We start from the raw sequence: 44,563 nt of genomic DNA on the forward strand, positions 1-44,563 counted from the left end.
ATACCGGCGGCGAGATGAGCCCCTGCAATCTCAACCTTGCCGCCCAGGCCGCACACGCCAAGACGGGCATCTATGCCGGCGGCGGCATCGGCCATGAATGCCCGGTCGTCTCCGTTTCCGACGGGCTCTCCATGGCCCATTCCGGCATGCGCTTCTCGCTGATCTCGCGCGAACTCATCGCCGACAGCGTCGAGGCGACGGTGCGCGGCCACCAGTTCGACGGCATTTTCGGCATTGGCGGCTGCGACAAGAACGTGCCGGGCCTGATGATGGGCATGGTCCGATGCAACGTGCCCTCCGTCGTCATGCATGGCGGGGCGACGATGCCCGGCCGGCTCGACGGCCGCGACGTCAACGTCATCGACACCTACGAGGCGATCGGCGGCGTCATCGCCGGCACCGTCGGCATGGATGAGCTCTCTTCCCTCTCCCATGCCTGCCTGCCGACGGCCGGCTCCTGCCCCGGCCAGTTCACGGCGAACACGATGGGCATGGTTTCCGAAACGCTCGGCCTCGCCCCGATCGGCTCGGCGATGATCCCGGCCGTCTTTTCCGAGCGCGCGCCGCTCGCCCGCCGCACCGGCAAGGCGCTGATGGAAGCGGTGGAGAAGGACTGGCCGCTGCCGCGCGACGTCGTCACCCGCCAGGCGCTGGAAAACGCCTGCGCCGTCGTCGCCGCCACCGGCGGCTCCACAAATGCCGTTCTCCATATCCCGGCCGTTGCCCACGAGGCCGGCATCGATTTTTCCATGGACGATGTGGCGAAGGTTTTCGCACGCACGCCCCTGATCGCCGATCTGCAGCCGGGCGGGCGCTTCCTCGCCCGCGATCTCCACGCCATCGGCGGCACTTCCGTCATCCTCGCCGAGCTCCTGGCCGGCGGCCACCTCCATGGCGAGGCGCTCACCTTCACCGGCTGCACGCTCGCCGAGGAGCTCGACGGCGCCCCCGCGGCGGACGGAGAGATCGTCCGCGCCCATACCGCACCGATCTCGCCGGATGGCGGCCTCATCGTTCTGAAAGGCAATCTCTGCCCCGGCGGCGCGGTGCTGAAGGTTGCGGGCCTGAAGCGCCTCACCCATCGCGGCCCGGCCCGCGTCTTCGACGGCGAGGAGGCCTGCCAGAAGGCGGTGCAGGCGCGCGCCTGCGAGCCTGGCGACGTCATCGTCGTGCGCGGCGAGGGACCGAAGGGCGGACCCGGCATGCGCGAAATGCTCGGCATCACGGCCCTCCTCTACGGCCAGGGCATGGGCGAGAAGGTCGTGCTCGTCACCGACGGCCGCTTCTCCGGCGCCACACGCGGCATGTCGATCGGCTATCTCTGCCCGGAAGCGGCCGATGACGGGCCGATCGCCTATGTGCGCGACGGCGACATGATCGCCGTCGATGCGAGCCCCGGCATCGGCACGCTGACGCTGGAAGTCGACGAGGCGGAGATGGCGCGGCGGCGCGCCGAGGCGCCCTACGCCTTCCGCCCGACGCATGGCGGGCTTCTGGAAAAATACGCCGCTGTCGTGCGCCCCGCCAACCGCGGCGCCGTCACCCATTCCGGCAACGTCTACTGGCCGCCGGAGGGCGAGAAGCTTCCCTAGAGCTAGACCTTGCTGTCGCCGGCTCCCGCGAGCCTTGCCTCGATCTCGGCAAGGCCCGCCTCGAAGACGCCGGCAAGGATCCCCGCCACCACCTCCTCGGCGCCGGCCTCGGCGGCAAACTCGCACTGCCAGTCGACCCGCGCGCCCTTGCCCTGCGGCGTGACGGCAAGGGTGGCGGCATGGCGCTTGAGAGGCAGGGGGCTTTCCACGATCGAATAGGCATAGGCGTGCGGCAGGATGCCGTCGTCGGTCCGCTCCTCGCGGATGCTCGCCCCGTCCGGCAGGGTAAGTCGGCGGGTCTTTCCGTCGGCTTCCCGCTCGCAGGCGGCGACGCCCGGATGCCAGCTCTCCATGGCGAAATAATCGCCGATCAGAGCCCAGACCTCCTCGGGCGTGGCGGAGGTCACGATATGGCGGGCAAGATCCGTCATCGTTCGCCCTCCCCGCCGGCCCGGCTCTTTCCGGCGCCGGCCTGCTCTTTCCACACGGTATAGGCCTTGGTGTGGTCGTTCTCCCCGCCGATCGCGTCGCGTGCTTCGAGCCAGTGCCGGCTGGTGAGCTGGGCGAGCGGCACGTCGAGCGACAGGCCACTGGCGAGGTCGGCGGCGATCTTCACGTCCTTGGCGAGCAGCGCGAGCGCGAAGCCGGAGCCGAAATGGCCGGCCACGACCTCTTTCTTCAGCGTATTTTCGGTGTGGAAGTTGCGCCCCGTGGAGACGTTCATGATCTCCACCATGACATTCGGATCGAGCCCGAATTTCTCGCCGACGATCAGCGCTTCGCAGGAGGCGACGAAGCCCGCCCCGGCAACGTAGTTGTTCAGCGCCTTCATGGCGTGGCCGGAGCCGAGCGGCCCGGTCTCGAAGATCTTCTGGCCCATCGGCGACAGGACGGGCTTTGCCCGCTCGGTGGCGGTCGGATCGTCGGAGCCCACCATGATGGCGAGCGTGGCGGCGATCGCCCGCGGCACGGCGCCGGAGACCGGCGCGTCGACGAAGGCGATGCCTTTCTCCTTGAGGGCTTCGCCGAGTTCGCGCGTGCCGATCGGATCGGAAGAGCTCATGTCGATGAGGAGCGCGCCCTGCCCGAGATGGCTGGCGAGGCCGCCCTCCATCTCCAGCATGACGGAGCGCACGATCTGTCCGGTCGGCAGCATGGTGATGACGACGTCGACCGCCTTGCCGAGTTCCGCCAGCGTGGCGGCGGCCTTGCCGCCGATCTCTTCGGCATGCGCCTTTGCCCGCGCCGCATCCACATCGAAGAGCGTCACCTCGAACCCGGCCCGGGCAAGGTTGGCCGACATCGGCACCCCCATATTGCCGATGCCGATGAAGCCGATCCTTTCATTGCCGCTCATCGCCTCACTCCAGCCCGAGCTCTTTCAGCACCTCGCTCGCCGAACGGTAGCCGTCGACGGCGAGCGGGATGCCACAATAGAGGAACGAATGCAGGAGAAGCTCGCGGATCTCTTCCTTGGTCACGCCGTTGGCGATGGCGCCGCGGGTATGGATCTTCACCTCGTGGCTGCGGCCCATGGCAACGAGCATGGCCAGCGTGATGATGGAGCGCATCTTCTTGTCGAGGACCGGGCGCTGCCAGACCTCCCCGAAGCAGATGCGGGTGACGACGTCCTGGAGCGGCAGGTTGAAATCGGTGGCCGCCTCGATCTGGTCTTCGGCTCCGGCCTGCCCGAACATCTCGCGGCGAAGCGCGATCCCCTTCTGGAAGTTCTCGTCGGCCTGCGCCTTCTCCTTCTCGGCCTTCAGCTCGTCCTTCGCCATGTTTCCTCGCTCTCGCTGGTTTTGGGGCGCGGAATGGACCGCACCCGGCCTGTCAGGGGGCGATGATCGGCTGCGCCTTGAGGCGCGCCTCGCTCACCGGCGTATCGACGAAGCAGGTGCCCTCCTCGAACCAGGAGCGCGGCGCCGGGGCGCCCCAGAGCGTCTGGCGCTGCGGATCCTTGAGGTCCCATTTGATCGGCTCGAGATCGGGATCGACCGTCTGGTAATCCGAGCAGTAGAGCTCCACCCGGTGCCCGTCCGGGTCGCGGACATAGAGGAAGAAGGCATTGGAAATGCCGTGCCGTCCCGGTCCGCGCTCGATGTTCTTCACGTAGCCGGTGCTCGCCATCAGATCGAGAAGGTCGATGATGTTGAGCGGCGTCGGCACCCAGAAGGCGATGTGGTGGAGCCGCGGGCCGGTGCCGTTGGTGAAGGCGATGTCGTGGACGCCGCCCTTGCGGTGCGTCCAGGCGGCCCACAGACGCTTCGTCTCCTCGTCCTCGGTATATTCCGTCACCCGGAAGCCGATCTCGTTGTAGAAGGCAACCGCCTCGTCGACATCCGGCGAGAAGCAGTTGAAATGGTCGATGCGGAGCGGCTTCACCCCGCGATAGAGCCGGTACTGCTGGTGGATCGGCGCGAGCCTTTGCATGCGCGTGTAGAATTCGAGCGGAATGCCCTGCGGATCGCTCGTGCGAAACGTGCGCGACTGGAAGGGGCGCTCGATCCATTCGATGTCTCGCCCGAGATCGCGGAAGAAGGCCTCCGCCTTGTCGAGGTCCGGCTCGTCGTAGAGCTTGAAGCCGAGCGAGTTGGCCGCCGACGCCGGCCCTTTCCTGAGGACGAGGCAGTGGTGGCCCCGCTCCTCCATGCCCCGCAGATAGATTGCCTCGCCGTCCTCGTCGGTAACCTGCAGGCCGAGCGTGTCGACATAGAAGGCGCGCGAGGCACCAAGGTCGGTGACGGCGAGCTCCACATGCGAAAGCCGGACGATGTTGAAGGGCGGATAAAGGTTGGGCCTGGGGATCGGCATGGCCGCCTCAGCCGCCGAGCCGGGTGATGGGATGGTCCATCGTGGCGAAGGCGATGTTCTTCGTCTCCATGTAGAAATCGAAGGAATAATCGCCGCCGTCGCGGCCGATGCCGGAGGCCTTCATGCCGCCGAAGGGCGTCGGCAGGTGCCGCACATTTTCCGAGTTCACCCAGATCATTCCCGCCTCCAGCGCCTCTGAAAAGCGGAAGGCGCGCGCCACGTCCCGCGTCCAAAGATACCCCGTGAGCCCGTAGGAAACGCCGTTGGCGATGGCGAGCGCCTCGCCCTCGTCCCTGAACGGGATCGCCGTCAGCACCGGTCCGAAGATCTCTTCCTGGGCGATGCGCATGTCCGGCCGCGCATCGGTGAAGAGCGTCGGCTTGACGTAGCAGCCGCCGCCCGGCCCCTCCGCCGCCTCGCCGCCGAGGGCGATCGTCGCACCCTCCTGGCGGGCGATATCGAAGTAGGAGAGCACCTTCTCCTGATGCGTCGGATGGATGAGCGGCCCGACGACCGTCTCCGGGTCGAGCGGGTGGCCGATCCGGATCGCGCGAGCCTTTTCCGCGATCTTGCGCGTGAAGTCCTCGTAGATATCGGCCTCCACGAGGAGCCGGCTCGAGGAGGTGCAGCGCTCGCCGTTCAGCGAGTAGATCATGAAGACCGCCGCCTCGGCGGCGCGATCGAGATCGGCATCCTTGAAGACGACGACCGGGTTCTTGCCGCCGAGCTCGAAATGCACCCGCTTCAGCGTCGGCGCGGCCTGCGCCATGATCGCCGAGCCGGTGGCGCTCTCGCCGACGAAGGCGATCGCGCGGATCAGCGGATGCTCCGTCAGCGCCTTGCCAGCCTCCTCGCCGAGGCCGTTGACGAGGTTCCAGACGCCGCGCGGCAGTCCGGCCTCTTCCGCGATCTCGATGAGAAGCCGCGCCGTCAGCGGCGAGAACTCCGCCGGCTTGTGGACGAGCGTGCAGCCGGCCGCGAGCGCCGGGGCGATCTTCCAGGTCGACAGCATGAAGGGCGTGTTCCACGGCGTGATCACGCCGACCGGCCCGATCGGGGTGCGGGTCGTGTAGTTGAACTGCCCCTCGGCCGGCAGGGCGAGCCCGTTGCGCGCATCCGGCGCCCGGTCGGCGAAGAAGCGGAAATTCTCGGCCGCGCGCAGCGCCGCCTTCGACATGAAGCGCCAGGCCTGACCGGTATCGACGCATTCGGTGAGGGCGATTTCCTCCGCCCGCGCGGCGATCGCGTCGGCGATCCTGTGCAGCAGCTTCTTGCGTTCCTTGCCGGGCATGCCGGCCCAGCCGGCAAAGGCCTCCTTGGCAGCCTTGGCGGCCCGGTCGATATCCTCCGCGCCGCTTCTGGCAGCGCGCGCGATCGGCCTGAGGTCGACGGGCGAGATGACCTCGAAGGTCTCGCCGGAAGCTGCGGGCACGGCCTCGCCGCCGATCTGGTTGAGAACGATCCCGTCCCTGAAACGGGCGAGATGCGTCTCGGCTTTCTTCAGGTTGTCCTCAAGGCTCGCCATGTCGTCTTCTCAGCCTGCCTGCGCCTTGGCTCCAGCCCTCTTCATGTGTTCCCGGATGGAATTGCGCTTGGGGCTGAGCTCGGGATCAATGTCGCGCATCTCGAAGGAGAGCGCGAGCGGGCGCGCCTTGAACATCTCTTCCAGATAAGCCTCGGCCGCCGCGAAGATGTGCTGCGTCGCCGCCTTGCGTCTTTCCAGTTCGCGGCCTGCGCGAAGGCGGACCGAAATGTCGATGAAGGCGTTCGCCGGATTTCCGTCGGCGATCGAATAGGCATCGCAGCGAAGCGCCCGCACGCGGATGCCCGGCTCCTCGAAGACGCCCGTCTCGATCCCGGCCTTCTTCAGCATCTCGCAGAAGGCGACCATGTCGAGATCGCCGTCGAGATTGGCGGAATATTCGATCGTGAAATGAGGCATGGCCGGCGCCTCCCGAACGCCTTGCATCACCTGCACAAGAGGCCGGCCGCCATTCGTTGACGGCTCTTCTATTAACATGTTAACTACACAACAACGACCGCGCTGTCAAATGCGCGCATGCCGGGAGGGACGATTGCTGAAGCTCGACGAGACCGCGCTCAGGGGCTCGATCCCTCCCCTCATCACGCCGTTCAGGGACGGCGCCGTCGACGAGGCGGCATATGCCGGCCTCGTCGAGTTCCAGGTTGAAAATGGCTCTCACGGCATCCTCGTCAACGGCACCACCTCCGAACCCTCTTCGCTGACGCTCGCCGAGCGCAACCGCCTCGTCGACGTCGCGCTGGAGGCCGCGGCAGGACGCATCCAGGTCGTCGCCGCCACCGGCTCGCAATCCTATGCCGAGACGGCCGAACTCACACGCCACGCCGCGGGCAGGCCGGGCGTCGACGCGCTCCTCATCGTCACCCCCTATTATTCCCGCCCGCCACAGCGCGGCATCCTCGAATACTACCGCGCGCTCAACGAGCTGCACGACAAGCCCTGGATGATCTACCACATCCCCGGCCGCGCCGCTGTCGACGTGAAAGTGGAGACGGTGAAGGAAATCGACGCGGCCTGCCCTACTTTCGTAGGAATGAAGCATGCTTCTCTCGATCTCGCCTTCGTTTCGGACGTGCTGGCCGAGGTCGACGAAGATCTGAGAATCTTCGTCGGGCTGGAGGAGCTTTCCTTTCCGATGATGGCGGTCGGGGCCTGCGGCCTGATGAACGCGGCAGGCAACCTCAATCCGAAGCCTCTCGCCGAGATGTGCGAGGCCGTCTGGGCGGGCGACCTCTTTGCCGCAAGGGCGCTGCACCGCAGGCTCTTTGAGATCAACAAGGCGATCTTCTGGGACGTGAACCCGATCCCGATGAAATACATGATGAAGCGCCTCGGCATCCTGCCGCGGAACGAGCATCGCCTGCCGCTCGTGCCGGCCTCGCCGGACCTCGAAAAGCGCCTCGACGCGGTGCTCGAACGGGCGGGAATGGTCTGATGCGGCTCGTCACCTTCCGCTCCGCCGAGGGCCTGAGGGCCGGCGCCGTGAAGAAGGAGAACGGCAACGATGTCGTCGTGGACCTCGCCGCGCGCATGGGCATTTCCTCCACCCGCCGGCTGATCGCCGAAAGCCGCCTCGCCGAGGCCTCGGCGCTCGCGGAAAGATCCCCCGCCGACCTTCTGCTTTCCGATATCGAGCTCGATCTGCCTCTGACCAATCCCCCGAAAATCCTCTGCATCGGGGTCAACTACCAGAACCGCAACGCCGAATACCGCGACGGCAGCGATCCGGCGAAATATCCGTCGATCTTCATGCGCACGCCGCTGTCCTTCGTGCCGCACGGCAAGCCGGTCCTGATCCCGCCGGAATCGGAAGAGCTCGACTATGAGGGCGAGATCGTCCTCGTCATTGGCAGGAAGGGCCGCCGCATTCCCCGCGCCGAGGCGCATGGCTACATCGCCGGCCTGACCATCATGAACGAGGGTACGGTCCGCGACTGGCTGCGCCACGCCAAGTTCAACGTCACCCAGGGCAAGAACTTCGACAGCAGCGGCGGCCTCGGCCCCTGGATCGAGACCGATCTTTCCGCCCTCGACCTGAAGAACCTGAAGATCCAGACGCGCGTCAACGGCGAAATCCGCCAGTCCGACACCACCGCCTCGATGTCCTTTCCGATCGACCACATCATCGAATACGTCTCCACCTTCACCACCCTTCTGCCCGGCGACCTCATCGCCACCGGCACGCCGACCGGCGCCGGCGCCCGTTTCGACCCGCCCAAATGGCTGCGGCCGGGAGATAAGGTGGAGGTCGAAGTGGAAGGGGTCGGAACCCTGGTCAATCCCGTCGCGGCAGAGACAGTTGTGTAACTCGACGCCAGAGCGGCTTTGTCGCTAGAATGACAACCCGGCACCCGGCCCGGAGGTCTATTTGACGATGACGTTACGCTATACCCACCGGGCTTTTCCGATCGTTCTCCTGCGTGCCCGGGAAGCTTTCATGATGCATCTGCGCCCGGTGATCGCCGAACACGGATGCACCGAGCAGCAATGGCGCGTCCTGCGCATCCTGGATGAATCGGGCCCCTTCGACGCCACAGCGCTTTCCGCGCGCGCCTGCCTCCTCACGCCCTCCATGACGCGCATCCTCAAGGCGCTGGAAGAGCGCGGCCTCATCACCCGCAAGCAGGACGGCAAGGACAGCCGGCGCCTCAAGATCGACATCTCGGCGAAGGGCCGCAAGCTGATCGCCAGCGCCTCGCCGGCGATCGAGGCGGTCTATGCGCGCCTGGAAAGCGCCTATGGCGTTGAGAAGATGGAAGCCCTCCTCGGCATGCTGGAAGAGCTTGCCCTCATCGGCGAGGGCGCGCGCGGCGAGGAGGGGGACGAGGCCGACCTGGAGAGCGCCGCCGCGTAAGCCCGGCCTGATGCCGGCGCGGTCGCGGAACCTCTCTCGGTTCTGAAGAAACTCCGCCTTGGCAAGCGGCGGAATTCGAGCCAACCTTTGAAGCCTCGGCTTTGCGGCCGAAGGCACAACAAGAGCGCCGCAAAGGCGCGTCGAACTCGGGATGGGTCAAGCCCGGCCGAAGGGGAGGAATAGAGATGAAAAGCCAGAAGAAATGGATTGTGGCGGCCGCCGCCGTCATTGCCGCCGGAACGCTCTCGCTTGCCTCGGTGGCGGGCGCGGCCGAGGTCGAGCTGCGCCTGTCGCACTGGGTGCCGCCGACCCACCCGATCCAGCCCACGGGCATGGAGCCCTGGGCGGAATCCATCAAGGAGGATTCCGGCGGGCGCATCAACATCACCATCTTCCCGGCCCAGCAGCTCGGCGCCGCGCCCGACCATTACGACATGGCGCGGGACGGCATCGTCGACCTGTCCTTCGTCAACCCGGGTTACAACGCCGGCCGCTTCCCGATCGTGGCGCTGACGGAGATTCCGTTCCTCGTCAAAAACGCCTCCGACGGCGCCGCGGCGATGCACGAATGGTACGCCAAATATGCCGGCGAGGAGATGCCGGACGTCAAGGTCTGCGTGATGACCCCGCACGATCCCGGCACCTTCCATTCCAAGGTTCCCGTGCATGTGCCGGCCGATGTGAGCGGCAAGACGGTGCGCCCCGCCAACGCCACCATCGCCCGCTTCGTCAGCCTTCTCGGCGGCGCGGCCGTGCAGGTCCCGGCGCCGGAAGCGCGCGAGGCGCTGGCGAACGGTGTTGCCGAGGCGATGACCTTCCCGTGGAACTCGCTCTACCTCTTCGGCATCGACCAGATCCTCCACGAGCATCTCGACATGCCCTTCTATGTCTCGCAGCAGATGACCGTCATGTCGAAGCTGAGCTACGACCGGCTGAGCGAGGAAGACAGGAAGGTGATCGACGAGCACTGCACGCCCGAATGGTCCAAGAAGTTCTCCGATGGCTGGGCGAAGTGGGAAGCCGCGGGTCGCCAGAAGATGGTCGACGATTCCACCCATCACCTCTACGAGCCGACCGAGGAAGAGATCGCCCTGTGGCGCGAGGCGGCCAAGCCGCTCCTGGAAGAGTGGAAGAAGGCCGTCGAGGAAAAGGGCTACGACGCCGACCAGATCTACGACGAGTATGTCGCCGCCCTGAAGAAGCACGACGCGCTCTACTGACGTGTCCTGCGGGGCGGCGCCGTCGCCGCCCCTTGCGGGCAAGCGCCCGCATCTGTCGCAAAGCCCGCCGCAAAGCTTGCCCGGATCGGATCAGTGACCCGTATCGCGCGCTTCCTCGACCACGTTTCGCGCCTGATTGAGATTGTCGCCGGCGCCTTGCTCGGCCTTCTCACGCTCGTCATCGTCGTCTCGGCGATCGGTCGCTACGCCTTTGCGAGCCCGATCCCGGACGCTTTCGACTATACGCGCCTGCTCATCGGCGCGGCGATCACCTGGGGCCTTGCCTCCGTCGGCTATCGCGGAAGCCACATCAAGGTGGATCTCTTCGCCCTGATGCTGCCGCCCCGCATCCGCCGCTGGTTCGACGTCGCCGCCTGGTGCGTCCTGCTTCTCTTCACCGCGCTTCTGGCCTGGAAGATCCTGGGCCGGGTGGAGAGGACCATGGTGAGCGGCGAGGTCACCTCCGACCTTCGCATGCCGATCTGGCCGATCATGTGGCTGATCTGGGCCGGTCTCGCCGCCGCCCTCGTCACGACCCTTGCCAAGATCGTGCTCATGGCGGCGGGCCATGGCAGCCTTGAGGAGCACGAGAGCATCGACGACGCCCGGCGCGAGACCGGCTATGAGTGAATCCGATTTCGTCGCCATCGGAGGCTTCGTCGGCCTCTTCGCGCTGATGGCCATGCGCGTGCCGATCGGCGTCGCCATGGGGCTCGTCGGCATCGCCGGCTTTGCCGCCATCGTCGGCTGGCGCCCGGCGCTCGCCCAGCTCGCCACCTCCCCGATCCGCACGGTGACGGACTACAATCTCAGCCTCATCCCGTTCTTCGTCCTGATGGGCGTGCTCGCCACCAATGCTGGCATGTCGCGCGAGCTCTTCCGCGCCGGCCACGCCTGGTTCGGCCGCTTCCGCGGCGGCCTGGCTCTGTCGACGATCAGCGCCTGCGCCGGCTTTGCGGCGATCTGCGGCTCTTCGGTCGCCACCGCCGCCACGATGACCAAGATCGCCCATCCGGAGATGCGGCGCTTTGGCTATTCCGACGCCCTCTCCACCGGGGTGATCGCCGCCGGCGGCACGCTCGGCATTCTCATTCCGCCTTCCGTGGTGCTCGCCGTCTACGCCTTCATCACCGACCAGGATGTGGGACGCCTGTTCATCGCCGGTGTCGTGCCGGGCGGCCTCGCCATTCTGATGTACATGGCGACCGTGCGGATCGCCTATCGCCGCCATCTGCCGGAGGGCGAGCCGTTTTCCTGGGCGGAGGCCTTCGCCTCCATGCGCGGCGTCTGGGCCGTCCTCCTCCTGTTCATCGCCATCATCGGCTCGATCTATCTGGGGCTTGCGACCCCGACGGAAGCCTCCGCCGTCGGCGCGCTGCTGACCGGGCTCATCGGCATCGCCCGCGGCAGGCTCGGCCCGCGCGTCCTCATCGACAGCCTCGCCGAAGCGCTGCGCACGTCCGTCGCCATCTACACGATCCTCATCGGCGCGGTGCTGTTCGGGTATTTTCTCGCCGTCACGCAGACGCCGCAGAAAATCACCGCCTTTCTGGTCGGCCTCGATCTCGGCGCCCATGGCACGCTCGCCGTCATCCTGCTCTTCTTCCTCGTCATGGGCTGCATCCTCGACGCCATGGCGATGATCATCCTCCTCGTGCCGATCGTCTTCCCGGTGATCCAGCATCTCGGTTTCGACCCGATCTGGTTCGGCGTCATCATCGTCATGACGGTGGAGCTCGGGCTCATCACCCCGCCGGTCGGCATGAACGTCTTCGTCATCAACACCATCGCGCGGGACGTGCCGCTGCCGACCATCTTCCGCGGCGTCTTTCCCTTCGTGCTGACCGATGTCGTGCGCCTCGCAATCCTCGTCGCCTTCCCGGCGATCGTGCTCTTCCTGCCGCGCACCATGCACTGAAGCGCTTCGTCCGGCTGCCGGCGCGGTTGTATTGTCACCGCTTGCCGTTGTGGTTGCGGGCGTCATACAAATGCAAATTAACCAAGGTAACGGCTGCCACCGGCAACCATTCCGGTCGCTCGATTCCGAAAACGATATCGGCCGACGCAAGGGGCGTCGGCTCTCTTGGGAGTTCGACAATGTCCCACATTAGCCGTCGCACCGTGCTGCGGGGCGGTGCCGCCACCGCCGCTTTCCTGTCCACACCGGCAATCCTGCGCTCCTCGCGCGCCCTCGCCGCATCCGGCGAGGTCAACGTCTTCGCCTGGGGCGACTACATCCAGGACAATATCAAGCAGGCCTTCGAGGAGAAGACCGGCATCAAGATGAACGTCTCCACCTATGGCTCCAACGAGGAGTGCGAGAACAAGCTGCGCGCTGCCGGCGGCAAGGGCTTCGACCTCATCTTCCCGTCCGTCGACACCGGCCCGAACTACTACAAGGACGACCTCCTGCAGCCGATCGACGAGGCCAGGCTGAAGCTCGACCGGATCACCCCGTCGATCTACCGCGCCTCCATCAATCTCGGCGCGACGCACCGCGGCGACCGCTTCCTCGTCCCCTTCGATTGGGGCACCGAGGCGATGACCTGGGATTCGCAGGCCCTTCCGGACCTCGAATACGGCGCGATCTCCTATGGCGACCTGTGGAAGGACGACATGGCCGGCAAGGTCGCCGCGCGCCAGAAGTCGGTCCTGACCGGCCTTGCCCTCTATCTCGACGCCATCGGCGAGGTTCCCTCCAACCGCGCCATGGACATGTACAAGTCGGAAGAGGAATCGCGCCGCGTCTTCGAGGCGGTCACCGACTACGCCATCGCCCACAAGAAGAACATCGGCGCCTTCTGGAACAACGCCACCGAGGCGACGGCGGCCTTCACCGACGCCGGCTGCACGATCGGCCAGACCTGGGACACGACGGGCATCCAGCTCCACCGCGACAGCGACAAGAAGTGGCGTTACACCATGCCGAAGGAAGGCGGCCTCGCCTGGACGGACACGATGGCCATCCCGGCGGGCGCGGAAAACGTCGACCAGGCCTATGAGGTCATGAACTTCCTCATGCAGCCCGAGATCGGCGCCATGTTCGCCAACAACACGGGCTACAACTCCGCCGCCGTCGGGACCGCCGAATACCTGAAGGACGACCTCAAGGCCGCCTTCCAGATGGCCTATCCGGACCAGGCCGCCATCGACAATCTGTGGTGGTGGCCGGCCCAGACCGACTTTTTCGCCACCCTCCGCTCGGAATATTCCGAGAAGCTGACCAACGCCTGACCGGCGCGTCGTGACATTCGCGGGGGCCGCGCGCCCCCGCTCTTTCTCCGCAGGTATCCGCCGTCACCGGAAGAGAGCCATGCACGGAAAAGACGTCGAGCTTCAGGGCGTGTCGATGGTCTTCGGCGATGTCGTCGCCGTCGCGCCGACCGACCTCACCATCCGTGCCGGAGAGTTCTTTTCCATCCTGGGTCCGTCCGGCTGCGGCAAGACCACGATCCTGCGGATGATCTCGGGTTTCCTCACGCCTTCCGCCGGGCGCATTCTGATCGGCGGCGAGGATATGGGCGACATCGGACCGAACCGCCGGCCCACCGCCCTCATCTTCCAGAACCTCGCCCTCTTCCCGCTGATGAGCGTGTGGGAGAACATCGCCTTCGGGCTGGAGGCCCGCGGCATGCCGAAGAAGGCACGCCGCGAGCGGGCGATGGAACTGATCGACCTCGTGGCGCTGCGCGGTCACGAGGAAAAGAGGACGGGCGACCTCTCCGGCGGCCAGCGCCAGCGCGTCGCCATCGCACGCGCCCTTGCCGTGGAACCTGCCGTCCTCCTTCTCGACGAGCCGCTCTCGGCCCTCGACGCTAAGCTCCGCCAGCACATGCGCGCCGAACTGAAGGCGATCCAGCGCAAGACCGGCGTCACCTTCATTTACATCACCCACGATCAGGGCGAGGCGCTGACCATGTCGGACCGCATCGCCGTCATGAACAAGGGCGCGGTCGAGCAGGTCGCCGCCTCGGACCGGCTCTACGACGACCCGCAGACGCCCTTCGTCGCCACCTTCGTCGGCGAGCAGAACGTCTTTGCCGGCCGCGTCATCGAGGCCGAGGCCGGCTTTGCGCTTCTCGACACGCCCTTCGGACCGCTGCGCGGACGCAACCGCGACGGCCTTGCCGCCGGCGCGAGCGCGGTCCTCTGCGTGCGCCCGGAGCGGATGCAGCTCGTCAACGGCGCATTGCCGGACAACGTCATCTCGGCCGACGTGGAACGGCGCGACCTGGAAGGCCCCTTCGTCAATCTCTTCCTCAAGCGCAACGAGGAAAGCATCGTCCTGCACCTGCCGAACCGCGGCGCGGCGGGACGCGAGCTTTCCGGCGAGCAGCAGATCGGCTTTAGCGCCGATGACGGACTGGTGCTGACCTCCGGGCGGCTTGCCCGTGACTGAACTCGTCCGCAGCTACGGCCGCCCGCTGACGGCGATCTTCATCGGCCTGACGACGCTCTGGATCCTCGGCATGATCCTCGTGCCGCAGCTTTTCATGGCCGAGCGTTCCTTCTGGGTGGAGGAAAAGCCGAACGACATCTCGCTGAAGATCGATCGCGCCTATGCGGACCTTTCCACCATGAAGTTCGATCTGGCCCGCGCCGAAGGCCCCGGCAAGGACGAGATCGCCGGCCGCATCGAGGCGAAGAAGCGCGAGATCGCCGGGCTGGAGGAACAGGAAAAGCAGCCGCGCAAGGTCTATACCATGCGCAACTACACGCGCATGTCGGCGCTCCACTTCCAGATCTTCCTGCGGACCATCTTTTATGCGGCGATGGTGACGGTGCTCGCCCTCGTCGTCTGCTATCCCGTTGCCTATGCGATCGCCCAGGTCGCCACGCCCCGCCGCGCCGCCTTCCTGATGCTCGGCCTCATCATCCCCTACGCGATCAACGAGCTGCTGCGCGTCTACGCCTGGCTGATGATCCTCGACTACCAGGGCGTCCTCAACACCATGCTCGACTGGATCGGCGTCACCGACCTTGCCACTCAGCAATGGATTCCGTTCCTGCAATCGCCGGGCGCCGTCTTCGTGGCGATGGTCTACGCCTATATCCTCTTCATGGTCTTCCCGATCTACAACACGCTGGAAACGCTCGACAAAAATCAGGTCGAGGCGGCCCGCGACCTCGGCGCCTCCACCTGGCGGATCCACTGGCGCGTCGTCATTCCCTACGCCAAGCCCGGCATGGCCGTCGGCTGCATCATGACCTTCATGCTTTCCGCCGGCTCCTATTCGGTGCCGCAGATCATGACGCGCGGCACCTCCGGCGACTGGTTCAGCCAGACGATCTACCGGCAGTTCTTCGAATCCAACAACTGGAACAACGGCGCGGCCTACGCCTTCACGCTGCTCATCGTCTGCACGCTCTTCATCTTCCTGATGATGCTGGTCTTCCGCGTCGGCGTCCGCGATATCGCCAGATGAGGGGCCAGATGAGCGACGACCTCAGGAGACGGGGACGATGACGGCCGCGGCGGATGCCGGGACGGTCGCGGTGGAGCGGGCGCCGGCACGGCGCTGGTCGAACCAGGTGCTCAACCTCTACCTGGTCCTCTTCTTCGTCTATCTCTTCGCCCCGCTCCTCGTCATGTCGGCGGCGGCCTTCAATTCCTATTCCTATCCCTCCGTCACGCAGTGGCAGGGCTTCACGCTGAAATGGTTCGTCGAGCTCACCCGCGACGAGCGCCTGCTGCAGGGCCTGTGGAACTCCATCCTCATTGGCTTCGGCGTCATCGCCGTCGCCCTGCCGCTGGGGCTTTCCGGCGCCTTCATCCTGACGCGGCTGCAATCGCGCTGGAGCGGGATCCTCTATGGCGTGCTGGTCTCGCCGATCCTGACGCCGGGCATCATCCTCGGCATCGCCACGCTCATCTTCTGGCGCAACATCGGGGTCGCCGGCGGGCTCTTCCTCGCCATGATGGCGCAGGCGACCTTCATCGCCTCCTATTCCATGCTGATGTTCATGGCGCGCCTGCAGCGCCAGGACCGCGCGCTGGAGGAGGCCGCGCTCGACCTCGGCGCCTCCAACTTCATGGTCTTCCGGCGCATCACCATCCCCTTCCTTGCCCCCACGATCTTTACCGCGGGCGTGATCGCCTTCCTGCAGTCGATCGAGAACTACAACACCACCGTCTTCGCCATCGGCGGGAACTGGACGCTGGTAACGGAGATCGGCTCGCGCTTCCGCTTCGGTCTTTCGCCGGTGATCAACGTCATCGGCGTCATCTTCGTGGCGCTCACCGTCGTCTTCGCCGTGATCTACGTCGCCCTCAAGGAACGCGAGCGGCGGGCACGGGCGGCCCTTGTCGGGTGAAAAAACGGCCCGCCACTTTCCCTCGCTCCGCGCGCCCCTAAGTGCGCTTCACGTTCCCCTCCCCGAAATTCTCCGCTATCAGGCCCCGATGGCACCCGTCCTTTCTGTCGAAAACGTCTCCAAGACCTACGAGAGCGGCTTTGAAGCCCTGAAGGGCATCAGCCTCGAAATCGAGCGCGGCGAGATCTTCGCCCTGCTCGGGCCGAACGGCGCCGGCAAGACGACGCTGATCGGCATCATCTGCGGCATCGTCAATATGAGCTCCGGCTCCGTCACCGTCGATGGTCACGACGTCATCGCCGATTACCGCGCCGCCCGCTCCATGATCGGCCTCGTGCCGCAGGAACTTGCCACCGACGCCTTCGAGAGTGTCTGGGCCACCGTCTCCTTCTCGCGCGGCCTCTTCGGCAAGCCGAGAAACCCGGCCCATATCGAGAAGGTGCTGCGCGACCTCTCGCTGTGGGAAAAGAAGGACGCCAAGATCATCACGCTGTCCGGCGGCATGAAGCGGCGCCTCCTCATCGCCAAGGCGCTCGCCCACGAGCCGGAGATCCTCTTCCTCGACGAGCCGACCGCCGGCGTCGACGTGGAGCTGCGCCGCGATATGTGGCGCCTCGTGCGCCAGCTGCGCGAGACGGGCGTCACCGTCATCCTGACGACCCATTACATCGAGGAAGCCGAGGAGATGGCCGACCGCGTCGGCGTCATCAACAGGGGCGAGATCATTCTCGTGGAAGAGAAGAGCGAGCTGATGCGCAAGCTCGGCCGCAAGGAACTGATGCTCTATCTGAACGAGCCGGTCGCGGAAATTCCCGCCGCGCTTTCCGGCTACGACCTTGCCCTGACCGAGGACAAGTGCCGCCTCGTCTATACCTATGACACGGCGCGCGACCGCACCGGCATCACCCAGCTCCTCCAGGACCTTTCGCAGGCCGGCATCCGCTTCCGCGATCTGGAGACGCGCGAAAGCTCGCTGGAGGAGATTTTCGTTTCTCTGGTGGAGGACAAGCAATGAACGTCCACGCCATCCGCGCCATCTATCACTTCGAGATGAGCCGCACGGCGCGCACGCTGCTGCAGAGCATCCTCGCCCCGGTCCTGTCCACGACGCTCTATTTCGTCGTCTTCGGCGCGGCGATCGGCTCGCGCATCGACGAGATCGGCGGCGTCTCCTACGGCGCCTTCATCGTGCCCGGCCTCGTCATGCTGTCGCTGCTGACCCAGAGCGTCACCAACGCCGCCTTCGGCATCTACTTCCCGAAATTCACCGGCACCATCTTCGAGCACCTCTCCGCGCCGGTCTCGTTCCTGGAGATGGTCATCGCCTTCGTCGGAGCCGCGGCGACCAAATCGATCATCCTCGGCGCCATCATCCTTCTGACGGCGACGCTCTTCGTGCCGCTGCGCGTGGAGCATCCCGTCTGGATGCTGACCTTCCTCGTCCTGACGGCGCTCACCTTCTCGCTCTTCGGCTTCATCATCGGCATCTGGGCGGACGGCTTTGAAAAGCTGCAGATCGTCCCGCTCCTCATCATCACGCCGCTCACCTTTCTCGGCGGCAGCTTCTATTCCATCGAGATGCTGCCGCCCTTCTGGCAGAAGGTGACGCTGCTCAACCCGGTCGTCTACCTGATCTCCGGCTTCCGCTGGTCCTTCTACGGGATCGCCGACGTCTCGGTCGCCATCAGCCTCGGCATGACGGCGTTCTTCATGCTCGCCTGCCTCATCGCCATCTGGTGGATCTTCAGGACCGGCTGGCGGCTGAAGAGCTAGAAGAGCCCACCGAGAGCGCCGCAATGACTTCCTGCGGGATCGGCATGGAGCCGATCTTCGCCGGATCGTCCTTCTTCCGCCCCGTCCAGACCCGCGTCTCGAAGCCTTCCACGGCGAGTTTTCCCTCCTTCAGCAGGCGGTGGGTGATGTCGAAGGAAGAGCGGCGGATTTCGCTCGCCTGGCTCTCGATCACGACATGGTCGCCGTAGCGCGACGGGATGAAGAACTTCGCGCGGGTGTCGACCATCGGAATGCCGAGGATGCCGAAGCGCTTCGTCCAGGCGATCTTCTTCTCCCCGAGCGCGGCCTCGAAGAGGCGCGCCGTCGCCGCGTCGAACATCTCGAAATAGCGCGGATAAAAGACGATACCGGCCGGGTCGCAATCGCCCCATTCGATCTCGATCTCGCGGCTGAAGACGAACATCACGCGGCCCCCGCGGCGTCCGGATTTTCGATCAGGATGGCGATCCCCTGCCCGCCGCCGATGCAGGCCGAAGCGATGCCGTAGCGCCCTCCCGAGCGCTTCAATTCGCGCGCCAGGGTAAGCGTCAGCCGCACGCCCGTCGCACCGAGCGGATGGCCGATGGCGATCGCCCCGCCATTGACGTTGAGCTTGTCTTCCTCAAGGCCCAGCTCGCGGATGCAGGCGATGACCTGCGCCCCGAAAGCCTCGTTGATCTCGAGCCGGTCGATCTCGCCGAGGGAAAGCCCCGCCTCTTCCAGCACGGCGCGGATCGCCGGCGCGGGGCCGATCCCCATCACCTCGGGCGAAACGCCGACCGAGGCGCCCGCCAGGATCTTCGCCAGCGGCTTCCTCCCGCCGAGCTGCGACGCGGAGGCGACGAGCACCGCCGCGGCCCCGTCGACGATGGCGGAGGAATTGCCGCCGGTCTGCACGCCGCCGAAAGCGGGCTTCAGCTTCGCCAGCACCTCATAGGGCGAGGAGCGGATATGGCTGTCGGCCTCCACCGCCTCCACCTTGCGGGAAAGCCGGGTGCCGCGCGGCTGAAGCCCCGCAATCTCGAAAACCTCCGTCTTCACCGGCGCGATCTCGCCGCCGAGGAACCCGTCGACCTGCGCCGCGAGCGCCCTCTTAAAGCTGCGCGCCGCGTAGCGGTCCACCTCCTCGCGCGAGATCTGGTAGCGCGACGCGAGGTTCTCCGCCGTCCCGCCCATCGTGACGGCGGCCGCCGGGTCGATCAGCGCCTCCCAGAGGAAATCCTTGAACGCCACCTGCCCCAGACGGAAGCCGGTGCGCGAGGTGTAGGAGGCGACCGGGTTGCGGCTCATCGACTCGGTGCCCGCGCACAGCGCGAGATCCACCCGCCCGAGCGAGATCTGGTCGGCCGCCTGCAGGATGATCTCGATGCCGGTGCCGCAGACGCGCTGCGAAAGATGCGCCGGCACCTCGATCGGCACGCCCGCATAAAGGCCGATATGGCGCGGCGTCATATAGGCGTCGAAGGAAGCCTGGGCCATCGAGCCGGCAATGACCATGCCGACCTCGCCGGGCTCGGCCCCGGTCTCGGCAAAGGCCGCCCGCGCCGCCTTGATGCCGAGATCGATCGGCGAGACGAGGGCGAAATCTCCGGTATAGTCGGTGAAGGGCGTGCGCTTGCCGCCGAGGAGGTAGGCGTCGTCGAAGCGGAGCCGAAGCCCCCGGCTTGTCTCGTTCATGTGCTTTTCCGGGCAAGGATGACATGGGCGGGCGGATCGGCCCTGTAGAGGTCTTCGACGAGCCCCGCCCTGTTCTTCAGGACGGCCCGCTGGTTGATCGATCCCTTGTCGGTCATTTCGCCGGAATCGATCGAGGCGGGCTCGGCAAGCAGCACCATCCGCTCCACCCGTCGCGAGGAGCCGGTGGCCGTCGCCGCATGAGCGGCGAGCTTTTGCGAGAAGTATCGCAGCACGCCGGGATCGGCGCAGAGCGCCTCAAGGTCCGCCCCGTCATCTCCCTCCATCAGCGCGCGGCAGGCGTCTGGATCGGGAAAGACGAGCGCGGTGACGAAATCCTCGTCATGGCCGGCGAGGACGACGTCGCGCGCATGCGGAGCCAGGGCGGCGATCAACCCGCCGCGCACCGAGGCAAGGTTCACCCAGGTGCCGGTGGAGAGCTTGAAATCCTCTGACATCCGCCCGTCGAAGAGAAAGCCCTTGTTGATGTCGTTGGCATCGACGAGCTTCACCGCGTCCTGGATCCGGTAGAAGCCTTCCTCGTCGAAGGCGGCCGCCGTCAACTCGTCGTGCTTCCAGTAGCCGGGTGTCACGTTCGGCCCCCTGACGCGCAGCTCGGTCTTCTCCTCCGCCGGCACCAGCTTCAGTTCCATGCCGGCCGCCGGAAGCCCGATCTCGCCGGGCCGGTCGACCGGCCAGGTGGTGGTGAAGGCGAAGGGCGCCGTCTCTGTCGAGCCGTAGCCGGTGATCATCATGATCCGCTCGCCGACGCTCTGGCGCGCGTACCCTTCCAGCGCGTCCCAGACATGCTGGGCAAGCCCCGCCCCGGCATATTGCAGGAGCTTCACCCGGCTGAAGAGGTTCTCGCGCAGCCTCTGGTTCCGGGGAAGGTGCTCGCACAGCGCCTCGTAGCCTTTCGGCACGTTGAAATAGAGGGTGGGCGCCACCTCCATCAGATTGCGCACCGTCTTCTCGATCCCTTCGGGCGTCGGCGTGCCGTCGTCGATATAGAGCGTGCCGCCGTTGTAGAGCGCGATGCCGAAATTGTGGTTGCCGCCGGCCGTATGGTTCCAGGGCAGCCAGTCGACCATCACCGGCGGCTCGTCCTTCAGGAAGGCGAGCGCCTGATGGATCATCACCTGGTTGCAGCAGATCATCCGCTGGGTGTTGATCACCGCCTTCGGCGTGCCGGTCGAGCCGGAGGTGAAGAGGAATTTCGCGATCGTGTCGGGACCGACCCAATCCGTCGCCCGGTCGACCGCCTCGCTCGGCACGGTTTCGCAAAGCGCCGCGAACGCCGTCGCCTCCATCCCGTCCGGGGGATTGCGCGTCACGACGAGTTCCATGCCCGGGCGCCATATGTCGGCGATGGCGGAGGCGAACCTTTGCCCGTCCGCGGCGAAGACGAGGCCGGGTTCCAGGAGCTCGGCGACCTGCTTCAGCTTGGCGTGGTCCCTGGAAAGGAGCGAATAGGCGGGCGAGACCGGCGCATAGGGCACGCCCGCATACATCGCTCCCAGCGCCAGGATGGCGTGCTCGATGTCGTTGCCGGAAAGGATGAGGATCGGCCGCTCCGCCGAAAGCCCCCGGTCGAGGATCGCCTGCGCCACCGCGCGGGCCTGTCGCCGCGCCTCGGCGTAGGTCAGCCGGCGCCATTCTCCGTCCGGCCCGCGGTCGGCGAAGAGGATCGTCTCGGGCGTGCTGCGGGCGAAGCAGTCGAGCCGGTCGGTCAGACGGGTGGCATAGGGCTCCAGCGGCTCGATGGAGCGCACGTAGCGCACGCCGCCTTCTTCGCGCACCATCTCAGCCTGCATGGAGCCCATATGGACCTCACGCATGCCCTCGATCTTGACGAGCGGCATACTCCCCCGCGCCTCCCAACGCAGACAGTCGTCGATGGCTTTCTTGTTTTGCCCGGTTATGGACGCGCCGCTTGCGTCCTTCAAGAGCTTCGCTGGGAGGCGGCGGGATCAGTAGTTGGGCAGCGGCTTCACGAACAGCATCTTCAGTTCCTTGTCGGGACTGAAGTTGTCCGCCGTCCATTCGAAGGTGGTCGGCCCGGTCTTGCGAATCCCGTCGCGGCAGAGCGAGACGAGCGTGTCGGTCGAACCCTTGTCGATGGTCAGGTGAAAGCGGCCGATGGAGCCGCGCCAGTTGTTCGCCGTCGTCAGGATGTAGGTGAGGAGCCTGGCTTCCAGCGTGTCGTCGGCCGTTGCCCGGAGCTTCTTGCGCGCCGCCCGCTCGAACGCCTCGTCGATGCACACATCGTCGTGGAAGGTACGCTCGTCGATGTCGTAGCCGGTGAAGAAGGTGACGGTCGGCGCCGGCACATAGGCATGGGCGATCTCCACCGTCTGGCCGGGCGGGAAGGTCTGCGTCCAGTAGAAGGAGACGTAGGTGGTCCATTGCGGCGAGAAATAACCGTCCTCATCGCGTGCGATACCTTCGGCTTCGAGCTTTTCCATCACGCCCGGCGGCATGAGGTCGGGCCGCACCCTGAGCTGGTCGAAGCTCTGCATGTCCTCGATGAACGTCGTCAGCGGAATGTTGGAGGCCTCAAGGACATCGGTCACGTTCCGCCCGCCCACCATGGCGCGCGCATCGGTCTGGAACGGTTTCGGTTCGCCATCCACCCACAGACGGAAATCGACGAAGTTGATCGGGTCCTTCGGATAGATGGCGTAGCCGACATCCTCGCCGAGATCGACGGGCGGCAGCGGGAAGGCGACGACCGTCGTGATCGGCTCGGCGGAGGTATTGCGAAAGAGGTAGCGCACCCGGATCCGCTCGGGGCTGATGAAAAGGTCCTCCTCCAGGAGCTCGATATCGGCGTTCGGCACGAGGACGAGTTCGCCCGTATCGAGGCTCGCCGTGGAATCGTTCGCATTGGCCGGCGCGCCGGCAAGAAGGAGGAAGGCTCCCATGCAAAGGGCGGCGATGCTTCTCATGGCGGCGGCTCCCGGTGCGAAGTCTTTTGCCTGAAATGCCCCTCCTTCCTTTCCGGAGCAAGGAGGCGAAGCGTCCCGCCTTGGCCGCCCGGCATTTCCATGCGTCGCGAGCCCTCAGTAGTTTAGATTAACCTCAAACTTGCCGCATCCTTGCGCCGCGCCGCCGGGAGGAAGATTCTCGGCCAAAGCCGTTGGCCCTGCGGCGGGGACCGCGGCAGCGGAGCGCGTCATGCTCGACATCACGGATTCAGCGAGCCTTCCCGAATGGGAGGAAGGGCCGGAGGCGGCGACAAGGCCGGTCATCCTGCTGCCCTGGCTCGGCGAGATCTCGCCCTTCGCCCGGCTTTCCATGCGCATGCTGGCGCGCCGCGCGGGCGAGGTGGAGCTGATCCTCGTCTGCGACCGGCCGACCGCCGACATTCCCGGCATCCGCCAGGCCGATTTCGCCTCCGCCTTCGATGCGGCGAACCCGCTCGGCATCACCTTTGCCGGGCTGAAGGCCAATCCCTACAAGATCTGCGACCTGAAGCCCTTTCTCAATCTCCTCTTCCCCTCCCTCCCCGGCGCGGGCCGGCGCTGGGGATGGGCCGATATCGACTGCCTCTATTCCGACAGGCTGCTTCAGCCGCTCGCCCTCCCGCAGGCCGGCCCTCCGCAGGTCTTCGGCAAGCACGGGCACCTGATGCTCGGCGATTTCGAGGGCTTCCGCCTCGCCCAGCAGGTCCTTTTCGAGGTCGACCGGCGCTATCCGCACTGGCGCATGTTCGCAGCGGACCGGCACCTCGCCCTCGACGAGTTCCTCTTCCTGCATGTCGTCCTCAGGGTGCTCGACGAAGAAGGCAGCATCGCCTGGCGGCGCAATTTTCCGCCCTCCATCGGCGATGTGGAGCCCTACCACCGGCTTCCGCTCGTCGGGGACAGGTGGTTCCGCTACTTCCGCCTGCGCGATCACCGCCTCTTCGGCATTGCCGAGGACGGCGGGGAGACCGAGTTCGACTACATCCACCTGCAGAAGCGCCGCATCGCCTTCGATCCCGCCCTGACCGGCAATGAGGAGGCCCTGCTCTATCCGTTGAGGGACGGCTCCATGCGCCTCGTGGAGGCCGGGGCGCAGGAAACGCCTCCGGGCGCAGCCTCGGCCTTTCGCGATCTTCGCTACTTCCTCGCGGTCAACCGCAAGCGCCTCACCCACCGGCTGAGGAACCATGGCTTTGCGGCCCGCCCCGAGGTCTCGCCCGAGACCGTGCGCGATATCCTGCAGAAGATCGGCTGAGGCGCCCGCCTTCTATCCGCGTCCCTCAAGCCGCGCCGGACTGAGCGCTGCCGGCAGAACGCCCTCATCGGCGATCTCCGCCGGGATTTCCCGGCCCGCGAGAAGCGCGGCGGCGACCTTGGCGAGCGCCGGCGCCGACTGGATGCCATAGCCGCCCTGCCCGGCGAGCCAGAAGAAGCCGGGCGCCCCCGTCTCGAAGCCGGCCACCGGGCATTTGTCGGCGACGAAGCTGCGAAGGCCCGCCCAGCGACTTTCGATATGTCGGATCTGAAGCGCGAAAGCCCTCTCGATCCGGTCGATGCAGATGGCGATGTCGAGCTCTTCCGGCTGCGCGTCGCACGGCGGCGAAGGCGTCTCGTCGGCCGGCGAAAGCAGGAGCCTCCCGGCCTCCGGCTTCAGGTAGAATTCCTCCTCGATATCGACGACCATCGGCCAGGCTGAAGGCTCCATTCCCTCCGGCGCTTTCACCGTCAGCGCCGTGCGCCGCTTCGGCACCAGTCCGATCGCCGGGATGCCGGCCATCGCGGCCACCTCGTCGGCCCATGCGCCGGCCGCGTTGACGACGACATCGGCGTGGATCGCCCCCTCGCCGGTTTCGAGCCGCCAGGCCTCCCCCTCGCGGGAAAGCCCGTAAAGCGCGCAATCGTTCTTCACGACGCCGCCCGCTCCCCGCAGGCGCCTCAGATAGCCGTGGTGGAGCGCATTGACGTCGATATCGCGCGCCTCCGGCTCGAACACGGCCCCGGCCGCGTAGCCTTCGCGCAGGAGCGGCGCCAGCCGCCGCGTCTCGATCGCATCGAGGAGCCACGCCCTGCCTTCCCCGAGTTCGTCCATCAGCGCGGCAAGCTGGGCGCTCTGGTCGGCGCGCGCGATCATCATCACGCCGCGCGGGCCAAGCAGCGCATGCGCCGCAAAGCCCTCCGGCGGCGCGTCGAAAAAGCGGGCCGAGGCGCGCGACAGGGCGCGGATCACCGGCGGCCCGTAGGTGGTGGAAAAGAGCGCCGCCGAGCGGCCGGTCGTGTGGTAGCCGGGCTGGCTCTCGCGCTCCAGGAGCACGATCCGTCCCGCCTTGCCGCCCTCGCCGCCCGCAAGCTCGCTCGCAACCGAGGCACCGGCGATGCCGGCCCCGATCACCGCGATGTCGAACCTCTCCCCCGCCATGGCCACCTTGTCCCTTCGCCGAATCCTACCGCGGACTATCGGCGATCGCGGCCGCCGGAGCGAGAGGCCGCGAGGGGTCGGAACACCCGGCAGATTGCCCCAGCCGGGCGAGAGCGCCCGCCATCCGACAGAAGCCGTTTCTCCCGGCCGCTAATTAACATGTAAAAACGATGTAAATAACTGAAAATATGGAGGTTTATGCTACCTACTCCAGAACGCTTATTGATCACGAAGCGCTTTTAAGGAAGAATGCGTGGTGAAGGCGTTCAACACGGTGCATTGATGTGACGATCGCATGTTGGTCATGCGGCGGCTCCACCTATGCAGAGGCTAACTTCTGCCCGGAATGCGGAGTACCGCTACGTCAACGGCAAGAAGAGGTCACGCAGCGGCCGCGGCCCGTCCAAGGCGCCACCGGGCAACCCTCGGCGGAGCGGCGTCAGCTCACCGTTCTCTTCTGCGATCTCGTCAATTCGACCTCGCTCGCCGCGAGAATGGACCCGGAGGATCTTGGCGATCTCGTCGGGGCCTGCCTGCGCTTCATTACCGAGGTCGCGAATGCTTTCGACGGCTATGTCGCGAACTATTTCGGCGATGGCGCGCTGCTTTATTTCGGCTACCCGCAGGCACAGGAGAACGATGCTGAAAGGGCGGTCCGCGCGGCTCTGCGGATCATCGAATCGGCGCCCGGTCTCGTCCTGCCGGGGGATTACCGGCCCCAGTTCAGGATCGGCGTCGCCACCGGCATGGTGGTGATCGGCGATCTGATCGGCTCCGCGGGAGCGGCCGAATACGACCTTGCCGGCGAGGCCCCGTTTCTGGCCACCCGCCTGCAATCGGCCGCGCCGCCCGGCAGCGTCTTCGTCTCGGCGGAGACACGCCGTCTGGCGGGAGAGCAGTTCGTCTACCGCGACATCGGCCTGTTGACGCTCAAAGGCTTCGACCGGCCCCGGCGGGCCTATCAGGCGCTCGCCCTGACGGGGGCCGTCGGCCGCTTCGAGGCCCATCGCGGCGAGGCGCTCCAGCCTCTCATCGGGCGCCAGGAGGAATTCGCCGCGCTCAGCGACTACTGGCAGGAGGCGAAGGCCGGCCGCGGCCAGGTTGTCGTCCTCTCCGGCGAGGCCGGCATCGGGAAGTCGCGCCTCGCCGTCGCCCTCGCCGAAAAGGCCGGACAGGAGGAATACTCGGTCCTGCGCTACTACTGCGCGCGCCAGCAGACGGCCTCGCCGTTTCAGCCGGTCATCGACCAGATCTCGCAGGTCTGCGGCATCACCGCGGAGGACAGGCGCTCCTTCAACCTGACGAAGATCAACCGGCTCCTGGTCGGTCGCGACACGAAGGCGGAGGATCTGCTTCTCGTCGCCGACCTTCTCTCGATGCTGCCGCCCGACAGCCGGGGCGTGCTGCCGGAAGCGCCGATGCGCCGGCGCGAAATGACCAAGGAGGCGCTGCTGCGCCTTGTGAAGGTGGTCGCCCATCGCCGCCCGACGCTGGCGATCTTCGAGGATATCCACTGGGCCGATCCGAGTTCGCTGGAGCTCCTGCAGGCGGTCGTCGAGCGGCTAGACGAATACCCCCTCCTGCTCCTCGTCACCACGCGGCCGGAATTTCGTCCCGGCTGGCACGGCCCGGACGTCCATCACCATCAGCTCGGCCCGCTCAAAGGGGAAGACTGCGCCGCCCTCATGCGCTCCCTCGTCGGCGACAGCGCCCTGCCGGAGGAGATTGTCGAGACCATCATCGAGCGCGCCGACGGCGTCCCGCTCTTCGTGGAGGAGCTGACGAAAGCCGTGGCGGAGGCGGTGGAAGGCGGCGGCCGCGGCCGGGCCGACGATCCCGCTTGCCTCGGCGTTCCGATCACCCTCCAGGCCTCGCTGACGGAGCGGCTCGACCGGCTCGGCGAGATCAAGCACGTTCTCCAGATCGCAGCGGCTCTCGGCCGTGAGTTTCCCGCCGAGCTTCTGGCGGCGCTGACCGGCATGGAGCAGCCGAAACTGGAGGAAGCGCTGCAACGGCTGGCGTCGGCCGGGCTCCTGCTGCAGCTCACCGGCCCTTCGCGCGGCAGATACGCTTTCCGGCACGCGCTGCTGCAGGAGGCGGCGTTCGCCTCCATGCTGCGCGGCACCCAGCGCTCGCTCCATGCCCGCATCGTGACGACGCTCGAGCAGGAATTCGCCGAATCCGCCGAGGAGCGCCCGGAGCTGCTTGCCTATCACGCCGCCGAGGGCGGGCTCACCGAGAAGGCCGTCGGATACTGGCTGAAGGCCGGCAAGCAGGCCTTCGCCCGCTCCGCCATTCTGGAAGCGATCGCCCGGCTGGAGCGCGGCCTCCAGCTCGTTTCCGGGCTGCCGCCGGGCGCGGCGCGGCACCAGCTTGAGCTCGACATCTCGATCGCCCTTGCCAAGTCGCACATCGCCACGACCGGCTACACCTCGCCGGAGACCTACCGTGCCATCGAGCGGGCCCGCGCCCTCTGCGATATGCTGGGCGGCCCGATCCAGCTGCCGGCCGTGATCAACGGCCAATGGGCCTATTCCTTCATCGGCAACGAGATCGAGGCGGCGAGCGAACGCGCCGGCGAACTGCTGAAGATCGGCGAGGCGAGAAACGACCGCGTCTCGCAGCTTCTCGGCCACCGGTCGACGGGCCTTACCGCCTTCGTTCGCGGCGATTTCCTCGATGCGCGCCTCTGGCTGGAGAAGGGCATCGAGCTCTATCGCCCGGAAGACCAGCCGATCTACGTCGCCTTCGCCGTCGAGGACGCCTGCGTGGTCATGACGAGCTACCTCTCATGGGTGCTCATCTATCTTGGCCATTTCGAGGAGGGCCGCCAGGCGCGCGAGCGCGCGCTTCAGGAGGCGCGCGCATCGGGCCACGCCCTCAGCGTCGCCCATGCGCTGAACGGCTATGCCTTCACCGAGCTCCTTCTCGGCGCGCCGGAGGGCGCGCTTGAGCCGCTCGCGGAGCTGGAGCGGGTCAACGAAGAACACGCCCTCACCTATTACCGGGCCTTCGTGCACATCTTCCGCGGCCTCGCCTGTTCCCAGCTTGGCGAGTCGGATCGGGGGCTCTCGCTCATCGAGCAGGGCATCGATCTCTACACCGCCGGCGGTTCGCGGGTGTACCTGCCCGTCTTCCACCGCTGGCTCGCCTCTTCCTACCGCCGGGCCGGGCGCCTGGCCGAGGCGGAAGCCGAGCTTGAGAGAGCCCAGCATATCGCGGCTTCGAGCGGCGCTTTCGGCGACGAGGGCGAGATGTGGCGCGTCAGGGGCGAGCTCTTCGAAGCCAAGGGCGCCTTCGAGGAGGCCGAGCGCAGCTATCGCATCGCGCTCGATGTCGCCGCCCAGCGCGAGGCGATGCTGTGGACGCTGCGCGCCGCGACCGGCCTGACGCGCCTGCTCGATCGTCAGGGAAGGTTCTTCGAGGCGCGCCAGCTTCTCGACGGGACATGCGCCTGGTTCCGGGATGAAAACGCTCCGCCGGAGCTTCAGGCCGCGAGGTCCTTGCTGAAACGGGTCGCCTGACCCCGGTCGTGGAGGATGCCATGGCGATGACGGATGTTGCGATGCGCCAGGAGGTGCAGCTTCGTGCAAGCGACGTGTCCGCCGGTCCCGGCGAGGACCTGCCGCCCTTCGATCGCGCCGACCTCGAATGGGACAACGATTCCCTGCTCCAGCGGATCGATATCCAGCTCGTCTTCGGCCTCTTGCGCCGTTTCCGGCCGATCCTGCGCCTGCGCCGGCGCAACCTCGTCCTGGTGACGCGCTACGACGACGTGCAGGAGGTGCTCGGCCGCGACGAGGATTTTCCGGTTCTCTTCGGCCAGAAGGTCGCCGACCTCAACGACGGCCCGAACTTCCTCCTCGGCATGGCGCGCAGCCCCGAATACTGGAAGATCCAGGAGCAGGTGATGCGCGCCTTCCGCCATGAGGACGTGGCGGCGATCGTGGCCCCCCTGAGCGCGGAGATCGCCGCCGATGTCGTCGCCCGCGCGCCGGGGCGGCTCGACGCCGTCCAGGACCTCATCGCCGAGGTCCCGGTGAGGGTGGTGGAGCGCTATTACGGCCTCGACATCGCCCCGCAGGAGCGCCGGCCCCTCGCCGAATGGTCGATCGCCATGAGCACCTACCTCTTCGCCGATATCGACGACGACCCCAAGCGCCGCCGCGTCGCGCGCGCCGGCGCAAGGCGGCTGCGCGATCTGATCGACAGATCGATCGCGGCGGCGAAGGCCGGCAGCCCGAAGGGACCGGTCATGCAGCGGCTCCTCGCCATGCAGCAGAGCGAGGGCCTCAGCGACGAGATGATCCGCGCCTTCTTCGTCGGCATGATCAGCGGCTTCGTGCCGACCAACACGATGGCGGCGGGCAACATGCTGGAAACGCTGCTCTCCCGCCCCGCTTTCATGGCCGCCGCCCACGCCGCCGCCCGCGACGGCGACGACGAGCGTCTCTGGCGCGTCCTGCGGGAGACCTCGCGCTTCAAGCCGATCAACCCCGGCCCCTTCCGCGGCTGCGCAAAAGATACCGTCATCGCCGCCGGCACGCCGCGCGAGACGAAGATCGCCGCCGGCACGCGCCTTCTCGTCAGCACCCAGTCGGCGATGTTCGACAGGGAGCGCGTGCGCGATCCGGCGAGCTTCGACCCCGATCGCGCGCCGCACGAATACATGATCTTCGGCTACGGCATGCACTGGTGCGTCGGCGCGCTGATCGCCCGCGCGCAGATCACCCAGACGATGCGCCAGCTCCTCGCGCGGGACGGTCTGCGGCGCGCCCCCGGCGATGCCGGCCAACTGAAGCATCTCGGTCCTTTCCCCTGGCACCTGGTCGTCGAGTTCGACCGGTAGAGGAGGTCGCGCCATGCCCCATAGCTTCCTGACGATCGCGATCCCCTTCCCCGCCCGCTACCGCGGCGATGTCGAGGCCGAGCTCGACCGGATCGGCAACCCCGCCGGGCCGTCGATCGCGACCGCCCTCAACGAGACTGCCTTCGTCCATTTCATGAGCATCTGGATTGCCCCCGAATGGGAAGGCCGCTGCCACGTCATCCTGGAGGTGAATGCCGACGGCACCGTCGCCCAGGTTTGCGAAAAGCTCGCCGAGGCGATCGGCGACGAAATCCTGCGCATCTGCAGGACGGCCCATGCCGAGCTCGGCCATTCGCCCCTCCCGCGCTTTCTGGAGCATGCGCATCGCCCCGTCGGCCAGGGCTGGTTCGATACCCCCGGCGTCAATTTCGACGGCACGCCCGGCCTCACCGTCCGGCAGGTGCGCCAGGAGGCCGATCTCGCCGCCAGGGTCGCCACGATGATCGAGAACATCCACGAGCCGACGGCGCTCGCGACGCTGAACGCGGTGCGCGGCCGGCTGTGGGACGAGGAGAGCCTGAAATGGGCCTTCACCGCGGCGCCGGCGCCCTCGCTGCAGGACAGGCCGCCGAGATCGGAGATCATCCGGCCGATCCTTTCCTCGGCGGTGGCGAGCTTTCTGTGGCCGTTCCTTCTCTTCGACCTCCTTTTTTTCCTCGTCCTCCTGCTTCTGGCGGGCATGTCGGCGGCCGGGCTCTCCTTCGCGCTCGTCGGCACCGCCATCGCCCTCCTTCTCCAGGTCGCGGCCATCGGAGGTCTCTATGCGGCCCTCCGCCGTGCCGAGCGCACCGACCTGCCGGAGGACCTTCCCCCGAACCCGCACCATGTCGGCGAATACATGAAGCGGGAGGGCCACGCCGCGCAGAGCCACCTTGCCTCCTCATCCGTCATGAAGCCGGGGCGCCTGCGCCACCTCGCCCTGCGGGTCGGCCTCTGGGTCGCCGGCACGCTCGGCGCGCATTTTTCCCGGCCCGGCTTTCTTTCCAATACCGGCGTCATCCATTTCGCCCGCTGGATCCTTTTGCCGGGCACCAACCAGCTTCTCTTCATGTCCAACTATGACGGCGCCTGGGAAAGCTATCTGGAAGATTTCATCGAGCGAGCCGCCCGCGGCGTCACCGGCATCTGGAGCAACACCCGGGGCTTTCCGCGAACGACGAGCCTTCTTGGCGGCGGCGCGCGCGACGGCGACAGGCTGAGGCGCTGGTCACGCCGCCAGCAGCAGGTGACCTGGGTCTGGTATTCGGCCTATCCGCAGCTGACGCTGAACCGTATCCGCACCAACTGCGCCATCCGCCAGGGCATCGCCCATGCCGGCACCGAGGCGGAGGCCGCGGACTGGCTGGCGAGCTTCGGTTCGACGCCGCGAACGCCCTCCGCCCTGGAGGACGCCGATATCCCCACCCTCGTCTTCGGCGGGCTCGGCTTCCTGCGCCATTCGCGGGCGCTTTTCCTGCGCTTTTGCGACGACCCGCAAAAGTGCGCGGAGTATCTCCAGCGCCTCGACGATCGCCTCGGCTATGGCGATACGCGCGGCCTGCCCGGCACCAGCATGCTGGCGCTTTCGCCGAGCGGGCTTTCGCGGCTCGGCATGCGCGAGGCGGACCTCGCCACCTTTCCGGTTGCCTTCCAGCACGGCATGGCGGCCGGGCACCGCGCCCGCGTCCTCGGCGACGTCGGCGAGAGCGCGCCGGAGGCCTGGCAATGGGGCCGGCCCGGCGAGGAGATCGACGCCATCCTCATCCTCTACGAGAAGGGATCGGACGAGAACGAGACGGAGGGCGAGGAGCGCCTCGACGCGCGCGTCGCGACGATCCGGGACGAGCTGGACGAATTCGGCCACGCCCTCATTCACGAACTGCCCCTCCAGCCGCTGCCCGCCATGGGCCATGGCGGCAACGTGACGGAGCCCTTCGGCTTCGTCGACGGCATCTCCCAGCCGCTGATCAAGGGCACGCCGCAGGCGCGCAGCCGGGCGAGGAGACACCATGTGGTGGAAGCCGGCGAGTTCGTCCTCGGCTACCCGGACAATCTCGGCTACCTGCCCGCCACGCCTTCCGTCGCCGGCGAACAGGACCCGCAGCACCTCCTTCCGGCGCTGGGCGCCGATCCGTTCCGCCCGCGCCCCTCCTATCTGCCGCCGGCGCCCGCCGCCCGCCACGATATCGGGCGCAACGGCACCTATCTCGTCGTGCGCCAGCTGGAGCAGGACCGGGACGCCTTCGAGGGCTTCCTCGACCGCGCCGCCGGGCACCTTGCCGGCAATCCCAAGCTGGCCGGCCTGGAAGGCGAAGCGCTGCGCGACTGGATCGCCGGCAAGGCCGTCGGCCGCTGGCGCAACGGCGCCGCGCTCGTGCGCCATCCGCGCCAGGCCGGCGGAACCGGCGAGGCGGCGAAGCTGGAGAACGATTTTCTCTTCGGCGAGGAGGACGCAAGCGGCCTTGCCTGTCCGCTCGGCTCCCATATCCGGCGATCCAATCCGCGCGAGAGCTTCGTGCCGGGAGATGCCGGCCAGCTCGCCATCAGCAACCGGCACCGCATCCTGCGGGTCGGCCGCCCCTATCGCGGCCATGGCGAGGGCGGCAAGGCGGGCATTCTCTTCATGTGCCTCAACACCGACATCGAGCGCCAGTTCGAGTTCATCCAGCAGACCTGGCTGCTCGGCAAGAGCTTCCACGGGCTGGAGGACGAGGTGGATCCGGTGCTCGGCCCTCCCTCAGGCGAGGGCGCCTTCACCATCCCGACGCCGCGCGGGCCGGTGCGTGTGCCGGGCCTCACGCGCTTCGTGACGGTGCGGGGCGGCGGCTATTTCTTCGTGCCGGGCCGGCGGGCCCTCCGCTATCTCGCCAGCACCTCCCGCCCGATGGCGCGTGTCGCGGCGAGCGCGGACAGGCAAAGTTCTTCGGCGGCGCCCGATGCCGGCCGCAGCGCCGCCCCTGCGCCGGAGGCCGCGAGCCGGGAGCTCGCCTGAGGCAAAGCAGGCCGGCAAGGCGCCGCGAAAGCGCGGCCTTGCGCACGAATGGCGTTTGACAGCGCCGGGATCGACATGCTCGACGGACGCGTCCTGCCGATGCCGAGCGAGCCAACGTGACGCAAGAACCTGTTTTGCACCGAGCCGCACGCCGTCCCGTGCGGCTCGCCATCGTCGGCGGAGGCCTTTCCGGCGCTTCCGTCGCGCTGCATCTGGCCCGTGCCCCGCTCGGCGAAAGCGTCGAAGCGGTGATCTTCGAGCCAAGGCCGGAGATCGGTCGCGGCCTCGCCTATTCCACCTACGATCCCGCGCATCGGGTGAACGTTCCCTCCCATCGGATGCTCGTCTTTTCCGATGAGAGGATGGCCTTCACGGATTGGCTCCTGGCGCGCGGCGAGATGGAACGCGACACGGCGATGGCCGATCCGAACGGCGACCTTTATCCCGCCCGCCACCTCTTCGGAGAATTCGTCTGCGAACGCGTCCGTGGGGCGCGGGAGGCCGGCGGCGCGCTCTCGATCCTCCACCGGCGCGAGCGCGCTTTGCGCATCGAGGAGCGGGCGGACGCCATCCTCGTCCATGGCGAAAAGGGCGAGCCGCTCGAGGCGGATTATCTCGTCTTCCTGGCAAGCCATGCCGTTCCTTCCACCGCCTGGAGCGGCGGGGCGCTCGACGCGCATCCCGGCTTTGTCGCCGATCCCTGGTCGCCGGATGCGCTCGATGCGATCGGCGCACACGAGGCCGTCGCCATCGTCGGCACGGGCCTCACCATGTCCGACATGGTGGCCGGGCTCGAACGGCGCGGCCACCAGGGGCCCATTGTCGCCGTCTCCCGCCACGGGCTCCTGCCCCTCGGTCAGGACGGCTTCGAGCCGGTCTTCGACTTTCTGGAGGATCGCACACCGCCGGCGAGCCTTGCCGCCTTCCTCTCGCTCCTGGCGGAGCGCCGGCGCGCCGCTCTTGCCGCGGGGCATGCCTGGCAGGATCTCGCCAACGCCCTCCGCCGCGATCTCCCAGCGCTCTGGCAGGCCCTGCCGCCGGAGGCCCGGCGCAAGCTCGCAAGGCGGCTGCGCGTCTATTGGGACGTCCACCGTTTCCGCATCGCGCCGCAGACCGGCGCGACGCTCGCCCGCCTTCTCGCGCGCGGCCAGCTTTCGGTGGGGGCCGGTCATGTCGAGGGCGTCGAGGCGCCCGCCGGGGAGAGGATCGCCCTAAGAGTCTCGGGAAATTCGGGAACGCGAACGATCCTCGCCGACCGGGTGATCAACTGCACCGGCCCGGACACCCGCATCGCCCATAGCGGCAATTCTGCCCTCCGCTCGCTCTTTTCAGGAGGGCTCGCGCGGCCGGATCTTCTGGGTATTGGCCTCGACGTGACGCCGGAAGGCTTTCTCGTGCGCGCCGACGGCCGCGTGAACCCGCGCATGCTGGCGAGCGGCCCGCTGACGCGCGGCACCTTCGCCGAGACGGTCGGCCTTCCCGAAGTCACGGAACGGGCCGCCGCCGTGGCCGGCGAGATCGCCCGCAAGATCAACGCGCCCGGGCGGTAGATACCGGGGGCTCAGTTGCCCAGAGGATTGCGCCCCGCCTCGCGCCGCATCTGCTTGTCGACCTCGGCCGAGAGCACTTCCGTCACCTCGCGCTGGCGGTCGATGACCTTCGGATCGAGCGCGTCGCGCGGGCGGGCGATGTCGATGCGCTCGTCGTAGATGATGCGCGCCGGCCGGGCGGAGAACACCACCACCCGGTCCGCCATGATGACGGCCTCCGAGACGCTGTGCGTCACCATCACGATCGTCTTGTGCGCTTCCTGCCAGAGCGTCTGCAGGTCGCGGATCATGTAGAACTTGGTCTGCACGTCGAGCGCGCCGAAAGGCTCGTCGAGAAGCACGACCTCGGGGTTGTAGGCGAGAGCCCGGGCGATGGCCACGCGCTGCTTCATGCCGCCGGAAAGCGTCGCCGGATAGGCGTCCTCAAAGCCCGTCAGGCCCGTGAGGCCGATCCATTTGCGCGCCGCCGCCTCCGCCTCGGCGCGCGGCACCTTCTGCATCTCCAGTCCGAGCGTGATGTTGCGCAGCACGGTGCGCCAGGGAAACAGGATGAATTCCTGGAAGACGATGCCCCGGTCCGGGCCCGGCCCGGTGACGGGATGCCCGTCCATGGAGAGCGTGCCGGCGCTGATATCCTCAAAACCTGCCAGCATGTAGAGGAACGTGGACTTGCCGCAGCCCGACGGTCCGATGATGGCGACGAATTCCTGATCGCGGATGGTGAGATCGAGGTTTTCGATCGCCACCACCTCCTCGCCGTTCTCGCGGTTGATGAAGGTCTTGTTGATACCTTCGGCGACGATCTTCGGCTCGCCCGGATCCGGGATTGCCGCAAGCCTTGGCTTGAAGGCGGGCTCAGCGCTCAACTTGCACCCCCCACCGCTTGATCGTGGCGGCCTCGAGGCGGCCGAGCACGACGTTTTCCAGCAGGAGCCCGAGGATGGCGATCAGCATGATCCCTCCGAAAATGATGTCGATGTTGAAGTACTCGGCTGCGTCGAAGATCATGAAGCCGAGGCCGTAGGAGCTGGCGGCTAGCATTTCCGCCGCGATCAGGGCGCGCCAGGCAAAGCCGATGCCGATGCGAAGGCCCGTGATGAGATAGGGCAGCACGCCGGGCACGATGACCTTGAAGAAGGTCTGCGTATGGCTCGCCCCCATCGAGCGCGCCACCCAGAAGACGCGCTTGCTCAGCATGTCGAGACCGGCGACGACGTTGTAGATGATCTCGAAGCTGGTCGCGATCAGGACCACGGTGATCGTGGTGCGGTTGTCGATGCCGAAGACGAGCAGCAGGACCGGCGTCCAGGCGAGGGTCGGCACCGGCATGATGGCGCTGATGATCGGGCGGAAGATCGCCCTGCCCCACGCCGTCAGCGCGATCAGCATGCCGACGACGGTGCCGACGACGAGAGCGAGCCCGACGCCGATCACGATCCGCATCATGCTGGCGAAGACATGGTAGAAAATGGCGTAGGGCGGACGCCCTTGCGGTCCGGCCTGCACCCATAGCGCCGTCAGGATCTGGCTGGGCGGAGGGAACAGGAAGGAATTGATCCAGCCGAGCCGGGAGGCGAGCTCCCAGATGAGGAGCGGCACCGAGATGGAGATGACAGGGCGCAGCCATGCCATCCACTTCTCCCGGTTGCGGCGCGTCAGGAAGGCGCGGCGCGAAGCCGTGCAGGCCGGCGATGAAGCGATGTCGGTCACGTCAGCCTCCCTTGCGATGATGCGCATACCAACGGCGGATGGTGGCGCGTTCGACGGTTCCGAAGAGGAAGTGCTCGAAGATGAAGCCGAGCATCGCCAGGAGCACGATGCCGACGAACATCGTCTGCGTGTCCATGTACTGGCGCGCGGCGAAGATCATGTAGCCGAGGCCGTAGCTGAGCGCGGCCAGCATCTCGGCCGCGACGAGCGTGCGCCAGGAATGGGCGAGTCCGAGCTTGAAGCCGGTCATCACGGTCGGCAGCGATGCCGGCACCAGAACCTTGGTGAAGATCGCGTGCCGCGGCGCACCCATGCTGCGCACGACCCAGATCGTATGCGGCGGGATGGCGCGAACGCCCTGGATGGTGCTGTAGAGAACCGGAAAGACGGCGCCGAGGAAGCACACGGAGATGATCGTCGCGTCGCCATGGCCGAGCGTCACGAGGAAGATCGGGGTCCAGGCGACCGCCGGCAGCGGCAGCAGCACGCTGAGGATCGGGCTGATCCAGTTATAGGCCGTGCGGTTGAGCCCGAGCCAGAAGCCGAGCGGCAGGGCAACGACGACCGCGATCGCGAAGGCCGCCACGGCCCGGTAGAGGCTGTGCCCGATATGCTGCAGGAGCACGGCGTGCTCCGTGTCGAACACCATCTCGAAGCCGCGCGCGGCAATCAGGCTCGGCGGCGGCAGCACCCGCCCGTCCACAAGGCCGGCGCGAACCACAAGCTCCCAAACGAGAAGCATACCGAAGACCGGCGCGACGAAGCGGATGCCGGCGAGGAGACGGCGGGCGCTGCCCGCCGCCAGGGCCGAGGCCCGTCCGTCTGCCCGCTCGATCTGGATGTCAGTCATGGCGGAGTTCCGTTTCCGCGTCCGTCACTGACCAGCCTTGGAGAGCGTAAGGGCCTTCTCGTAATACTCGCCCCGCACCAGGCTGGCGAAGTCCGGCACCTCTTTGATGCGGTTGTCGTTCTTCATGGATTCCGCGATGGGGACGAGCTCGGCGAGAAGGTCGTCCGTCACCTTCCGGTCGAAGCTGAGACGGGTGAAGGCCGTCTCCAGCGCCTTCGGATCGACCTCAACACCACTTTTGCTGACCTGCCCGGCCGCCAGCTCGCCGGCCTGGTCCGGATGCGCCTCCACGAAGGCGGTCAGGTCGAGCAGCGAGGCGATGAACTTGGCGACCGCCTCCGGGTTCTCGTCGGCGAAGTCGCGGCGCACGAGGTAGAAGTTCGGGCTGGCGTTGACGCCCTTCAGTGAGATGATGCGCTTGGCGCGCCCGCTCGCCTCGGCGATGGCCACATGCGGCTCCCAGGCGAGGCCGGCGTCGATGATGCCCTGCTGCACGGCCGTGCTGATCTCCTGCACCTTCATGTTGACGATGCCGAAATCGTTCGCGCTGAGGCCGTGCTGGTCGAGATAGACGCCGAAGGTGGCGAAGGTGCCCGAGCCCGTGACGGCGCCGATCTTCTTGCCCTTCAGGTCCTCGATCGTCTTGTAGGGAGCGTCCGGCGCCACGATGACGCCGTAGCGGTCGCCGCCGAACTGGTGCGTGCTGACGATATAGAAAAGGTCAGGCTGGTTGGCGGCCACGGTGACGAGGCGCGCCGAGCCGCCATTCGCCACGTCGATCTGCCCGGCGAGGAAGGATTGCAGCATGTCGCCGCCGGAGGAAAACTGGGTGATTTTCCCCTTCAGCCCGTAAGGCTCCAGCCAGTCGCGAGCCAGGTAGAGCTCGTCGGGGGGCACGGCCTGCACGCCGATGCGGATGGTATCGGTCTCCGCCGCTGCGGAGCCGGCCCCGATGCCGAGGGCAAGAGCCGCCGCTGCGAGCATGCCGCCTGCCGATAGTGTTCTTCTCGTAAGACCGCTCATGACATTCCTCCTTTTTCTGTTGTGATGCGCCGGTTGATCCGGCGTCCTCTCATGCGCTCTGTCTGGCGCGGATCTCCGTTTTCGCGATGCCGGCCTCGGCGGCGCGGATGCCCGCCTGCGTGCCGGCGATCCGGCCGAAGACGGCGCCCGAAGTGAGGCCGCTGCCGCCCGGATAGTTGAAGTAGAAAAGCCCCCCGACGAGCTCGCCGGCCGCGTAGAGACCGGGCATCGATGCGCCGGTCACGTCCTGCACCTCGGCGCGCTCGTTCACCTTCAGCCCGCCGAAGGTGAAGGTCACGCCGCAGGTGACGGCGTAGGCCTCGAACGGAGCCTCGTCGATGGTGTTCGCCCAGTTGGACTTCGGCACCGGCAGGCCGTCCGTCCCGCGCCCGTCCTTGACGTTCGGGTTAAAGGGCACGTCCTTGCGGATCGCCTCGTTGTAGGTCTTCACGCCGGAGAGAAAGCCTGCCGCATCGACGCCTTCCATCTTGCGGGCGAGCTCCTCGAGCGTGTCGGCGCGCACCTTGGTGATCTGCCGGATCTTGTATTCGTCCCTGAGGAGATGGGCGACCTTGGCGTCGAAGACCTGCCAGGCGAACATGCCCGGCTGCTTCATGATCTCCGCGCCGTATTTCGCATAGGTGTAGTTGCGGAAATCCGCGCCCTCGTCGATGAAGCGCTCGCCCCTGGCATTGACGACGATGCCGAAGGGATAGGAGTGCTTCTGGAACTGGTCGCCGATCGCAAGGTCGCCGAAGGCCGGGGCGTTGAGTTCCCAGGCGACGGCATGCGCGCCGGACCAGTGGCCGAAGGCCTGCGCGCCGAGTTCCATCGCCACGCGCAGCCCATCGCCGTTGTTGAAGCGCGAGCCTCGCACCTTGGCCAGATCCCAGTTCGGGCCGAGATAGCGCGCCCGCATCTCCGCATTCGCCTCGAAGCCGCCGCAGGCGAGAACGACGTTGCCGCAGCGGATCGGCATCTGCTCCCCGTCCCGCACCGCCATCACCCCGGCGACCCGTCCGTCCTCGACGATGAGATCGGCCATGCGGGTGCGGTAGGAAATCTCCACGCCTTCGGCCGCCGCCTTCTCGTGAAGCGCATCGACCAGTCCCTGGCCGCCGCCGACGGTCTCGCAGCTGACGCCGCCCCAGAACTTGAACTTGCCATCGACCTTGAAGGCCTGCCGTCCCAGGCTCGCCTGGAACCGCACGCCCTTGCCGCTCATCCACTTCAGCGTCTCGCGGCTGCGGGTGACGAGGATCTCGGTAAGGTCCGGATCGCAGCGGTACTGTGTCAGCCGGCCCATATCGTCGTAGAAGGCGTCCTCGCCGTAGGTGCCGAAATCGACATTGGCGATCTCTTCCTCGGTGAGGTCGGTCACCACCTCGCGGTATTCGGCGAGGTCGGCATAGGCAAAGCGCATCGCGCCGGCCGCAAAGGCGGAATTGCCGCCGCGCTCTTCCTCCGGGGCGCTTTCCAGAACGAGGACACGCACGCCGCTCTCGGCCGCGGCGAGAGCCGCGCACATGGCGGCGTTGCCGGCTCCGACGACAACGACATCCGCTTCCTGCTGGCGGCCTCTGTCTTTCATTTCTTCTCCGCTCTCTGGCTGGCGATGACGCGTAGGTGCTCAGCGTTGTCCTTGATGGTGCGCTGAAGGTTGGCGGCCTGCTCTTTCGGCAGGTAGATCTGGCGCAGCGAGACGAGCGCCGGGCCGAAGGCTTCCTCGATCTCCGCGCCGAAGCGCTGGAAAATCTCTGCGAGGTAGATTTCGTGGCGGATGAGGCTCTCGGCCAGGTTCACCACCGGTCGGCTGCGCGTATGCGCCCCGTAGCCCTCGCCGGCCGTATTGACCGTCAGCGCTTCCTCGAAGTCGATGGTCAGTGTGACGAGCGTATCGCCGAGCCCGACGGTGATGCCGTTGCCTTCATGCAGATAGACGGTGACGCACGCCCCGAGGTTGAACTGCTCTGCGCTGGCGGGCGGGCCGAAGAGGATGATGATGATCTCGATGCCGCGCTCGGCGGCCTCGCGCAGGGCCGGCAGGTGGCGCTCCAGCGTCGCAGCCGGCGCCTTGATCCAGATGTGCCGGTGCGCATTGTCGATCATCTCGTCGATCTTCGACTGGATCGTGCGCCGGCCCGTGACCACCCAGACGTATTCCGTCGCGTCGCGGTCGTCGAGATTGGCGAGTTCTTCCGCAAGGCCTTCGCAGCGGCGCGACGTTGCCGCCGCGATCCCCTGGAAGAGCGATTCCGGATCGACCGGGACGTAGCGCACGGGGCTTTCGCTCACCGGCATCACCGCGCCCTTGTTGGTGAGATTCTCCAGCGCGCTGTAGGCATTCGGACGCGGCAGGCCCGCCTGCTTGCTGATCTCGTATGCCGTCGCGGGTTGTCTGCGCAGCAGGGAGAGATAGGCCCGGGCCTCGTATTCGGAAAAGCCGACGCCCTGCAGTTCCTCCACGAGATGGCCTCGGGGTGCCTTGTCGCGTGCCATTACCCAACCTCCTCCGATAGCAGCCGATAATCGACCGCCCTGCCGACGCCGCGGCGAAAGCCTTCCAGCCGGAGCGCCTGGCCCGTCGGGATGTTGGCGAGATTCGCCTCGCGCCCGAAGGTCGTCAGAAGCTCCACATGCTGCTGCGGAAAGGCATAGGGATCGGCCTCGATCCACACATGCTCGAACCAGCTCGCGGCCGCCAATGTATCGAGCCGTGAAGGATCGCTCCTGCGCACCGCATCGAGCTCCGACTGCTCGACGATGACGTGCTCCGCCCCCGCATCCAGGCTGGAAAGGACGAGCGCTTGAAGATCGTCGAGGGCGAAGGGCGCTTCGGGATTCTTGCGGCCGAATTCGTAGATCACCTTGAAGCCGCGCTGGCGCGCTTTCTCGATGAGACGCCGGCGCGTGTCCTCCTCGAGGGTGATGTAGTTCTCCGATATCTCGAGGCTGCGAAGTCCAAGGCTCTCCAGATGGTCGAGCATCTCGTCGACCGCCTGCCGGCGCCAGGCGTATTCGAAGAGGATGCCGCCGGCATAGGCAGAGACGTCGGCGTCGCGATAAAGCGTCACGATGCGCTTCAGCGGCTCTGCCGGCAGAAGCAGGGCGTTGAGGGCGTAGATCTTGGCGTAGTCGACATAGCCGCCGACCAGATCGAGGAAGCCGGAAAGCGCCCCTTCGACGTTCCAGCCCATACTGTCCGGGCCGAAGTCGATGACGGCGGTCAGGCCGCGGCTGCGCGGCTTTTCCTCTCTGGGTGGCAGCGCGAAGCTTCCCATCGCCTAGACCTCCACCACATCGGCAAGCAGGCGCAATCGGCTTTCCGGCACGAAGACCGTGCCTGCCCCGATGAGGCGCGCCGTGCGCTCCACCTGGGCCGAACGCACCTCGTAGCCGCCGCCGGCGGCCCTCTCCACCCGCGAGGCCACGCGCAGAACGCCGCTCGGATGTCCGAGGCGCACATCCTCGCCCGCTCGCACGGTGGCATGGCGGGCGACGACGGTGCCCTCCACGGCGGACGCGACGGCGGTGCAGACGGAACCGGTGACGGCGAGCGCCCGGTGCGGGCGCTGCATCGCCATCTGGCGCACGCACACATCATGCTCGCCGGCGGCGATGCGCCGTCCGAGCGTGTCGGTGTAGTCCTGCGGAGAGCTCACCAGGATCAGCCTCGGCACGTTCGGAGAGATCGCGCGCGCCTCTTTGGCGGAAGGGCTGAGACCGAGCACTTCGGCAGCCCAGCCGCGCACCTCCTCCAGACGCGCCTGCAGGGCCGCATCGGAAAGGATCTCCTCCGGCAGCTCCGTTCCCCTCGCCCCGACATCGGCGGCCGCGACGAAGACGAAGGGGGTCGCCGCATCGACGAGCGAGACCTCCACGTCGCGCCCTTCGACCGTGATCGTGTCGAGCGGCGAGCCGGTCGGAAGAAGGCGGCCGCTGACCGCGCCGGAGCAATCGCCGAAATCGAGGAGGATCCGTCCGCCGCTGCCCGGCACCCCGGCGATCTCGCAATCCCCGTCGACGGCCGGCACGCCTGCGCTCACCGGAACGACGGCGGTGACCACCTGCCCCGTATTCGTGGTAAAGATGCGAAGCCGCGTCTGCGGCTCCTCCACCGGCACGAGGCCGCGCAGCACGGCGAAAGCCGCCGCCGCCGAAAGCATGTTGCCGCAATTGCCGCCGGTGGAGACACGCGCGCTGTCGATCCCCACCTGGTAGAAGGTATATTCCACATCGGCATCGTCGCGCTGCGAAAGGCCGACGACGGCGGCCTTGCTGGTCAGCGGATCGGAGCCCCCGATGCCGTCGATCTGGCGGCTGTCGGGCGAGCCGTAGAGGCCGAGGAGGAGCGCCGCCCGCTCACGCGGATCGGCCGGCATGTCCCCTTCGTAGAAGACGCCGCCGCGGCTGGACCCGCCACGCATGAACAGGCAGCGCACCGCCCGCTGGCCCGGATAGGTGCTGTCCAGGGGATGCGCCTGGCTGATCGCGGCGGCAACGGTCATCGCTCAGGCGGCCCGCAGAACGGGCCGACCGTCGCTGGCGACGGTCATCGCCGGCAGCCGGCCCGGATCCGTTTCGGTTTCCAGATGCATGACGATATCGCCGATCTGCCGGGCCGTGGCCTCGTCCATGACCAGGCCGGTCATGGTGAGGTATTTGCGCTCCAGCTCCTCGGCCGTCAGCGGGTTGGTCGGCTCGCCCTTCGGCTCCTCCTGGCGGCGGCGCAGGGTGCGGCCGTTCTTCAACGCAACCTCGACGATGGCCTGGCGCCCGCCGAGGCCGAACTCCGGCTCCGCCTTGAGCGTGACGAGCGAGGCCGCCGCGTCGTGGACTTCCTTGTTCTTGAACCCCTCCCAATAGTCGCCGAGACCGTTGGAACCGCCGGCGAGGGCAAGCGCCACGCCGAACTGGGTGGAACCCATGGCGACGTTGAGGTTCGGGCACGGCGACTTCGAGGCCTGCCGGATGGCGAGCTCGCTCATGTGAACCGTGACCTTCTCCACGTCTTCGAGCCTGACGCCCTCCTCGTGATAGAAGGCCTGCGCGAGATCGAGCGGACCGTGCGCGTAGCGGCAGGCCGCATGCGGCTTGAAGCCGACCTCCATGATGGCGAATGCTTCGCCCAGCCCGTCGACCAGGTGCTCTGCCGCGACGCTCGAGGTGAAGGCGTTGAGGAAGCCCTCGTCGCATTCCAGCATCGTGCGCGGGCCGGTGAAGCCGCGGCTCGCCATGACGGCGGCGATGGCGCCGTTGAAGCCGCCCTTGCCCGGGCTGAAGGGCTTGGCCATGCAGGAATCGTTGAGATAGGACTGGATGCCGGCCGACTGCATGCCGGCAAGGCCGATCGCCGAGGCGATCTGTTCCGCGTCGCAACCGAGGATGCGGGCCGCGGCGGCCGAGGCGCCGAGCAGCGCCACTGTGCCTGTCGTGTGGTAGCCGCGCTGGCGGTGGCCCGGATTGATCGCCTTGGCGACGCGCACCGCGATTTCGTAGCCCCCGACCACCGCTGCGACGACGTCCTTGCCCGAAGCCTTGTGCTTTTCCGCCGTGGCGAGAACGGTCGGCACGATCACCGAACCGGCCTTGATCAGACCCGAACCGTGCGCATCGTCGAGCTCGACGCCGTGGCCGAGCATGGCATTGCACATGGAGGCCATCGGCACCGGCACCTTGGTGCCGTATCCGACGATGGTCGCTTCCGGCGCCCCGCCCCATTCCTGAACCATCTCGATCACACGCGCCGCCGGCTCGGCCGTCGCCGAGGCGGCGATCTGGTTGCCGAGGCCGTCGCGGATGATCCACTTGGCCTTCTCCGCCACATCCGGCGGAAGATCCTCGTAGCGCAGCTCCGCGACGAGCTTGGCGTAGCGCCGGGTCAATCCGGAAAGGTCGCGCGATAGGGCTTCGGTCATGGCCTCTCGTCTCCCTGCCTCAGCGCACGGCGGCTGCCGAGACTTCATTAGTTGCATAAACGACTTCTCTTCGTTGTAGCTCTAGCAACTATCAATGTGAGCGTCAACGCGGGTGCCGCCGATCGACCCCTGCCGCGGAGCTGGCTGAACCGCGCGCACTCGCCGGAAGGCACCGTCAGTCGCGGAACGGGCGGTTCAAATTCCCGGCGAATCTCCAGAGGAAAGCGGCTGGAGTTCCCCCTGCAGCCGGTCTCGAAGCATCGCGATCCGGCCCCTCTCCGCCAGATCGTCCTGGCCTTGGCATCACCCGGCAAATTCGCTGTGCGCGGCCGCTGCGGACGGCCATCGAGATGCGGGCGGCCTTGGAGGCGAACGACGGGGATTTCCTGCGCCATGCCGAAAGAAGGCACCACGCGAGGCCGCGAAACGGCGGCAGCTTCCCGCCCTCGCCGAAAGCGCTCGGCTGGCGCTGAAGCCAGGTCGGACCTGGATCGGATCTGGGGG

General features: G+C 67.0%; 38 protein-coding genes (1 of these 38 cut by a window edge). 18 read left to right on the forward strand and 20 right to left on the reverse strand.

What is annotated here, in order from left to right; genetic code table 11:
- Positions 1-1,592: the 3' portion of a dihydroxy-acid dehydratase gene (locus CLD20_RS02450; RefSeq protein ID WP_370636768.1), read on the forward strand. The gene continues 160 nt to the left of window position 1, outside the view; only the last 1,592 of its 1,752 coding nucleotides appear in the window; its start codon lies off the left edge, out of view; it ends in the stop codon at positions 1,590-1,592.
- Between the two features lie 2 nt (positions 1,593-1,594).
- Here CLD20_RS02450 and CLD20_RS02455 read toward each other — a convergent pair whose 3' ends face one another.
- Genes CLD20_RS02455 through CLD20_RS02480 form a run of 6 tightly spaced genes read right to left on the reverse strand, consistent with a single transcriptional unit; the run spans position 1,595 to position 6,348 of the window.
- Entirely contained in the window at positions 1,595-2,023 is a 429-nt protein-coding gene (locus tag CLD20_RS02455) for an SRPBCC family protein (protein WP_224405000.1), read from the reverse strand.
- Positions 2,020-2,949 carry an NAD(P)-dependent oxidoreductase gene (locus CLD20_RS02460; RefSeq protein ID WP_224405001.1) on the reverse strand — a complete coding sequence of 310 codons (930 nt, stop codon included), beginning with the start codon at positions 2,947-2,949 and terminating at the stop codon, positions 2,020-2,022. Before CLD20_RS02460 ends, CLD20_RS02455 begins: the two co-directional genes overlap by 4 nt.
- A 4-nt stretch (positions 2,950-2,953) precedes the next feature.
- On the reverse strand, positions 2,954-3,373 hold the full coding sequence (locus tag CLD20_RS02465; RefSeq protein ID WP_224405002.1) for a carboxymuconolactone decarboxylase family protein: 420 nt from the start codon (positions 3,371-3,373) through the stop codon (positions 2,954-2,956).
- Between the two features lie 52 nt (positions 3,374-3,425).
- Positions 3,426-4,406: a 3,4-dihydroxyphenylacetate 2,3-dioxygenase gene (hpaD, locus tag CLD20_RS02470; protein ID WP_224405003.1), complete on the reverse strand. Its 981-nt coding sequence runs from the start codon at positions 4,404-4,406 to the stop codon at positions 3,426-3,428.
- A gap of 7 nt (positions 4,407-4,413) precedes the next feature.
- Positions 4,414-5,931 carry a 5-carboxymethyl-2-hydroxymuconate semialdehyde dehydrogenase gene (gene hpaE, locus CLD20_RS02475; protein WP_224405004.1) on the reverse strand — a complete coding sequence of 506 codons (1,518 nt, stop codon included), beginning with the start codon at positions 5,929-5,931 and terminating at the stop codon, positions 4,414-4,416.
- A gap of 9 nt (positions 5,932-5,940) precedes the next feature.
- Positions 5,941-6,348, reverse strand: a complete 408-nt coding sequence (locus CLD20_RS02480) for a 5-carboxymethyl-2-hydroxymuconate Delta-isomerase (protein WP_224405005.1) — start codon at positions 6,346-6,348, stop codon at positions 5,941-5,943.
- A gap of 133 nt (positions 6,349-6,481) precedes the next feature.
- On the opposite strand from CLD20_RS02480, the gene dapA reads away from it, so the two are divergent.
- The 12 genes from dapA (at position 6,482) to CLD20_RS02540 (ending at position 18,111) form a co-directional block, all read left to right on the forward strand.
- On the forward strand, positions 6,482-7,384 hold the full coding sequence (dapA, locus tag CLD20_RS02485; protein WP_224405006.1) for a 4-hydroxy-tetrahydrodipicolinate synthase: 903 nt from the start codon (positions 6,482-6,484) through the stop codon (positions 7,382-7,384).
- The gene (locus CLD20_RS02490) at positions 7,384-8,256 is read left to right on the forward strand and encodes a fumarylacetoacetate hydrolase family protein (RefSeq protein ID WP_224405007.1); all 873 of its coding nucleotides are present in this window, start codon (positions 7,384-7,386) and stop codon (positions 8,254-8,256) included. The genes dapA and CLD20_RS02490 overlap by 1 nt, the downstream gene beginning before the upstream one ends.
- A gap of 67 nt (positions 8,257-8,323) precedes the next feature.
- Positions 8,324-8,803, forward strand: a complete 480-nt coding sequence (hpaR, locus tag CLD20_RS02495; RefSeq protein ID WP_224405008.1) for a homoprotocatechuate degradation operon regulator HpaR — start codon at positions 8,324-8,326, stop codon at positions 8,801-8,803.
- 185 nt (positions 8,804-8,988) lie between these two features.
- Positions 8,989-10,023, forward strand: coding sequence for a TRAP transporter substrate-binding protein (locus tag CLD20_RS02500; protein WP_224405009.1), 1,035 nt, complete (start codon positions 8,989-8,991; stop codon positions 10,021-10,023).
- Between the two features lie 93 nt (positions 10,024-10,116).
- The gene (locus CLD20_RS02505) at positions 10,117-10,653 is read left to right on the forward strand and encodes a TRAP transporter small permease (protein WP_224405010.1); all 537 of its coding nucleotides are present in this window, start codon (positions 10,117-10,119) and stop codon (positions 10,651-10,653) included.
- Positions 10,646-11,941, forward strand: a complete 1,296-nt coding sequence (locus CLD20_RS02510; RefSeq protein WP_224405011.1) for a TRAP transporter large permease — start codon at positions 10,646-10,648, stop codon at positions 11,939-11,941. The genes CLD20_RS02505 and CLD20_RS02510 overlap by 8 nt, the downstream gene beginning before the upstream one ends.
- A 179-nt stretch (positions 11,942-12,120) precedes the next feature.
- Positions 12,121-13,257 carry an extracellular solute-binding protein gene (locus CLD20_RS02515; RefSeq protein ID WP_224405012.1) on the forward strand — a complete coding sequence of 379 codons (1,137 nt, stop codon included), beginning with the start codon at positions 12,121-12,123 and terminating at the stop codon, positions 13,255-13,257.
- Positions 13,258-13,336: 79 nt separating this feature from the next.
- A complete protein-coding gene (locus CLD20_RS02520) occupies positions 13,337-14,422 on the forward strand; it encodes an ABC transporter ATP-binding protein (protein ID WP_224405013.1) in 1,086 nt (361 codons plus the stop codon).
- Positions 14,415-15,449, forward strand: a complete 1,035-nt coding sequence (locus tag CLD20_RS02525; protein ID WP_224405014.1) for an ABC transporter permease — start codon at positions 14,415-14,417, stop codon at positions 15,447-15,449. Before CLD20_RS02520 ends, CLD20_RS02525 begins: the two co-directional genes overlap by 8 nt.
- Positions 15,450-15,486: 37 nt before the next feature.
- Positions 15,487-16,338: an ABC transporter permease gene (locus CLD20_RS02530; protein ID WP_224405015.1), complete on the forward strand. Its 852-nt coding sequence runs from the start codon at positions 15,487-15,489 to the stop codon at positions 16,336-16,338.
- Between the two features lie 88 nt (positions 16,339-16,426).
- Positions 16,427-17,353, forward strand: a complete 927-nt coding sequence (locus tag CLD20_RS02535; protein WP_224405016.1) for an ABC transporter ATP-binding protein — start codon at positions 16,427-16,429, stop codon at positions 17,351-17,353.
- On the forward strand, positions 17,350-18,111 hold the full coding sequence (locus CLD20_RS02540) for an ABC transporter permease (RefSeq protein ID WP_224405017.1): 762 nt from the start codon (positions 17,350-17,352) through the stop codon (positions 18,109-18,111). Before CLD20_RS02535 ends, CLD20_RS02540 begins: the two co-directional genes overlap by 4 nt.
- Here the strand turns inward: CLD20_RS02540 and CLD20_RS02545 are convergent.
- The 4 genes from CLD20_RS02545 to CLD20_RS02560 form a co-directional block, all read right to left on the reverse strand.
- The gene (locus CLD20_RS02545) at positions 18,083-18,535 is read right to left on the reverse strand and encodes an acyl-CoA thioesterase (RefSeq protein ID WP_224405018.1); all 453 of its coding nucleotides are present in this window, start codon (positions 18,533-18,535) and stop codon (positions 18,083-18,085) included. The genes CLD20_RS02540 and CLD20_RS02545 overlap by 29 nt on opposite strands.
- Entirely contained in the window at positions 18,535-19,788 is a 1,254-nt protein-coding gene (locus tag CLD20_RS02550; protein WP_224405019.1) for a thiolase family protein, read from the reverse strand. Before CLD20_RS02550 ends, CLD20_RS02545 begins: the two co-directional genes overlap by 1 nt.
- A complete protein-coding gene (locus CLD20_RS02555) occupies positions 19,785-21,647 on the reverse strand; it encodes a feruloyl-CoA synthase (protein ID WP_224405020.1) in 1,863 nt (620 codons plus the stop codon). Before CLD20_RS02555 ends, CLD20_RS02550 begins: the two co-directional genes overlap by 4 nt.
- Positions 21,648-21,755: 108 nt before the next feature.
- Positions 21,756-22,733, reverse strand: a complete 978-nt coding sequence (locus tag CLD20_RS02560) for a DUF4424 family protein (protein WP_224405021.1) — start codon at positions 22,731-22,733, stop codon at positions 21,756-21,758.
- A 229-nt stretch (positions 22,734-22,962) separates the two neighbouring features.
- On the opposite strand from CLD20_RS02560, the gene CLD20_RS02565 reads away from it, so the two are divergent.
- Positions 22,963-24,006: a DUF6625 family protein gene (locus CLD20_RS02565; protein ID WP_224405022.1), complete on the forward strand. Its 1,044-nt coding sequence runs from the start codon at positions 22,963-22,965 to the stop codon at positions 24,004-24,006.
- Positions 24,007-24,018: 12 nt separating this feature from the next.
- On the opposite strand, the gene CLD20_RS02570 is transcribed toward CLD20_RS02565, so the two are convergent.
- The gene (locus CLD20_RS02570) at positions 24,019-25,167 is read right to left on the reverse strand and encodes an FAD-binding oxidoreductase (protein WP_224405023.1); all 1,149 of its coding nucleotides are present in this window, start codon (positions 25,165-25,167) and stop codon (positions 24,019-24,021) included.
- A gap of 284 nt (positions 25,168-25,451) precedes the next feature.
- Here CLD20_RS02570 and CLD20_RS02575 point away from each other — a divergent pair, with 284 nt between their 5' ends.
- The 4 genes from CLD20_RS02575 to CLD20_RS02590 all read left to right on the forward strand — a co-directional run bounded on the left by CLD20_RS02575 (position 25,452) and on the right by CLD20_RS02590 (position 34,558).
- Positions 25,452-28,691: an AAA family ATPase gene (locus tag CLD20_RS02575; RefSeq protein ID WP_224405024.1), complete on the forward strand. Its 3,240-nt coding sequence runs from the start codon at positions 25,452-25,454 to the stop codon at positions 28,689-28,691.
- 20 nt (positions 28,692-28,711) lie between these two features.
- Positions 28,712-30,016: a cytochrome P450 gene (locus CLD20_RS02580; protein ID WP_224405025.1), complete on the forward strand. Its 1,305-nt coding sequence runs from the start codon at positions 28,712-28,714 to the stop codon at positions 30,014-30,016.
- A 13-nt stretch (positions 30,017-30,029) separates the two neighbouring features.
- Positions 30,030-33,008, forward strand: coding sequence for a hypothetical protein (locus tag CLD20_RS02585; protein ID WP_224405026.1), 2,979 nt, complete (start codon positions 30,030-30,032; stop codon positions 33,006-33,008).
- 134 nt (positions 33,009-33,142) lie between these two features.
- A complete protein-coding gene (locus CLD20_RS02590) occupies positions 33,143-34,558 on the forward strand; it encodes an FAD/NAD(P)-binding protein (protein ID WP_224405027.1) in 1,416 nt (471 codons plus the stop codon).
- An 11-nt stretch (positions 34,559-34,569) separates the two neighbouring features.
- Here CLD20_RS02590 and CLD20_RS02595 read toward each other — a convergent pair whose 3' ends face one another.
- Genes CLD20_RS02595 through CLD20_RS02635 form a run of 9 tightly spaced genes read right to left on the reverse strand, consistent with a single transcriptional unit; the run spans position 34,570 to position 44,059 of the window.
- On the reverse strand, positions 34,570-35,424 hold the full coding sequence (locus CLD20_RS02595; protein WP_224405028.1) for an ABC transporter ATP-binding protein: 855 nt from the start codon (positions 35,422-35,424) through the stop codon (positions 34,570-34,572).
- Complete coding sequence (locus CLD20_RS02600; protein ID WP_224405029.1) at positions 35,414-36,268, reverse strand: ABC transporter permease; 855 nt, start codon at positions 36,266-36,268, stop codon at positions 35,414-35,416. Before CLD20_RS02600 ends, CLD20_RS02595 begins: the two co-directional genes overlap by 11 nt.
- Before the next feature lies 1 nt (position 36,269).
- Positions 36,270-37,118: an ABC transporter permease gene (locus CLD20_RS02605; protein WP_224405030.1), complete on the reverse strand. Its 849-nt coding sequence runs from the start codon at positions 37,116-37,118 to the stop codon at positions 36,270-36,272.
- 24 nt (positions 37,119-37,142) lie between these two features.
- Positions 37,143-38,141, reverse strand: coding sequence for an ABC transporter substrate-binding protein (locus CLD20_RS02610; protein WP_224405031.1), 999 nt, complete (start codon positions 38,139-38,141; stop codon positions 37,143-37,145).
- Positions 38,142-38,190: 49 nt separating this feature from the next.
- A complete protein-coding gene (gene tcuA / locus CLD20_RS02615) occupies positions 38,191-39,732 on the reverse strand; it encodes an FAD-dependent tricarballylate dehydrogenase TcuA (RefSeq protein WP_224405032.1) in 1,542 nt (513 codons plus the stop codon).
- The gene (locus tag CLD20_RS02620) at positions 39,729-40,640 is read right to left on the reverse strand and encodes a TrmB family transcriptional regulator (RefSeq protein WP_224405033.1); all 912 of its coding nucleotides are present in this window, start codon (positions 40,638-40,640) and stop codon (positions 39,729-39,731) included. The genes tcuA and CLD20_RS02620 overlap by 4 nt, the downstream gene beginning before the upstream one ends.
- Positions 40,640-41,422 carry a phosphosulfolactate synthase gene (locus CLD20_RS02625; protein WP_224405034.1) on the reverse strand — a complete coding sequence of 261 codons (783 nt, stop codon included), beginning with the start codon at positions 41,420-41,422 and terminating at the stop codon, positions 40,640-40,642. The genes CLD20_RS02620 and CLD20_RS02625 overlap by 1 nt, the downstream gene beginning before the upstream one ends.
- A gap of 3 nt (positions 41,423-41,425) precedes the next feature.
- The gene (locus CLD20_RS02630) at positions 41,426-42,649 is read right to left on the reverse strand and encodes a 2-methylaconitate cis-trans isomerase PrpF family protein (RefSeq protein WP_224405035.1); all 1,224 of its coding nucleotides are present in this window, start codon (positions 42,647-42,649) and stop codon (positions 41,426-41,428) included.
- Between the two features lie 3 nt (positions 42,650-42,652).
- On the reverse strand, positions 42,653-44,059 hold the full coding sequence (locus CLD20_RS02635; RefSeq protein ID WP_224405036.1) for an MmgE/PrpD family protein: 1,407 nt from the start codon (positions 44,057-44,059) through the stop codon (positions 42,653-42,655).
- Positions 44,060-44,563 lie beyond the last annotated feature (504 nt).

The organism is Afifella sp. IM 167 (assembly GCF_020144925.1).
GTDB lineage: Bacteria > Pseudomonadota > Alphaproteobacteria > Rhizobiales > Afifellaceae > Afifella.

Coding starts and splice junctions, on each gene's coding strand:
- CLD20_RS02480 (WP_224405005.1), bottom strand. CDS start 6,348: ATGCCTCATTTCACGATCGAATATTCCGCCAATCTCGACGGCGATCTC.
- CLD20_RS02535 (WP_224405016.1), top strand. CDS start 16,427: ATGGCACCCGTCCTTTCTGTCGAAAACGTCTCCAAGACCTACGAGAGC.
- CLD20_RS02455 (WP_224405000.1), bottom strand. CDS start 2,023: ATGACGGATCTTGCCCGCCATATCGTGACCTCCGCCACGCCCGAGGAG.
- CLD20_RS02510 (WP_224405011.1), top strand. CDS start 10,646: ATGAGTGAATCCGATTTCGTCGCCATCGGAGGCTTCGTCGGCCTCTTC.
- hpaR (WP_224405008.1), top strand. CDS start 8,324: ATGACGTTACGCTATACCCACCGGGCTTTTCCGATCGTTCTCCTGCGT.
- tcuA (WP_224405032.1), bottom strand. CDS start 39,732: ATGAAAGACAGAGGCCGCCAGCAGGAAGCGGATGTCGTTGTCGTCGGA.
- CLD20_RS02465 (WP_224405002.1), bottom strand. CDS start 3,373: ATGGCGAAGGACGAGCTGAAGGCCGAGAAGGAGAAGGCGCAGGCCGAC.
- CLD20_RS02630 (WP_224405035.1), bottom strand. CDS start 42,649: ATGACCGTTGCCGCCGCGATCAGCCAGGCGCATCCCCTGGACAGCACC.
- CLD20_RS02500 (WP_224405009.1), top strand. CDS start 8,989: ATGAAAAGCCAGAAGAAATGGATTGTGGCGGCCGCCGCCGTCATTGCC.
- CLD20_RS02545 (WP_224405018.1), bottom strand. CDS start 18,535: ATGTTCGTCTTCAGCCGCGAGATCGAGATCGAATGGGGCGATTGCGAC.
- CLD20_RS02565 (WP_224405022.1), top strand. CDS start 22,963: ATGCTCGACATCACGGATTCAGCGAGCCTTCCCGAATGGGAGGAAGGG.
- CLD20_RS02515 (WP_224405012.1), top strand. CDS start 12,121: ATGTCCCACATTAGCCGTCGCACCGTGCTGCGGGGCGGTGCCGCCACC.
- CLD20_RS02625 (WP_224405034.1), bottom strand. CDS start 41,422: ATGGGAAGCTTCGCGCTGCCACCCAGAGAGGAAAAGCCGCGCAGCCGC.
- CLD20_RS02620 (WP_224405033.1), bottom strand. CDS start 40,640: ATGGCACGCGACAAGGCACCCCGAGGCCATCTCGTGGAGGAACTGCAG.
- CLD20_RS02520 (WP_224405013.1), top strand. CDS start 13,337: ATGCACGGAAAAGACGTCGAGCTTCAGGGCGTGTCGATGGTCTTCGGC.
- CLD20_RS02635 (WP_224405036.1), bottom strand. CDS start 44,059: ATGACCGAAGCCCTATCGCGCGACCTTTCCGGATTGACCCGGCGCTAC.
- CLD20_RS02530 (WP_224405015.1), top strand. CDS start 15,487: ATGACGGCCGCGGCGGATGCCGGGACGGTCGCGGTGGAGCGGGCGCCG.
- CLD20_RS02550 (WP_224405019.1), bottom strand. CDS start 19,788: ATGAACGAGACAAGCCGGGGGCTTCGGCTCCGCTTCGACGACGCCTAC.
- CLD20_RS02580 (WP_224405025.1), top strand. CDS start 28,712: ATGGCGATGACGGATGTTGCGATGCGCCAGGAGGTGCAGCTTCGTGCA.
- CLD20_RS02610 (WP_224405031.1), bottom strand. CDS start 38,141: ATGAGCGGTCTTACGAGAAGAACACTATCGGCAGGCGGCATGCTCGCA.
- CLD20_RS02570 (WP_224405023.1), bottom strand. CDS start 25,167: ATGGCGGGGGAGAGGTTCGACATCGCGGTGATCGGGGCCGGCATCGCC.
- CLD20_RS02585 (WP_224405026.1), top strand. CDS start 30,030: ATGCCCCATAGCTTCCTGACGATCGCGATCCCCTTCCCCGCCCGCTAC.
- CLD20_RS02560 (WP_224405021.1), bottom strand. CDS start 22,733: ATGAGAAGCATCGCCGCCCTTTGCATGGGAGCCTTCCTCCTTCTTGCC.
- CLD20_RS02540 (WP_224405017.1), top strand. CDS start 17,350: ATGAACGTCCACGCCATCCGCGCCATCTATCACTTCGAGATGAGCCGC.
- CLD20_RS02460 (WP_224405001.1), bottom strand. CDS start 2,949: ATGAGCGGCAATGAAAGGATCGGCTTCATCGGCATCGGCAATATGGGG.
- hpaD (WP_224405003.1), bottom strand. CDS start 4,406: ATGCCGATCCCCAGGCCCAACCTTTATCCGCCCTTCAACATCGTCCGG.
- CLD20_RS02605 (WP_224405030.1), bottom strand. CDS start 37,118: ATGACTGACATCCAGATCGAGCGGGCAGACGGACGGGCCTCGGCCCTG.
- CLD20_RS02555 (WP_224405020.1), bottom strand. CDS start 21,647: ATGCCGCTCGTCAAGATCGAGGGCATGCGTGAGGTCCATATGGGCTCC.
- CLD20_RS02490 (WP_224405007.1), top strand. CDS start 7,384: ATGCGGCTCGTCACCTTCCGCTCCGCCGAGGGCCTGAGGGCCGGCGCC.
- hpaE (WP_224405004.1), bottom strand. CDS start 5,931: ATGGCGAGCCTTGAGGACAACCTGAAGAAAGCCGAGACGCATCTCGCC.